57 protein-coding genes, 1 pseudogene and 1 riboswitch are annotated in these 51,331 nt (G+C 66.0%); of the genes and pseudogenes, 26 read left to right on the top strand and 32 right to left on the bottom strand.

Annotated features, from left to right (window positions below; genetic code table 11):
• Position 1: 1 nt before the first annotated feature.
• Positions 2-949 carry an undecaprenyl-diphosphate phosphatase gene (locus ABZW16_RS22435; protein ID WP_354957902.1) on the top strand — a complete coding sequence of 316 codons (948 nt, stop codon included), beginning with the start codon at positions 2-4 and terminating at the stop codon, positions 947-949.
• A 124-nt stretch (positions 950-1,073) separates the two neighbouring features.
• Here ABZW16_RS22435 and ABZW16_RS22430 read toward each other — a convergent pair whose 3' ends face one another.
• From ABZW16_RS22430 to ABZW16_RS22410, 5 genes are all read right to left on the bottom strand, one after another.
• Positions 1,074-1,724, bottom strand: coding sequence for a hypothetical protein (locus ABZW16_RS22430; RefSeq protein WP_354957901.1), 651 nt, complete (start codon positions 1,722-1,724; stop codon positions 1,074-1,076).
• Between the two features lie 677 nt (positions 1,725-2,401).
• Positions 2,402-2,530 carry a hypothetical protein gene (locus ABZW16_RS22425; RefSeq protein ID WP_354957900.1) on the bottom strand — a complete coding sequence of 43 codons (129 nt, stop codon included), beginning with the start codon at positions 2,528-2,530 and terminating at the stop codon, positions 2,402-2,404.
• Positions 2,531-2,542: 12 nt separating this feature from the next.
• On the bottom strand, positions 2,543-3,592 hold the full coding sequence (locus ABZW16_RS22420) for an alpha/beta hydrolase (RefSeq protein ID WP_354957899.1): 1,050 nt from the start codon (positions 3,590-3,592) through the stop codon (positions 2,543-2,545).
• A 406-nt stretch (positions 3,593-3,998) separates the two neighbouring features.
• Positions 3,999-4,661: an MBL fold metallo-hydrolase gene (locus tag ABZW16_RS22415; RefSeq protein WP_354957898.1), complete on the bottom strand. Its 663-nt coding sequence runs from the start codon at positions 4,659-4,661 to the stop codon at positions 3,999-4,001.
• A 66-nt stretch (positions 4,662-4,727) separates the two neighbouring features.
• Entirely contained in the window at positions 4,728-5,456 is a 729-nt protein-coding gene (locus ABZW16_RS22410) for a DUF2306 domain-containing protein (RefSeq protein WP_354957897.1), read from the bottom strand.
• A gap of 145 nt (positions 5,457-5,601) precedes the next feature.
• On the opposite strand from ABZW16_RS22410, the gene ABZW16_RS22405 reads away from it, so the two are divergent.
• The gene (locus ABZW16_RS22405; RefSeq protein WP_354957896.1) at positions 5,602-6,177 is read left to right on the top strand and encodes a TetR/AcrR family transcriptional regulator; all 576 of its coding nucleotides are present in this window, start codon (positions 5,602-5,604) and stop codon (positions 6,175-6,177) included.
• 42 nt (positions 6,178-6,219) lie between these two features.
• On the opposite strand, the gene ABZW16_RS22400 is transcribed toward ABZW16_RS22405, so the two are convergent.
• Entirely contained in the window at positions 6,220-6,819 is a 600-nt protein-coding gene (locus tag ABZW16_RS22400; protein WP_354957895.1) for a TetR/AcrR family transcriptional regulator, read from the bottom strand.
• Positions 6,820-6,911: 92 nt separating this feature from the next.
• Here ABZW16_RS22400 and ABZW16_RS22395 point away from each other — a divergent pair, with 92 nt between their 5' ends.
• The 3 genes from ABZW16_RS22395 to ABZW16_RS22385 are packed head-to-tail and all read left to right on the top strand — an operon-like array spanning position 6,912 to position 9,374.
• Positions 6,912-7,349, top strand: a complete 438-nt coding sequence (locus ABZW16_RS22395; RefSeq protein WP_354957894.1) for a nuclear transport factor 2 family protein — start codon at positions 6,912-6,914, stop codon at positions 7,347-7,349.
• The gene (locus ABZW16_RS22390) at positions 7,342-8,163 is read left to right on the top strand and encodes an NmrA family NAD(P)-binding protein (RefSeq protein WP_354957893.1); all 822 of its coding nucleotides are present in this window, start codon (positions 7,342-7,344) and stop codon (positions 8,161-8,163) included. Before ABZW16_RS22395 ends, ABZW16_RS22390 begins: the two co-directional genes overlap by 8 nt.
• Positions 8,163-9,374: an alpha/beta hydrolase gene (locus ABZW16_RS22385; protein ID WP_354957892.1), complete on the top strand. Its 1,212-nt coding sequence runs from the start codon at positions 8,163-8,165 to the stop codon at positions 9,372-9,374. Before ABZW16_RS22390 ends, ABZW16_RS22385 begins: the two co-directional genes overlap by 1 nt.
• Positions 9,375-9,474: 100 nt before the next feature.
• Here the strand turns inward: ABZW16_RS22385 and ABZW16_RS22380 are convergent, their stop codons facing one another.
• Together ABZW16_RS22380 and ABZW16_RS22375 are read right to left on the bottom strand one after the other, a co-directional pair.
• Entirely contained in the window at positions 9,475-9,600 is a 126-nt protein-coding gene (locus tag ABZW16_RS22380; protein ID WP_354957891.1) for a winged helix-turn-helix transcriptional regulator, read from the bottom strand.
• Between the two features lie 102 nt (positions 9,601-9,702).
• Positions 9,703-10,494: a GTP-binding protein gene (locus tag ABZW16_RS22375; protein WP_354957890.1), complete on the bottom strand. Its 792-nt coding sequence runs from the start codon at positions 10,492-10,494 to the stop codon at positions 9,703-9,705.
• A 155-nt stretch (positions 10,495-10,649) separates the two neighbouring features.
• Between ABZW16_RS22375 and ABZW16_RS22370 the strand changes: the two genes are divergently transcribed.
• From ABZW16_RS22370 to ABZW16_RS22345, 6 genes are all read left to right on the top strand, one after another.
• Positions 10,650-11,072: an OB-fold domain-containing protein gene (locus tag ABZW16_RS22370; protein WP_354957906.1), complete on the top strand. Its 423-nt coding sequence runs from the start codon at positions 10,650-10,652 to the stop codon at positions 11,070-11,072.
• The gene (locus ABZW16_RS22365) at positions 11,065-12,267 is read left to right on the top strand and encodes a lipid-transfer protein (protein ID WP_354957889.1); all 1,203 of its coding nucleotides are present in this window, start codon (positions 11,065-11,067) and stop codon (positions 12,265-12,267) included. Before ABZW16_RS22370 ends, ABZW16_RS22365 begins: the two co-directional genes overlap by 8 nt.
• A gap of 385 nt (positions 12,268-12,652) precedes the next feature.
• Complete coding sequence (locus ABZW16_RS22360; protein WP_354957905.1) at positions 12,653-12,958, top strand: hypothetical protein; 306 nt, start codon at positions 12,653-12,655, stop codon at positions 12,956-12,958.
• 363 nt (positions 12,959-13,321) lie between these two features.
• Positions 13,322-14,023 (top strand): response regulator transcription factor, encoded by a 702-nt coding sequence (locus tag ABZW16_RS22355; protein WP_354957888.1) that lies wholly within the window; start codon positions 13,322-13,324, stop codon positions 14,021-14,023.
• Complete coding sequence (locus tag ABZW16_RS22350) at positions 14,020-15,126, top strand: ATP-binding protein (RefSeq protein WP_354957887.1); 1,107 nt, start codon at positions 14,020-14,022, stop codon at positions 15,124-15,126. The genes ABZW16_RS22355 and ABZW16_RS22350 overlap by 4 nt, the downstream gene beginning before the upstream one ends.
• 170 nt (positions 15,127-15,296) lie before the next feature.
• Complete coding sequence (locus tag ABZW16_RS22345) at positions 15,297-15,446, top strand: hypothetical protein (protein ID WP_354957886.1); 150 nt, start codon at positions 15,297-15,299, stop codon at positions 15,444-15,446.
• A 28-nt stretch (positions 15,447-15,474) separates the two neighbouring features.
• Here the strand turns inward: ABZW16_RS22345 and ABZW16_RS22340 are convergent, their stop codons facing one another.
• Positions 15,475-16,107, bottom strand: coding sequence for a hypothetical protein (locus tag ABZW16_RS22340; protein WP_354957885.1), 633 nt, complete (start codon positions 16,105-16,107; stop codon positions 15,475-15,477).
• Between ABZW16_RS22340 and ABZW16_RS22335 the strand changes: the two genes are divergently transcribed.
• On the top strand, positions 16,097-17,986 hold the full coding sequence (locus ABZW16_RS22335; protein ID WP_354957884.1) for a DUF4173 domain-containing protein: 1,890 nt from the start codon (positions 16,097-16,099) through the stop codon (positions 17,984-17,986). The two genes, ABZW16_RS22340 and ABZW16_RS22335, sit on opposite strands and share 11 nt — an antisense overlap.
• Before the next feature lie 250 nt (positions 17,987-18,236).
• On the opposite strand, the gene ABZW16_RS22330 is transcribed toward ABZW16_RS22335, so the two are convergent.
• The 3 genes from ABZW16_RS22330 to ABZW16_RS22320 form a co-directional block, all read right to left on the bottom strand.
• A complete protein-coding gene (locus tag ABZW16_RS22330; RefSeq protein WP_354957883.1) occupies positions 18,237-18,716 on the bottom strand; it encodes an LOG family protein in 480 nt (159 codons plus the stop codon).
• A gap of 61 nt (positions 18,717-18,777) precedes the next feature.
• Entirely contained in the window at positions 18,778-20,211 is a 1,434-nt protein-coding gene (locus ABZW16_RS22325; RefSeq protein ID WP_354957882.1) for an alpha/beta fold hydrolase, read from the bottom strand.
• Between the two features lie 141 nt (positions 20,212-20,352).
• On the bottom strand, positions 20,353-21,723 hold the full coding sequence (locus ABZW16_RS22320; protein WP_354957881.1) for a cytosine permease: 1,371 nt from the start codon (positions 21,721-21,723) through the stop codon (positions 20,353-20,355).
• Positions 21,718-21,834, bottom strand: a riboswitch (TPP riboswitch). (Overlaps the previous gene by 6 nt.)
• A 179-nt stretch (positions 21,835-22,013) precedes the next feature.
• Between ABZW16_RS22320 and ABZW16_RS22315 the strand changes: the two genes are divergently transcribed.
• Positions 22,014-22,292, top strand: coding sequence for a hypothetical protein (locus ABZW16_RS22315; RefSeq protein ID WP_354957880.1), 279 nt, complete (start codon positions 22,014-22,016; stop codon positions 22,290-22,292).
• Here ABZW16_RS22315 and ABZW16_RS22310 read toward each other — a convergent pair.
• Entirely contained in the window at positions 22,270-23,067 is a 798-nt protein-coding gene (locus tag ABZW16_RS22310) for a DUF72 domain-containing protein (protein ID WP_354957879.1), read from the bottom strand. The genes ABZW16_RS22315 and ABZW16_RS22310 overlap by 23 nt on opposite strands.
• Positions 23,068-23,149: 82 nt before the next feature.
• On the opposite strand from ABZW16_RS22310, the gene ABZW16_RS22305 reads away from it, so the two are divergent.
• A complete protein-coding gene (locus ABZW16_RS22305; protein WP_354957878.1) occupies positions 23,150-23,620 on the top strand; it encodes a DUF4383 domain-containing protein in 471 nt (156 codons plus the stop codon).
• Here the strand turns inward: ABZW16_RS22305 and ABZW16_RS22300 are convergent.
• Positions 23,614-24,708 carry a glutamate--cysteine ligase gene (locus ABZW16_RS22300; protein ID WP_354957877.1) on the bottom strand — a complete coding sequence of 365 codons (1,095 nt, stop codon included), beginning with the start codon at positions 24,706-24,708 and terminating at the stop codon, positions 23,614-23,616. The two genes, ABZW16_RS22305 and ABZW16_RS22300, sit on opposite strands and share 7 nt — an antisense overlap.
• 85 nt (positions 24,709-24,793) lie before the next feature.
• Between ABZW16_RS22300 and ABZW16_RS22295 the strand changes: the two genes are divergently transcribed.
• The 3 genes from ABZW16_RS22295 to ABZW16_RS22285 all read left to right on the top strand — a co-directional run bounded on the left by ABZW16_RS22295 (position 24,794) and on the right by ABZW16_RS22285 (position 27,331).
• Entirely contained in the window at positions 24,794-25,324 is a 531-nt protein-coding gene (locus ABZW16_RS22295) for a pyridoxamine 5'-phosphate oxidase family protein (RefSeq protein ID WP_354957876.1), read from the top strand.
• A gap of 131 nt (positions 25,325-25,455) precedes the next feature.
• On the top strand, positions 25,456-26,235 hold the full coding sequence (locus tag ABZW16_RS22290; protein WP_354957875.1) for a helix-turn-helix transcriptional regulator: 780 nt from the start codon (positions 25,456-25,458) through the stop codon (positions 26,233-26,235).
• Between the two features lie 250 nt (positions 26,236-26,485).
• On the top strand, positions 26,486-27,331 hold the full coding sequence (locus tag ABZW16_RS22285) for a fructosamine kinase family protein (RefSeq protein ID WP_354957874.1): 846 nt from the start codon (positions 26,486-26,488) through the stop codon (positions 27,329-27,331).
• Positions 27,332-27,338: 7 nt separating this feature from the next.
• Here ABZW16_RS22285 and ABZW16_RS22280 read toward each other — a convergent pair whose 3' ends face one another.
• The 3 genes and pseudogenes from ABZW16_RS22280 to ABZW16_RS22270 form a co-directional block, all read right to left on the bottom strand.
• Positions 27,339-28,211: a TIGR03619 family F420-dependent LLM class oxidoreductase gene (locus ABZW16_RS22280; RefSeq protein WP_354957873.1), complete on the bottom strand. Its 873-nt coding sequence runs from the start codon at positions 28,209-28,211 to the stop codon at positions 27,339-27,341.
• A gap of 1 nt (position 28,212) precedes the next feature.
• Positions 28,213-28,734, bottom strand: a pseudogene (locus ABZW16_RS22275) (FAD-dependent oxidoreductase); the annotation flags it as partial.
• 38 nt (positions 28,735-28,772) lie between these two features.
• Positions 28,773-29,279, bottom strand: coding sequence for a VOC family protein (locus ABZW16_RS22270; protein ID WP_354957872.1), 507 nt, complete (start codon positions 29,277-29,279; stop codon positions 28,773-28,775).
• Between the two features lie 117 nt (positions 29,280-29,396).
• Between ABZW16_RS22270 and ABZW16_RS22265 the strand changes: the two genes are divergently transcribed.
• The gene (locus ABZW16_RS22265) at positions 29,397-30,032 is read left to right on the top strand and encodes a TetR family transcriptional regulator (protein WP_354957871.1); all 636 of its coding nucleotides are present in this window, start codon (positions 29,397-29,399) and stop codon (positions 30,030-30,032) included.
• A gap of 57 nt (positions 30,033-30,089) precedes the next feature.
• Here the strand turns inward: ABZW16_RS22265 and ABZW16_RS22260 are convergent, their stop codons facing one another.
• The 4 genes from ABZW16_RS22260 to ABZW16_RS22245 all read right to left on the bottom strand — a co-directional run bounded on the left by ABZW16_RS22260 (position 30,090) and on the right by ABZW16_RS22245 (position 33,439).
• Positions 30,090-30,707: a TetR/AcrR family transcriptional regulator gene (locus tag ABZW16_RS22260; protein WP_354957870.1), complete on the bottom strand. Its 618-nt coding sequence runs from the start codon at positions 30,705-30,707 to the stop codon at positions 30,090-30,092.
• Positions 30,708-30,831: 124 nt separating this feature from the next.
• Positions 30,832-31,611: an enoyl-CoA hydratase-related protein gene (locus tag ABZW16_RS22255; protein WP_354957869.1), complete on the bottom strand. Its 780-nt coding sequence runs from the start codon at positions 31,609-31,611 to the stop codon at positions 30,832-30,834.
• A 224-nt stretch (positions 31,612-31,835) separates the two neighbouring features.
• A complete protein-coding gene (locus tag ABZW16_RS22250) occupies positions 31,836-32,441 on the bottom strand; it encodes a hypothetical protein (protein ID WP_354957868.1) in 606 nt (201 codons plus the stop codon).
• Between the two features lie 302 nt (positions 32,442-32,743).
• Positions 32,744-33,439 carry a WHG domain-containing protein gene (locus ABZW16_RS22245; RefSeq protein ID WP_354957867.1) on the bottom strand — a complete coding sequence of 232 codons (696 nt, stop codon included), beginning with the start codon at positions 33,437-33,439 and terminating at the stop codon, positions 32,744-32,746.
• 150 nt (positions 33,440-33,589) lie between these two features.
• Here ABZW16_RS22245 and ABZW16_RS22240 point away from each other — a divergent pair, with 150 nt between their 5' ends.
• Both ABZW16_RS22240 and ABZW16_RS22235 read left to right on the top strand, forming a co-directional pair.
• Positions 33,590-34,525, top strand: coding sequence for an NAD-dependent epimerase/dehydratase family protein (locus ABZW16_RS22240; protein ID WP_354957866.1), 936 nt, complete (start codon positions 33,590-33,592; stop codon positions 34,523-34,525).
• A gap of 161 nt (positions 34,526-34,686) precedes the next feature.
• Positions 34,687-35,379, top strand: a complete 693-nt coding sequence (locus ABZW16_RS22235; protein WP_354957864.1) for a DUF4386 family protein — start codon at positions 34,687-34,689, stop codon at positions 35,377-35,379.
• On the opposite strand, the gene ABZW16_RS22230 is transcribed toward ABZW16_RS22235, so the two are convergent.
• A complete protein-coding gene (locus ABZW16_RS22230; RefSeq protein WP_354957863.1) occupies positions 35,301-36,098 on the bottom strand; it encodes a DUF2470 domain-containing protein in 798 nt (265 codons plus the stop codon). The genes ABZW16_RS22235 and ABZW16_RS22230 overlap by 79 nt on opposite strands.
• Before the next feature lie 195 nt (positions 36,099-36,293).
• On the opposite strand from ABZW16_RS22230, the gene ABZW16_RS22225 reads away from it, so the two are divergent.
• Complete coding sequence (locus tag ABZW16_RS22225) at positions 36,294-37,388, top strand: hypothetical protein (RefSeq protein ID WP_354957862.1); 1,095 nt, start codon at positions 36,294-36,296, stop codon at positions 37,386-37,388.
• A gap of 132 nt (positions 37,389-37,520) precedes the next feature.
• Complete coding sequence (locus tag ABZW16_RS22220) at positions 37,521-37,745, top strand: hypothetical protein (RefSeq protein WP_354957861.1); 225 nt, start codon at positions 37,521-37,523, stop codon at positions 37,743-37,745.
• 29 nt (positions 37,746-37,774) lie between these two features.
• Here the strand turns inward: ABZW16_RS22220 and ABZW16_RS22215 are convergent, their stop codons facing one another.
• Positions 37,775-39,025 (bottom strand): alpha/beta fold hydrolase, encoded by a 1,251-nt coding sequence (locus ABZW16_RS22215; RefSeq protein WP_354957860.1) that lies wholly within the window; start codon positions 39,023-39,025, stop codon positions 37,775-37,777.
• 233 nt (positions 39,026-39,258) lie between these two features.
• Complete coding sequence (locus tag ABZW16_RS22210; protein WP_354957859.1) at positions 39,259-40,263, bottom strand: SMP-30/gluconolactonase/LRE family protein; 1,005 nt, start codon at positions 40,261-40,263, stop codon at positions 39,259-39,261.
• Between the two features lie 292 nt (positions 40,264-40,555).
• Here ABZW16_RS22210 and ABZW16_RS22205 point away from each other — a divergent pair, with 292 nt between their 5' ends.
• On the top strand, positions 40,556-40,750 hold the full coding sequence (locus ABZW16_RS22205) for a hypothetical protein (protein WP_354957858.1): 195 nt from the start codon (positions 40,556-40,558) through the stop codon (positions 40,748-40,750).
• A 104-nt stretch (positions 40,751-40,854) separates the two neighbouring features.
• On the opposite strand, the gene ABZW16_RS22200 is transcribed toward ABZW16_RS22205, so the two are convergent.
• The 5 genes from ABZW16_RS22200 to ABZW16_RS22180 all read right to left on the bottom strand — a co-directional run bounded on the left by ABZW16_RS22200 (position 40,855) and on the right by ABZW16_RS22180 (position 46,155).
• Entirely contained in the window at positions 40,855-41,622 is a 768-nt protein-coding gene (locus ABZW16_RS22200) for a metalloregulator ArsR/SmtB family transcription factor (RefSeq protein ID WP_354957904.1), read from the bottom strand.
• An 8-nt stretch (positions 41,623-41,630) separates the two neighbouring features.
• Complete coding sequence (locus tag ABZW16_RS22195; RefSeq protein ID WP_354957857.1) at positions 41,631-42,071, bottom strand: SRPBCC domain-containing protein; 441 nt, start codon at positions 42,069-42,071, stop codon at positions 41,631-41,633.
• A 623-nt stretch (positions 42,072-42,694) separates the two neighbouring features.
• Entirely contained in the window at positions 42,695-43,411 is a 717-nt protein-coding gene (locus tag ABZW16_RS22190; RefSeq protein ID WP_354957856.1) for a metal-dependent hydrolase, read from the bottom strand.
• Positions 43,412-43,455: 44 nt separating this feature from the next.
• Positions 43,456-43,815, bottom strand: a complete 360-nt coding sequence (locus ABZW16_RS22185) for a DUF4913 domain-containing protein (RefSeq protein ID WP_354957855.1) — start codon at positions 43,813-43,815, stop codon at positions 43,456-43,458.
• Positions 43,816-43,896: 81 nt separating this feature from the next.
• Positions 43,897-46,155, bottom strand: coding sequence for a serine/threonine-protein kinase (locus ABZW16_RS22180; protein ID WP_354957854.1), 2,259 nt, complete (start codon positions 46,153-46,155; stop codon positions 43,897-43,899).
• Between the two features lie 160 nt (positions 46,156-46,315).
• Here ABZW16_RS22180 and ABZW16_RS22175 point away from each other — a divergent pair, with 160 nt between their 5' ends.
• Positions 46,316-46,870 carry a cysteine hydrolase family protein gene (locus ABZW16_RS22175; RefSeq protein ID WP_354957853.1) on the top strand — a complete coding sequence of 185 codons (555 nt, stop codon included), beginning with the start codon at positions 46,316-46,318 and terminating at the stop codon, positions 46,868-46,870.
• 52 nt (positions 46,871-46,922) lie between these two features.
• Here the strand turns inward: ABZW16_RS22175 and katG are convergent, their stop codons facing one another.
• The 3 genes from katG to ABZW16_RS22160 form a co-directional block, all read right to left on the bottom strand.
• Positions 46,923-49,157 carry a catalase/peroxidase HPI gene (gene katG / locus ABZW16_RS22170; protein WP_354957852.1) on the bottom strand — a complete coding sequence of 745 codons (2,235 nt, stop codon included), beginning with the start codon at positions 49,155-49,157 and terminating at the stop codon, positions 46,923-46,925.
• 39 nt (positions 49,158-49,196) lie between these two features.
• Positions 49,197-49,646 carry a Fur family transcriptional regulator gene (locus tag ABZW16_RS22165; protein ID WP_354957851.1) on the bottom strand — a complete coding sequence of 150 codons (450 nt, stop codon included), beginning with the start codon at positions 49,644-49,646 and terminating at the stop codon, positions 49,197-49,199.
• Between the two features lie 120 nt (positions 49,647-49,766).
• On the bottom strand, positions 49,767-50,078 hold the full coding sequence (locus ABZW16_RS22160) for an endonuclease VII domain-containing protein (protein WP_354957903.1): 312 nt from the start codon (positions 50,076-50,078) through the stop codon (positions 49,767-49,769).
• 748 nt (positions 50,079-50,826) lie between these two features.
• On the opposite strand from ABZW16_RS22160, the gene ABZW16_RS22155 reads away from it, so the two are divergent.
• Positions 50,827-50,988 carry a hypothetical protein gene (locus ABZW16_RS22155; RefSeq protein WP_354957850.1) on the top strand — a complete coding sequence of 54 codons (162 nt, stop codon included), beginning with the start codon at positions 50,827-50,829 and terminating at the stop codon, positions 50,986-50,988.
• A gap of 13 nt (positions 50,989-51,001) precedes the next feature.
• A partial coding sequence (locus ABZW16_RS22150) for a sulfatase-like hydrolase/transferase (RefSeq protein ID WP_354957849.1) occupies positions 51,002-51,331 on the top strand: 330 nt, incomplete at its 3' end.

Raw genomic sequence — 51,331 nt, 5'->3', positions numbered from 1 at the left:
CATGGCCATCACGTATCTGGAATCGATCGTCGTCGGGGCGCTGCAAGGGGTGAGCGAACTGTTCCCGGTGTCCAGTCTCGGGCACAGCATTCTGTTGCCGGCCTGGATCGGCGGGCAGTGGGGCACCGATCTCGACATGTCCGCCAAGGACTCCCCGTATCTGGCGCTGCTGGTGGCCATGCACGTAGCCACCGCGGTGGCGCTGGTCATCTTCTTCTGGCGGGACTGGGTGCGCATTCTCACGGGCCTGTGGGACGCGGTGCGGATGCGCGAAATCCGCACACCCGAAGCCAGATTGGGTGTGCTGCTGGTCATCGCCACCATCCCGGTCGGCCTGGCCGGACTGCTGCTCGAGAAGGCCGTCCGCAACTATCTCGGCACCCCGATACCGACCTCGGTGTTCCTGGCGGTCAACGGATTCGTGCTGCTCTCGGCCGAACTGCTGCGCACTCGCGCGAAGAGCGAGCGGGTGCTGACCCCGGCCGGTCGGCCCGCCGACCTGTCCATGCAGGACACCGTCGTGCTGCCCATTACCGATCCGGACCGTGCCTCCGATGTGCGGCTGTCCCGACTCGGCGTAAAGGATGCGCTGCTCATCGGATCCGCTCAGATCGCAGCGCTTTTCCCGGGCATCAGCCGCTCCGGCAGCACCATCGTGGCGGGTCTGTTCAAGGGCCTGCGGCACGAGGACGCCGCTCGTTTCGCCTTCCTGCTGGCCACCCCGGTCATCCTCGCCGCCGGCGTGCTCAAGACGCCCGAACTGTTCAAGCCCGAGAACCATGACATTCTCGGTCCAGCGCTGGCGGGCTCGGTGGTCGCGGGCGTGCTGTCCTATGTTTCGGTCATGTTCCTCACCTCGTACTTCGAGACCAAGAAGCTGACCCCGTTCGCCGTCTACTGCCTGGTTGCGGGCATCGGCAGCGCGGCGTTCTTCACCCTGCACGGCTGATACCCCACACGCCGCACCTTCGACACCAGAGATGCGGCGTGCGAGGTCAACGGTGTGACTCGAAGCAGTGACCAGCAGCCCGAACCGGAAACCCCGCTACACCCCGACCAATACGGCGGGTGGCCTACTTGCCGTCGGGGTGGCCGAGGACGACCAGGGCCGTGGTCCAGTCGGCGGCTATGGCGTTCTGCACGTCGGTCAAGGCGACCTTGCCGGAACACACGAGCGCGTGCAACGTGTTCTCGACGGCGTCCTTCGGATTGTTCGGCCCTGCGCCCGGCTTGTGATCGGGTGACGGTGGCTCCACCCACAGGTTGCGCGGATCGTTCGGGTCGCCGCCGAGCTCGAGCGACACCAGGTGGTCGTACTCGGCGTCATGCAGTGGGCCGGTGTAGTCGTAGGACTTCGCGTCGGCGTCCTTCTCCCGGTTGGTGATGTTGGCCGGTGGGCGGATCGAGGAAGTGTATCCGCCCTTGCAGATGGTGTCGCCGAGGTTGTCCGCGGCAACCTTCGGATTGATCGCTCCCGGGGTGCACGCGGGATCGGGCAGTGGCTGCCCATCGCCGGACTTGCGGTAGTGGCAGCTGCCCGGGGCCGGTTGCGCCTGTACCGTGTACGTGCCGGAGGGGCCGGGACCGACCGGCACCTGCAAGGTCTGTCTCGCGGCCGGGGGTTGAATCACCGCGTGCGCGACGGTTTTCGAGCCCTCATGTGCGCAGCCGGCAACCAACAACGGTGCCAGCGCTGAAACCAGCAGCGTCTTGCGAATATTCATGACCTACCTCTGGCCGAACCTTCATCCGCGTCCAATTGTGCGGCATAGCAGGCATACCGCTGGTAATCGGCACGAAAACATCGCGAGGTGTGGGGTCCGGGATTCGAACTCGGCGCACCGACCTCTGGCAGACTCTCAACCCCGGCCCCACACCGCCGCCTGTCGGCGGCGGGTCCATGTTCCGTTCGCGATCCGGAAGCCGTCAAACTAAAGCTCTCAAATATACTGTGGTGCGGGGATTTACAGCTTCTACCCTCGCTCGACTTCGGTACTGCGGCGATTTTGTAGAGGTTGGCTTCGACGTAGGTGCCTGTGGTGTGGTGCCGGGATCTGGAAGTTGAAAATCCTTGCCCACCACCGTGCTTCCGACGGCACCTATCGGTGGCCGCGGATCACCACCCTGCAGGCCACCGGTGCGCGGGTGTCGAAGAACACCGTGGGCGATCTGGGGACCGACACGGTTTGTCGAGCTCCTCGACGAGGGGAAGTGTGGCGCATCGGCGCCGCCCCGAATGTGCCGGAGCTGACTGCATTCGGTCAGCGGCGGCAGCCAGTTGCAGGTCCAGAAGATCGAGGGCAGCACCACCTCCGGTGCGATCGCTGCCGCCGCGGCGGTGACGATCTGCGTGGCGGGACAAGGACCAGGCAAGTCCGCGCACACCAGGTGTATCGGGCTTTCACGCGGTGACCGGTTTCCAGTCGGCGTCGGTGGTGGTGACCGGCTTGTGAGAGCCGTCCATCGGCATGTTCATGGTGGCGGCGTTGGACGTGGTGCTGTCGGCTTGCCGGGGTGTTGTGGCCGCCACCTGTTCGGGTTGCTACCGAGTGAACCGGGCGATGTCTTCGGCAACGCGGGCTGGCGCTTCGAAGGGGAACGCGTGGCTGAGCTCGGGATAGATCCGCAATTCCGAATCTTTGATGTAGTGAGACAGCACGGTCGAGTTATCAGCGGGCTCTTGTTCGTCGTTTTCGGCGCCCAGGATAAGTGTGGGCAGACGCAGCGTCGGGAGGCTACTGACGACATTGGCCGTCGGGTTCATCAGCCAATCGGTCATTGCGGCGCGTTGACGGTTGAGGCCGGTCAGGCTTACCTCGGTCCTGTTGGGGCGCAGGGCTGTTCGTGCGCGCCACGCAGCTAGAGCGTCGGGGTGACCGCTGAAGTACAGCGGAATGACCTGGTCGACCGGTACGAGCGGGTCGAACGCTGCGCTGCCCCGAACCAGAGTGGGCAGATCGGGCAGCACTTGTTGTGCTCCGCCGGGGCCGGTACCCATCAGGATCAGGGCGCCAACGTCATCGGGGTGGTCTACGGCCATGCGTTGCGCAACGAATCCTCCAAGGGAGTAGCCCACGACGGTGGGGCGGTTCAGGTGGAGAACCTGGATCAGACCAGCGGCCTGATCGGAGAGTTGCGAGACGGTCAAGATCGCCGAGGAACTGGCTGGAGTCCGTCCCACACCGTCGGAGTCGAAGACGACGACATGGTTGGTCGCGGCTAGGCGGTCGAGCAGTTCCGGGTCCCAATCGTCCATGCTCAATCCGAGGCACGGGGTCAAGAGCAGGGTTGGTCCATGTCCGAAGCTGCGGTAGGCGATCGGCAGCCCCGCGACGGTGACGACCTGGGTTGGAGCCGTCAACGACGGTGACCGGTCGAAGCCATCAGCCGTTGTTGATGCGAGGTCGGCGGTGGGGGCGATCTGACCGGCCGGGGTATCGGCGCTGGCGACGCCGGGAGCGATCAACAGCGTGCTGGTTGCCAGTACCGCCATGACGGCCCTGGCGGGCACCCGGCCTCGCGAGCCGGGCCAGCGACGGCAGGGCAACGGCCCGCTGTCGGGCGTCGCCGAAGTTGGATGGAGAGCGGACACCTGGGCTCCTTGTGGTTGCATCTTTCCGTCCGAATGGTCGTTCACGCGTACAAGAGACGTCGGTGGCCCGAAAGGATTCACTTGGTAGTGGAAGCCCTGCCGACCGAACCCGGCCGAGCTCTCCAAGGCGGTGGCTGCCAGCACACGTGGCTTCGCCTCGTCATTACGGCGTGCTGTTGACCGGGTCCGATGGCTGGTGGGTTTCGGTGGATCCCGCCATGAGCCCGGGGCAGCGCAAACTCCACAAGGTCGCCGTCAGCAACTCTCCTGCGTAACGGATGGTGTGAGTTCGGCGGCGAGGTCGGCGAACTCCTCGATCAGCGGGCTGTGCCGGTCGGCGTCCGATTCGACGCTCGAATCACCGCAGTCTGCCCTATGTCGGACTATTCAGTTCGGGAACTTCGGCTCACCCGGCCGTGAGGCGGGTGAGGGAGGTCGTGGTCAGGGGACCACCGTGGCCGACATAGACGGTGATCGGCGCGTGGTCGGCAATGGTGCGCATGCTGCGGGTGGCGGCGTCGGGGTCGGTCACGAACATGGGTTGGTGCGCGACGCGGGCTCGCAGGAGACCGCCGGAGAGGGCATCTCCGGCCAGAATGCTGTTGTCCGGCAACAGAACACACACCGAGCCGGGGGTATGGCCTGGCGTGACGAAGGATCGTCCGATGCCGCCGTGTCGGGTCAGGTCTTCTTCGTCGTCGAGGATGATATCGGGTTCGATGGCCGGGATCTCGGCTCCGGCGAGCATGAGTTTCATGAGTCGCGGCACCACGCTGGTGGGTTGCAGGTCGACCCGCCCGCCACGGCGGAGTTGATCGGCGTCGTCGCGGTGGATGGCAATGGGCGCGCCGGTGGCTTCGCGCAGCTCCGCTGCCGAACCGGTGTGGTCGGCGTGGTAGTGGGTGAGCACGATGAGAGTGACATCCCTCGGGCGCAGCCCCGCGTCGGCGATTTGCTGCAGCATCGCGGGTGCGCGCCCCCGGACACCGGTGTCGACGATCATGGCCGCGTTCCCGTCGGTGACGAGAAAGGCCGACGAGGCGGTGTTCTTGACGGTGTAGACGGTCATTGGTTCTCCTGAATCAACCGGTAGCGGTGATGGTTTGGTCGATCTGACGCGACGTCGCAGGGGTCCTCATGGCGTGGTCGGGGTGATGCGCAGCCCGGGTAGGCCGCGGCGGCGGATGATGAGTTCGGCGATAATGATGTTGGGCAGCCAGCACAGAAATGGCAGCGGTGCGTAGGCTTCGCGCAGGATCGTGGCGAACGGGTCGTCGCCGTGCACGAATGGAATCTGGGCGAGGATAAGCACGCCGAACCATGACCGCAGAGTCACCGCCGCGTAGGTGAGCGCGAAGCTGCGGATCATCCACGCCTGGTGGTCGGCGAAGTCGCGCTGCCGGACGGCGCGGTAGCCGCGCCACGCGGTCCAACCCCATAACAGGGCCAGTGAGCCGAAGCCGAAGAAGCCGTTCAGTCCCACCGAACTGAACATCGACATCACCAGTGCCGCAGTCGAACCGACCGCGATGCTGATCAGGTAGGCCCGCCCGATGCCTCGGTGGATTTCGGGTCGTCGAGTGCGCAGCCGTATGGCGAACTGCCATGGACCCAACGCCAGTGCGATTCCGGCAAAGATGATGTGCAGGTAGAAGGCCGCCTGGATCGGCCACGCCCGGAAGCCGTAGCTGGCTGCGAGCCCGACTTGTCGCTGTGCGAGGTAATCGAGGGTGCCCTGGGCGTATTGGCCGACGAAGTATCCGGCGATCGCCAGCGAGGACAGGGTGATCCAGGCCCAGCTCCAGCGCGCGCGCCGCTGGCGTGGGCGCTGTTGGTCGTGGGTGGGAGGTGCGGTGGAAACCATTGACGCTCCTGATGTTTCGGCGGCTCCCGAATGTAAGTAGTTCTAACATAGCAGAATGTTAGAGTTACTTACATAGAGTTTTCGGCCGCGACGTGCATCGCATTCGCCGGTGGTGTCGCGCGGCGGCAAGAGTGGACGGAGCAACGTGGTACGCACGACCTACCATCACGGCGCACTCCGGCAGGCGCTGATCGACGGCGCCAGGGAGATCCTCGCCGAGCAGGGGCATGAGCACTTCAGCCTCAACGAAGTCGCCCGCCGAGCCGGGGTGAGCACCGCCGCGCCCTATCGTCACTTCGCCGGTAAGGAAGAGCTGCTCGCCGCAGTGGCGGAGCAAGGCTATGAAACGCTGCGGCGAGACCTCGAGCAGGTGGTCGCCGCTGTACCCGAGGTCGGCGCGCGACTGCTGAGCCTGGGTGGGGCCTACGTACGTTTCGCGCGCGAACATCCCGACCTGTTCGCGACAATGTTCCGCAGCCGTCCGGGCTCGGACCCGGTGGGCCTGGAATCCTTCGAGATACTCCTGAATGCCGTTGCCGAGGCCCAGCAATCCGGCGTCATCTCCAATCGGCCCTCGCCCGAACTCATGGCCCGATCGATCTGGTCGACCCTGCATGGCCTCTCCGTCCTGAGCCACCGGCGACCATATGAACGGTTCGGCTTCGATGTGCCAGCGGAAGACCTTGCGGCCGAAACCCTTTCGGCATTGCTCGGGCTCTAGCGTCATCGGCCGAACAACAACAGGAGGTCGGCTGCTGCGGCGTCAGGTGTCCGATGCCGCGCCGAGTGCGCGCAAGAGCAGGCCAGTGAGGGAATCGAGGTAGCCGGGTTCGAGGTGGCCGCGGCGGACGGACAGGCGCCAATAGATGGGGGCGGCGATGACATCGAGTGCGAGTTCGAGGTCCAGGTCGGCGGGCAGTTCGCCGCGCGCGATGGCGCGTTGGAGGATTTCTGCGCCGCGGGTGCGCCGCGGGATGCCGATCATGGTCTCGACGACCGCACCGAGTTCGGGGTTGCGCGCCATCTCGGCGGCCAAGTCGGGCAATATGCGGGAAAAGCGCGGGTGGTTGAGCCATTCCAGCAGCGCGTCGAGGGTTTCCCGGAGGTCGCCGCGCAGTGATCCGGTGTCCGGATCGATGGCTCGCGGCACGCTGAACTCGGAGACGACGGCGATAACCATGTCCTGCTTGGACGGCCAGCGGCGGTACAGCGCGCTCTTGCCGACACCGGCCCGCTTGGCGACGGCCTCCATGGACAGTCGGCCGTAACCCTGTTCGGCAAGCTCGTCGAGGACGGCCTCGGTGATCGACTTGGTGGTCTCGGGCTGCAGCACGGCTGCGCCGGTGGGCGTGCGACGTGTCATACGGGTGAGTGTAGCGGGTGGACGGGACGGTATCGTCCCGCGTAGTCTCACGACAGGACGGAACCGTCTCGTCCTAACGTTAGGAGCCTTCAATGACCCCCAGTGAACTCGTCGACCGCGCACTCGCACTGCTCCTCGCCAAGGACATGGCCGGCTTCGCCGGACTCTGGGCCGAGTCGGGTGTGCTGGAATTCCCGTTCGCGCCACCCGGCTATCCGACGCGACTGGACGGGCGCGCGGCGATCGAGGAATACATGCGCGGCTACCCCGACATCGTGGACATGCGCGAGATCACCGAGAAGTCCCTCCACCGCAGCGTCGATCCGGAGGTCGTCATCGTCGAGTTCGTGGCGGCGGGCCGCGTCGTCGCCACCGATGCGCCCTACCAGATGCGCTACATCGCCGTGATCACCGTGCGCGACAACGCAATACAGCACTATCGCGACTATTGGAGCCCGCATGCCGCAGCCGAGACGCTCGGTGGCGCAGACCATCTGGTGACCGCGTTCGCCGGCGGCACCGATGAATGAGATCCTGGTTATCGGTGCGACCGGGACAACCGGCACCCGGATCAGCACCTTCCTGCGCAAGCGCGGCATCGGGGTGCGCGAAGCCACGCGTACCCCAGGACCGGATGCCGCGCAGGTGCGCTTCGACTGGGCCGATTCCGAAACGCACGCACCAGCGCTCGAGGGAGTTTCGGCCGTCTACCTGATCGCCCCGATCGGCGTTGCCGACCCGGCGCCCCTGGTACGACCGTTCCTCGACGAGGCTGTCCGGCACGGTGTGCGACGCGCTGTCGTACTCGGCTCCTCCGCCATCCAGGAAGCCGACCACGGTATGGGAGCGCTGTATCGACTCGTGCGGACAACCATGCCCGAATGGGCGGTGCTGCGGCCGTCGTGGTTCATGCAGAACTTCACGGGCGAGCTACCGCTGGCCCGGGATGTTCGCGCTGGGGAGATCGTCACGGCGACCGGACCGGGCCGGGTCGCGTTCATTGATGCCGATGACATCGCCGCCGTCGGCGGGCATGCGTTGATCGACCCCGTCGCACACAACACCGAACACATCCTCACCGGACCGCAGGCGCTCAGCTACGCCGAGGCCGCCGCGATTATCGCCGCTCGGACCGGGAAATCCGTTGCGCACCGGACCATTACGCCGGATGAACTGGCCGCACGCTTGGTCGCCTATGGCATCCCCGAGGATTTCGCCGCCATGCTCGCCGCTCTCGACGACGACATCCGCGCGGGCACGCAGGACCACGTTACCGACACCGTGCTACGGGTCGCCGGCCGCGCGCCGCGCAGTTTCGGTGAGTTTATCGACAAGGAGCTGTAATGCGGCAGTTGATGTTTCATGATGACGTCCAATTCTGGTTCGAGACAATGCGACTGTTCGGCCACGCGAGCTACGGCGGCTCGGATTTCGGCGAGGTGGTAGCCACAGCATCTCGGATCACGGCGGGCGACTACGACAGCTGGCATGACAACTGGCTGCACACCGCCGAGCGGATCGCCACCGAAGCAGCTGCGGCACCGCCGATCAGCGCACGCGACGGGTTCCTGCGCGCCTCAACCTACTACCGTGCGGCCGAATTCTTCCTGCACGGCAACCCCGACGACCCGCGTATCGGCTACGCCGACGCGCGTAGCGTCGAGTGCTTCCGCGCCGCCATCATGCGAATGCGGGATATCGAGCCGATCGAAATCCCTTACGAGGGAACAGTTCTGCACGGCTATCTATATCGAGCGCCGGGGCCGGGCCCGAAGCCGACCGTGGTGATGCACAACGGGTTCGACGGCAGCTGCGAGGAATTGCAGTTCCTCGGTGCGCCGGCCGGGCAGGAACGCGGCTATCACATACTCACCTTCGACGGCCCGGGACAGCCGAGCGCGATCCATCGTGAGAAGCTGATATTCCGGCCGGATTGGGAGCATGTGGTCGGCCCGGTGCTCGATTATCTGAGCAAGGTCCCCGGTGTCGATCCGGCACGGATCGCGTTGCTCGGCGTCAGCCTCGGTGGCATGCTCGCGCCGCGCGCGGCCGCATTCGAGCCACGCTTGGCCGCGGTCGTCGCCGTCGACGGCGTCTACGACGCGAGCACGGCCCTGGCCCAATTCCTGCCGATCGCAGCCGATGAACTCCCGGACCGGGTGCGCGCCGAGCATGACCCGGAGCTCGACGCGTTGATCGCCGCGGCGCGGGCGGCCAACCCGACCATGCGTTGGGCCTGCGACCACGGCAGGTACGTTATGGGCGCTCGCACCGATCGCGAATTCCTGGCCGCGTACCTCGACTACAACCTGAAAGATGGTGTAGCCGAGCAGATCACATGTCCGGTGCTGGTATGTGAAGCGGCCGACGACATGTATTTCGCGGGCACCGGCGTGCGCGAAGCCGAACCGCGCAGGCTGCACAGTCGGCTGACCGCACCGAAGGCGCTGCTGACCTTTACCGAGGAGGAGGGCGCGGACGCGCACTGCCACAGCGGCGCGCAAAGACTTGCCGTGGCAAGGATTTTCGACTGGCTCGACGAAACAATCTCGTAGGAACCACGCACCGACCTGCTGCTTCGAGCGGCGTCGACACGGAGCCTGATCCGGCGGAGCTTGCGATGGTGCGGTCGATAGCGGCCATATGTTCTTCGGCTCACGATCGCAGTGCGGCGAGCGGCACTTCCAGCGAAAGACCGAGATCGGTGAGCCGCGAGTGCACGCGCGACGGCACCGTCGCCTCCACCCGGCGCGCGACCACGCCGTCGCGAGCGAGGCCCATGGGAGCAGATGATATCTGCGACATTGTCCGATGTGATCAGCGCTGCCGGACATCGTCGACATACACGATGCCCACTCTGCCGGCCGGCGCGAGCAGCGTGCCTCAATAGTCGAGGGCGTGTTCCGGTTGGCAGACATCCATGGGGGAGGGTAGATAGCGGGCGATGGCGTCCAGGAGCGTGGCGATGGCATCGCTCGTGGGCGCTGCACCGCATAGGACGGGTACGACCTCACCGATGCGGGTCAGGTAGCGGATGCGGTGATGCACCTGGTCGAGCGGGATGTCGTGCAGGGCGGGGGAGCAGTTCGGATCCGAGGGGGCTAGTTCCGTGAGCGTTTTCACGAGGGTGCCGTACCACCGCTCGGCGACTTCCCAATGGCTGCCGTACAGTTCGGCGGCCAGCGGTTCGAGTGCCCACAGTGGGAGCAGGTCGATGACGCCTTCGAACGTGGGGTCGGCGCCGATGGGGATTTGCAGTGTCAGTGGGACGGCGCCGCGGGTGTCGGCGATCGTGCGGACGCAGCGGTCGAAATCGGCGGCGGGGTGGTCGAGTCCGTAGATCAGGCACAGGCGGGCGACCTGGTAGTCGTCGGCGACCCGGAACATCGTCTGGAGGCGCGGGGTGGGGTTGACGGCGGCGTTCACGACCGCGATCACACCGTCGGCCACGCGGATGGACCGCTCCAGGTCCGCAATGGGCGCGTGGCTCGTCAGCTCGGCGATACGAATCGTGTGCTCGACGCGGCCCGTGGTCCAATCGACGGTGGCCCGGGTGCCGGAGCCGCGCTGGCCGGAGCGGCGGCGGAGCAGGCCGGCCAGTCGGGTCGTCTCGTCGGGGTCGCCGATGATGGTGACGTTGCGGATTGTCTGTGGATCAATGGCTTTGGCGCCCATCGCGTTGTGGTACTCCAGATCGACTCGAGGGTGTCGGGACCTCCTCGATCCGGACTCACCGTACCTCCGCCCGCGGATTGCTGGAGCGGAATTCGGCCCCAAAGTAGAACGTGTTCCTATACCGTCGGGCTGTGCAGAAAGAACAACGGCCCGCCGTGGCAGACTGGTTCACTGCGGACGACGGCGTGGTGCGTCTGAAGGGAAGTCGCTGCAAGGATTGCGCCACACCGTATTTCCCGCGGAATACGCTGGCCTGTCGGAATCCGCAGTGTTCCGGTCCGAAGGATGGCTCCGAGCTCGTCGAGCATCTGTTTTCCACACGTGGGCGGATCTGGTCGTATGCGGATGCCCGGTACAAACCTCCGGCGCCCTATGTCTCGCCCGATCCATTCGAGCCGTATGTCGTTGCGGCAGTGGAGCTCGAGGTCGAGCAGATGGTGATTCTCGGGCAGGTCGTGCGCGGCCTCACGGTGGACGACCTGGCCGTCGGCATGCCGGTCGAATTGACTCTCGGAACGTTGTACGCCGACGAGGAAGCGGAGCACACGGTGTGGATGTGGAGGCCGGTCAATGACTGACACGAATGATCGCGACATCGCCGTCCTCGGTGCGGGTATGCACCAGTGGGGCAAGTGGGGGCGCAATTTCGTCGAATACGGGCTGGTCGCCGCCCGTGCGGCGCTGGCCGATGCGGGGGTGAACCACCTCGACGTCGGTTATATCGCCGGCGCGGACACCATCCGCAATGGGTACCCCGGTTTCGTCTCGGGCGCGACTTTCGCTCAGGCGCTGGGTTGGTCGGGTGCGCAGATCTCGAGCAGCTATGCCGCCTGCGCCTCCGGTGCGCAGGCCATCGCCAACGCACGCGCCCAGATCCTGGCGGGGTTGTGTGACGTGGCGCTGGTGGTGGGCGCGGATGCCGCCCCGAAGGGCTTCTTCCAGCCGGTCGGCGGTGAGCGCCGCGATGATCCGGACTGGTTGCGTTTCCACCTGCTCGGCGCTACCAATCCCATCTATTTCGCGCTGTATGCTCGCCGCCGGATGGCGCTGCACGGTGCCACGCTCGACGATTTCGCCGCGGTCAAGGTGAAGAACGCCAGGCACGGCCTGAACAACCCGTATGCCCGTTATCGCAAGGAGGTTTCGGTCGAGGAGGTCGCCGCCTCGGCGATCGTCTCGGACCCGCTGCGGCTGCTCGACATCTGCGCGACCAGCGACGGCGGGGCCGCACTGGTGTTGACGTCGATGGAGTACGCGCGTCGGCACGGCGTCGCCGACCCGGTCCGCATCCGAGCGCTGTCGACGGTCACGCCGACGTTCCCGAAAACCGTTCTCGACCTGCCGGATTTTGCGACCGACTCCGCTGTGGCCGTCGAGGCCCCGCCCCGCGCGTTCCGTTCCGCCATCGCGCACGCCGCGTACGAGGAGGCCGGGCTCGGTCCCGCCGACCTGTCCTTCGCGGAGGTTTACGACCTGTCCACCGCGCTGGAGTTGGACTGGTACGAGGACATCGGGCTCTGCGAGACGGGCGGCGCGGAGGATCTGCTGCGCAGCGGCGCAACAACATTGGGCGGACGCGTGCCGGTGAACCCCAGCGGCGGCCTGGCCTGTTTCGGTGAGGCGATCCCCGCGCAGGCCATCGCCCAGATCTGCGAGCTCACGTGGCAGTTGCGCGGCCGGGCCGACGGCCGCCAAGTGGACAACGCCCGCGCGGGTATCGCGGTGAACCAGGGCCTCTTCGGCCACGGCTCGGCCGTCATCGCCACCCGCTGACATCGCGGGTCTTTGGGCGCTCTCCGAAAACCCGGGCCAGGCCCGGGTTTTCGTGGTCCAGGTCGGCGCATGATTGCTGTTCCTACAACGCGACCGTGGCGTCGACGGCCGAGCCTCCGTAGGTCGGACTACCGGGCGCGGTGCCACCAGCGGTGGTATGGCGGGGGCAGCCAGTACTCGTCCGGTAACCGAGTCGAGGACCGCTCGGCTCGGCGGTCGGTGGCAGAAGCAACGGATCATCAGCCATGACAGCCACCGATCCGAGTGGCGTGCTGAAACTCCAGCGCGGTAGAACTTCGTACAGTCACCCGAACAGTGGGGAGTTTGCAACGTGAGCGTGTCAGAAGTCGTCTACAACGTTGTGGTCGTCGCGCACCTACTCGGTATGGCGGCGGTCGTTGGCGGATATGTCGCCGGTCAGCCCGCCGTTTCCGAATTGATGGTGTGGGGCGCGCGGGCGCAGATCGTCACCGGTTTGATCCTGGTGGGGATGGCCGATTCGATCGATTCGCTCGGCAAGGATCCGAATATGGCAAAGATCGGCACCAAACTGGTCATTTCCGTGCTGGTCGCCGCGTTCGCCGAGATCGGTCGGGCGGATGCGAAGCGCGGGAAGGCGGTGCCGTGGATGACCCATGCCTCCGGTGGCTTGGCGATTCTCAACGTGTTCATCGCAGTGCTCTGGACGTGAGCGCCCGGTGACCGGCTCAGCTTCCGGTGCGGTCTGGTCCACCACGAGGACCCGAGCGGCATGGTCGACGCGATATGACTTGCCGCATCGACGCCAGGCACAACGAGTACCGCTGGGCCCGAAGCCGATGCGACCGGAGCATCGGCGCGGGCACGTTCGCTCATCTCGTCGTGGGGTGGCGCGCTCGCTCCCGCGAGATTGATGGCACCGTGGACGTGATAGATCGTGCCGATCCCGCGGCTGGCCCCCAGGTGACGAAGACGTCGGCGGTTGTCAGGTGATCGACGGTGGTCCGGGCGTGCACACGGAATCTCCACAATTGGTGCGGCTTCTCTCCACAGCGGGTGGCTAGGGTTTCGGTTCATGGAACAGAACGTGGCGGTCAGCGGGTCGGGGGCGCGACGGATTCTGGTGGTCGACGACGAGGTGACCATTGCGGAATCGGTGGCGGCGCGGTTGCGCGCGGAGGGGTTCACCGTCGATGTGGCCCATGACGGTCCTGGCGCCGTTGCCACGGCGGAGGCGATGGCACCCGATCTGGTCGTACTCGATGTCATGCTGCCCGGCTTCGACGGCCTCGAGGTGTGCCGCCGCATCCAGGCCGCGCGTCCGATACCGGTCCTCATGCTCACCGCGCGCACCGACGAAACCGACCAGCTCATCGGCCTCGGGGTCGGCGCCGATGACTACCTCACCAAGCCGTTCTCCCTGCGCGTGCTGGCCGCCCGCGTCCAAGCCCTGCTGCGCCGGATGGACCGGGCCGTCGAACGCGACGGCGCCAGCATCATCGTCGGCGACCTGCGCATCGACGTCGATCAGCGCCGGGTCTGGCGCGCCGATATCGAAGCCCAGCTCACCCCGCTCGAATTCGACCTGCTGACCCGCCTCGCGCGCCGCCCCCGCGTGGTGCTGGCTCGCGAACGCCTGCTCGAAGAGGTTTGGGACTGGGCCGACGCGGCGGGAACCAGGGCGGTCGATAGTCACGTCAAGGCATTGCGCCGCAAGCTCGGCGCAGACCTGATCCGCACGGTGCACGGTGTCGGCTATGCGTTGGAGGCGCGATGAGTGCGGGATCGCGAAACGATTCGATGCGAGGCGGTGGGCGCGACGAGGCTCCGGTCTCCGGCAGCGCGGCGGTTCCGCGGTGGCTGCGGGGCATATCGGACGCGGTGGCGGAGGTGCTGCCGCGCCCGCTGGATCCGGTGAAATCGATCAAGCTGAAATTCGCGATTCTGATGCTGGGGTCGGCCGGGGTGGCGTTCGGGTTCTTCCGGCTGCGGATCGGCTGGCTGCCGCCGAAGACGACGATCGCGGCGACGGTGATCGCGCTGGTCACCTCGCAGATCCTCGCGCACGGCACCACCAGGCCGCTGCGGGAGATGACGGCCGCGGCAAAACGGATGGCGCACGGCGACTACACCCGCCGGGTGCGCGCCAGTTCCCGCGACGAGGTCGGACAGTTGGCGGTGGCCTTCAATCAGATGGCTGCCGATCTGGCCGCCGCGGACCAACAGCGCCGCGACCTGATCGCCAATGTTTCACATGAACTGCGCACCCCGATCGCCGCGCTGAATGCGTTGCTGGAGAACATGGTCGACGGTGTCTCCACTCCCGATGACAAAACCCTGCGTACCGCACTCGCACAAACCGAACGGCTCGGCCTGCTCGTCTCCGAACTGCTCGACCTGTCCACCATCGAATCCGGTGCCCGAGCACTGGATCGCGAACAACTCAGCGTCACACCGCTTTTGGCCGAGGTCGTCGCCGAGGCCGAGGTGATGGCGGCGGCGCTCGGGCGCGGTGTGCGCTTCCGCACCGACGTGCAACCGAGCACCGCAAGCGTTTTCGCAGACCGTGCACGTTTGCATCAGGTGCTGCTCAACCTGCTCGATAACGCCGCCCGCCACGGCCCCGCCGGTGGCGAGGTCCGCATCGACGCCCGATCCGACCGCGGCAATCTCGTCATCGACGTCCAGGACCAAGGCCCCGGCATACCTATCGCCGAGCGCGCCACCATATTCGACCGCTTCACCCGCGGCGGCCGCACCGACGGCGGCGGCACCGGCCTGGGCCTGGCCATCTCCCGCTGGATAGTCGACCTGCACGGCGGCACCATCGCCGTCGCCGACCCCGGCTCCCGTATCCGCGTGGTCCTCCCGGCTCGCTGACCCGACCACCAACTCACCCACCCACCCACCCACACTCGCCGCGACCCGGACCACCATCCGGGCTGATCCCACATACCTTTAGGAGGGGACATCCGTGTCAGATCAACCCACCCCGAGTGATTCACCGCAACCGGATTCGATCACGGCATCGCCGAATGAGCCGAGCGCTCATGCCGAGTCGGCAACTGTCGCGTCCGATGCTGCCGGACCCGATCGTATTGGACCTGACGCTCCCGCACCTGGTGCGGTCGCATCCGATGGTGTCGGACCCGATGCTGCTGCACCTGATGCTGTCGCACCTGGCACTGTCGATGCGTTGACCAATACGGCTGAACCGGCGCCATCGGCTCAGGTATCGCCGAACGAGCCCGTTGCCGAAGCGCATTCGGCCGCAGCAGATCCCGCACCACCGTCGAAGCCCACAGCGGACGCGGCGACAAGCGAAACCGAGTCGATCAGGGGTGCGGAGCCGGGGCAACCTCGTCGGGTGACGCGCCGATACAGAAGGCGCAGTGCCGAAGCAGATCCGTCGACCCCGGCCGACCAGAGCACGCCGTCTTCGAAGTCGACGGCATCACCGATCGGGCACGATCTGCGGACCTCGGCTGAGCCCGAGGGCGATTCGGTGCCGGCCGCGCACGCATCCGTCGAGGGGTCGGCTGCGTCGTCTACCGAGCGGATACCGGATACATCCGGTGCAAAGCCGGAGGCGGTGGCACGAACGGAATCGGATGCGCCCGAGGTCGTGCCGCAAACTCCGGACTCGTCGTCGAGCGCGCCCGCGGGCACTTCGCCGAACGCGGTGGGTGCTTCTTCGAGCGCATCGGTTTCGACCGTGGCTGAATCGGCCTGGTCGGTGAGTGCGTCGCCAAGTGTGCCGAATCCGTGGGAGGCCGTGTCGGCCTGGTCGGTGGGTGCGCCACCCAGTGCGTTGCATCCGTCGCCGAGTGCGTCGCGACCGCTGGCGCCGATGCCACCCATGCGGCCGTTTCCACCCGGATCCCGATCTGATATGCCAACCCCTTGGGTGGCGCCGGTGTCGCGATTGCGGCGCATCGCCTGCCCGCCGGGTGTACTACCCGCCGCGGGAATCGCCGGACTCGCGGGCGCAGCGCTGATTCCACTGGATCGCCCTGGAATCGGTTGGCTACTGGCCGGTTCGGTCGCCGCAACCGCGGTATTCACGGTGGATCGCCGCGCACGCCGGGCTGCCGCAGCGCGCGATACTGCCGGGGCAACCGCGCCGATACCGGATCCGTTGGCACCGGCGGAGCCATCATCTACCGCTTTCTCGGCGACTGTCAGCGGTCGGGTTCGGCCGGAAGGTGTCGATGCGGCGGCGGATTGGGCCGATCCGAGTGCTCGATGGTCGAGCGCTGCTGGTGATGGCGGTGAACTGCGGTCCGAAGGTATTGGTGCGGAGTCGGATCAGGGTGATGCAAGTCCTGCGCAGGTGGCTGGGGCCGGCGGTGGCACCCCGCGGACAGCGGATTTGTCCGACTCGGGCGAATTGTCGTTGCTTGCTGCTGACGGGGCGGAGGGAGATACCGGGCGGTCGGCCTCGGCGGTGACCGGGAGTCGTCGATCTGACGGTGTCGATGGGGGAGTGGATCGGGCTGAAGCAAAGGCTGGAGTGGGATTTGGTGTGCTCCAGGGGAATTGGGGGCGGGTTTGGTGGGTGGCGTTGGCGTTGGTATTGCTAGGGGTGGGGGCTGTTCGGGGTGCAGGGTGGTTGTTCGCGTTGTGCGTGGTGGGGGCGGGGGTGGCCGGGTCGTTGGCGGTTGTCGGGCGGCGGTCGGTGCATGGGGCCTGGTATGACGTGATCGCGGTGCCGATCGAGTCGATTTCGGGCATTCCCTGGGTGTATTCGGCGTTCGGCCGGATCGGTGACGGTACGGCACGGCGGTCGTGGCGGGCCGGGATGTCGGTGGCGGTGACGCTGGCGTTGTTGGCAGTTTTCGTGCCTCTGCTGGGTGGTGCCGATGCGACTTTTGCGAAGCTGCTCTCGGCGGTGACACCCCAGGTCGACGCGGAATCGGTGATGCGGTGGATTTTCACGTTCGTCGCAGTCGGGTTCGGCAGCATCGGGGCGATGTATTTGCTGGCGGGTCCGCGTGCCGCGGCGACAGGGGAATCGAGGGGCGGCAGCCTGCGGCGGTTGGAGTGGGCGTTGCCGGTCGGCGCGCTGACGGTGCTGTTCGCGGTCTTCGTCATCGTCCAATTCGTCGCGTTGTTCGGTGGCGACGCCTATGTGCAGCGCACCACGAACTTGACCTACGCCGAATACGCACGCAGCGGATTCTGGCAGCTCTCGATCGTCACCGTGCTCACGCTGGCCGTCATCGCCCTGGTCTTGCGTTGGGCCGCACGGGACTGCGCTGCGGATCGGGCCTGGCTGCGGATCCTGCTCTGCGCGATCAGCGTGCTGTCACTGATCATCGTCGCCTCCGCGCTCGGCCGCATGTGGACCTACCAGCAGGCCTACGGTTTCACCGTCATGCGATTGCTGGTCGAGGTCTGCGAACTTTGGCTGGGCCTGGTCTACCTGCTGATGATCGCGGCCGCGCTCCGACTGAACGGCACCTGGGTGCCGCGCGCCGCCATCGGCACGGCCATGGCGACCCTGTTCGTCCTGTCCATCCTCAATCCGGAAGGCATTGTCGCGGAGCGGAATATCGATCGCTGGCAGCACGGAAAGAACCTCGACACGGCCTATCTGAGGGGGCTCTCACCCGATATCGTCCCGGCCGTCGAGCGACTTCCCGAACCGCAGCGCAGTGAAGTGCTCGGCGCGATCCGCCGTCGCCTCGAAGAAGATACGTGGCAGGGATGGAACCTGTCCCGCGCGAACGCCCGTTAGGTCGTGCTCATTGCGCGTCCCAGTCGTGCGCGAGACCGGAATGTCGCGTTGCGGCGGACGAATCACCCGGATTCGGCGCCCATCCTGCCCTGATCCTGCACGCTCGGTTCGGCTTCACCCCGGCCGAAGTGGTCGCCCCGGGCCCGGAAGGCGGTCCACGCCGAGCCTTTCGGCGAATGGTTCCACTTGGGCGATAGCGGATCTATGGTCACCGAGTATGGCGAGCCAAGACGTCGAGGGTCGCCCGTGCCTAATTGAGCGCGCGATGGACGGCGTCGGTCGGATCGGCGGCGAGTTGTGCTGCCGCTATGGGGTTTCCGGCGGCATCGTGGAGTTGCCAGCCACCGAGAGAGACGACGGGGATGCCATCGCGGTGGCGCGCGAAGGCGAGTTCGGAGAGGGTGCCCCAGGAGCCGCCGATCACGATGACGGCGTCGGCGGAGTGGATGAGGATGGCATTGCGGGCCTCGCCCATATTTGTGTAGAGGATGGCGGATAGGCCGGGGCAGGCGGCGGAGCGGTCGGTGTCGGGGCGGATACCGATGACGAGACCGCCCGCGCGGGCGGCACCCGCGGCCACCGCGGCCATGACGCCGGTGCCGCCGCCGCAGAGCACGGTGGCACCGGCGGTCGCGAGCAGTCGCCCGACCTCCTTGGCCCATCCGGCCTCGGTGTCGGTGCAGTCACGTGGTCCGCATACCGCGACCTGTAGGGGTGTGTGACCAGCCATGGCGTCGACGATAGTTGCGAGTGATCTGGTTCGGCGGGCACGCGCGCCGCGCATGAAGAAGTCAGTGCGCGCGCTCGGTGAGCAGCGTATCGAGTCGGGTCGCGAAGTCTTCGGCGGCGGAGTTGTATCCGACGTGGTCGCCCGCGAATTCCAGGATGTCGAGTCCGAGGCTTTCGCTGAGCACGGCGTTGGGCAGGGCGGGGAAGGTGTCCTTGGAGTCGTGACCGACGGCGAGGACCAGCTTGTCCGCCGCGGCGCGCAGCGCGTCGAGATCCGGTGTGTAGCGGATGTACTGACGCATTTCGTGCTCCATCCAGAACATCATGTTCTGCTGGATGCGCTCGGCCATCGCCGCGACCTCGGGGCTGGGTTCCTCGGTCGGGTCGTTTTGCGGCCGGTGCAGCCCGACACCCACTGCGAAGTGGGTCAATGCGGCGAGGTACCCCTCCGACTTGCTGATGCGATAGACCTCTTCGAAGAAGGCGAGCCACTTGTCGGCATCGGGGAGCACGGTGGCCAGCGGCGGTTCGTGTGCGATGAGGGTATGCACGAGTTCGGGATGGGCGGTGAGCAGTTCGAGTGCGACGATGGCGCCGGAACTGCTGCCGAGTACCGCGGCGGGCTGGTCGCCGAGGTGGGTGAGCAGGGCCGCGGCATCGGCGCCGTCGAGTTCGACGCGATGGTCGATCGCACCGTCCTCGGGACTGCGGGAGAAGCCGCGCCGATCGTAGGAGACCACGGTGTAGCGGTCGGCGAGTTGTTCGGCGATCTGGCCGAAGGTTCCGGCGTCGCCGTTGCCGCCGGGGATGAGCAGCAGCAGGGGACCGGTGCCGCGGATCTCGTAGTGGAGTGTGGCGCCGGGGACGGTGAGGGTGTGATCGGTAGGGACGTCCATGGGAAAGGCTCCTGGTAGGAAGGACAGTTGCCGCAGCGCTTCCCGGATGACGGGCAGTGCCGCGGTGGGCGGGTCGGTATCGACCCAACGGTCGATACCGACCTGCAGTGCCGTCGCCATGGCGCCGGCCATGATCCGCGGGAACATATCGGAATGCGGGTCGCGGCCGGTGCGTTCGGCAATGGCCGTCGCGATGGCCTCTTGGATGACGGCTTGCGCCTTGAGATATTCGCCCTGCAGTGCGGGCTCGGTGGTGATCAGCCGAATGCCGCGGATCCAGGCCGGATCGGGCAGTTCGTCATCGCGGAATTCGGCGAGTACCGCGTGAATGACGGCGGGCCACAGCGATTCGGCCGCCGGACGATCGTGCAGTCCGTCCGCGATCCGCCGTGCCCGATCCACCGCCACCGAACAGACGGCCTCGTATTTACTGGCGAAGTAGTTGTTGAATGTGCGTGGCGAGACGCCCGCCGCCGCCGCGATGTCCTCGACCAGCACATTGTCGAGCCCGTGCGCGACCGCCAGCCGCAGCGCCGCGAACCCCAGCGCCTCTCGAGTCGCCAGCTTCTTGCGTTCGCGCAACCCGAGTACGAATGCCACACCATTCACGATACGCAAACTTGCGGGGCACGCAAGATTGCGTGATCGGAAAGTTTTGCGTCGCAACGAGATCAACGACGCGTCAACCGCCATCGCATGAGATCAGCAGAGCCGCAATGGGCCCCAGCGAATTCGGCGTTGCTAGGCGGATTTACGCAATACCGCAAGCCGTCCGAGCAACCAGGCGACCACCACCGCGGCCAGGAACGACAACAGCGACGCACTCATCCACGCCTGCTTGGTGAAGTGCACCTTCTCCTGCACGTCCACCCAGAAGTGCGTCCACACGCCTGCGTCACCCGGGTTGATCAGCTGGTACACCGAAAGTCCCACCAGCCATGCGAAAACCATGCCCCAGCGCGAGGGGGCGTTCGCCTCGGTATTCCACTGTCCCTTCGCGCGCAGGAAGAAGTCCGCGACCAGGACCCCGAGCAGTGGCACGAACACCGATCCGATCAGACCCAGGAAACCGAAGTAGTTCGCCATATTCAGCCGCAGCGCCAACAGTGTGATCAGGACGCCGAGACCGATCGACAGCACGCGCCGATCGACCCGTGGCGCGAGGTTCTGGATCGAGACGGCCGTGGAGTACACATTCGCGAACGACTGGTCGGCCTCACGAAAGACGAAGATGAAGAAGAACACCGCGCCGAGGCTCACATTCAGGAACGGCGAGTACACCCCGCCGTCGCTGGAGGCGAGTGCCAGCGCGAACAGTCCCAATACATACGCGACGATCTGGGTGACCGCATACGCCCCACTGGCCGCGCCGAATGCTGCACCGGTGCTGCGGGAATGCCGGGTGTAGTCGGCGGCGACCGGGACCCAGGAGATGGACACGGCCAGCGCCGCGTCGGTGGCGATCCAGAACAGGTTCCAGTCGACGCCGAACGGCCCGTCGCCGGTGGGACCCGGGTTGGTGGTGAGGTCGGGCAGGCCGGCCCGCACGAACTGGATGTAGAACCAGATCAGCGCGATCACCACACCGGCGGTCACGAATCGGCGCAGCATCCGCACCGAGCCAAGGGGCCAGATCGTCAATACGGTCGTCAGCACTCCCGCGGCGACCACGTAAACCCAGTGCGGCCCACCGTGGAACAACTCCTCGGCCGCATCGCCGATGACGATCAGCTCGAAGGTGCCCCATCCGATCAGCTGGGCGATATTGAGCACCGTCGGCAGATAGCTGAGCTTGGCGCCGAACAGTCCGCGCAGCAACATCATTGCGGGTTTGCCGGTTTTCGCGCCCGGCACCGCGGCCAGGCCGAGCATGAGTCCGCCGACGACAGTTCCGATGATCATCGCGAGAATGCCTGCGGCGATGGAGATCTGGGCCGCGCCATCGGTATTCGGCGCGAGCACGGTGTAGGCGCCGGAGAAGGCGATCAGGCTGACGCCGAGGTTCGCCCAGAATGCGCTCTGATCCCAGAACGAGAGCACCTTCGGTGCGGGCTGGTCCAGGGTCAGCGGAGCTTCGCGCCGCTCGGATCGATCAAGGGTGGATGCAGACATCCCGGTACCGCTCTCCCTACGCCGGAATTACCCGGACAGGTTCATGCGGTCGGCGAAGCGTGGGGTCCGCCCTCTCAGCCCGGCCGTGCCCGAGCTCCCGCGCTGGGGTTTGTTCGGGCGAAATGTTACACCTGCCCGCGGCTGCGCCCGGCTCGGCCTTCGGACATTCCAGACAGGTTCCGCGGTCCGCCCACGAAAGCTGCGGAGAGCGTCCATACTGTCGCTACCGATCTGGTTATCGCCCGGTTATCTGCTGCTCATCGCCCGCCGACCCTGGAGTGAGACGCGCCATGATCCTGATCGCTGTGCATGAGACCGTACTGGCCCAAATCGACAATCCGACGCCGGAGGCCCCGCCCAACTCGGACAAGATTCTCCAGATGGTCCGCTACCTGACCTGGCTGGTGATGCTATCGGGCGTCTGCGGCATCACCTACGCGGGCGGGCGGTTCGCGTGGGAGAAGTGGAGCAATAACACCCTGGAGTCGCCGAAGATGCTCGCCGGAGCGATGCTCGGCGGCGTCATCGCATCCAGTGCGGGCACCATTATGAATACCCTGGTCGGCTGAAACCCGCTGCCGCGCTTGCTGGTTGCGCGAGGTCCGGGGTACGGGTGACGGTTGCTTTCGCGATGTGCGCGAAGGCGACCGCATCGTGGACCGCGGCGCCGCCCGGGTCATTGTTGAAGTAGACGAAGACGTCTTCGCGGTCCGACCAGGTGTCGGCCAGGCGGCGCGCCCAACTCGTGAGTGCTGTGCGGCCGTAGCGCGGTGGCGGTGTCGCGCGTCCGGAGTGCAGTCGCAGATAGCCCCAGTCCGTTGTGCGCCACAGCGGAGTGACCGGGCGGGAATCGGCGTCGGCCCAGCACAGCGCGGCACCGCATTCGGCAAGTACGGCACGGACTTCCGGAATCCACCAGGACTCGTGTCGGGGTTCGACGGTGACCCGCGTGTCGGTTGGAAAACAGCGCAGACAGGTGTCGAGCAGTGCCGGATCGGCGCGCAGCGTCGGTGGGAGTTGCAGCAGCACCGGGCCCAGCTTCGCGCCCAGTCCGGATGCGTGCTCCAACAGCCGCGCGACGGGTTCCTCGGGTTCGCGCAGCCGCTTGATATGGGTGAGAAAGCGACTGGCCTTGACCGCGAAACAGAATCCGGGCGGTGTCCGGTCCTGCCATGACGCGAAGGTTTCGGTGCTCGGCAGTCGATAGAAGACGCTGTTGCTCTCGACGGTCGCGAATCCCGCGGCGTAGAACTCCAGCCACAGCCGCTGCGGCAGTTCCGCCGGATACAGGACGCCGCGCCAGTCGTGGTACTGCCAACCCGAGGTGCCGACGAGCAGGGGCATATCTCCATCGAAGCACGCGCATCCCTTTCCCGGGACGGCTATATCAACTACGCTATGTAGTAGAAGATATCGGGAGGGTGCGATGCGGGCACAGTCGGTAGTCGAGCGTCGAATTGCGTTGGTGCAGTGGAGTTTTCTGCAGTGGGCTGTCTTCGTGCTCGGTGCGGTGCATATCGCGTGGGCGATCGCGGGGTGGATCGCCGAACCCAGTTTCGAACTCGGTGAACACGCTCCGGCGACACCGGTGCTCGGCATGGACTACAACGGCTGGCACGCGGTGGCCGGGCTATTGCTGTTCGGGCCCGCGCTGATAGCCGCGACCCGCAAATCGTGGTCGGCCTGGTACTGCGTGATCGCCGGGTCGGGTGGCGGAATTGCGGTCGGAGTGTGGGCGCTGTTCTCGCACCGTGTGCTGGTCTTCAGCTTCCCGAGCCATGTGACGGACGCGATCGAGCACCTGGTGACCGGCGCGACGCTATTGGCGCTGGTCGCCGTTCAGGCCATCCGCGACGGTGGACTGCGCCCGGTCTTCGGCATGTCTCAGTCTCAGTAACAGCCTTCGAGGGTTGCGGCGGCGAGGGTGTCGATGACATCGATGACATCGTTGTGCGCGTGCAGCGCGGCGCGTTGGCGGCGGGCACCGTTGCCGCGCGCCACGACCGCCTCGACGGTATCGGCGACGAAGTCCAGGTCGCCGGACTGCTCGAGTGCCGGGCTGACATAGTCGATCAACCGAGCGAGCAGTGTGCGGTTCGGAAAGGGACGCCCGGTCAGGGTGTCGAGGCCAGCGCCGTCCAGGCCGGACCGGGCGGCCTTCCAATACGCGGCGCGCAAGAGTTCTGCGGATACCCGCGGCGGGGGCCGCCGGTCCTGCTGTGCCATCACGACCCCGGCGCGAATCAGCGTGGCCAATAGCGCCGTCTCCTCGACGGTCGCCGGCACATCGCTGACGCGCACCTCGACGGTAGGAAATGTCGCCGAGGGCCGAACGTCCCAGTACACCATCGCGGTATCGAGAATGCTGCCGCTGGCCAGCATCATCTCGACCATATCGTCGTAGTCCGCGATGGAGTCGAAAAAGGGTGGGGGACCGGCGCTGGGCCAGCGTCGCCACATAATGCTGCGCCAACTGGCGTATCCGGTATCGGTGGCGCGGTAGATCGGGGAATTGGCCGTCAGTGCCAGCAATACCGGCAGCCAGGGTCGCAGATAATTCCCGACCTGCACGGCGGTTTCTCGATTCGGCACCCCGACATGTACATGGCAGCCGCATAATCCCTGCTCATGTGCGAGCATGCCGAAATTGCGCTCGATGCGCTGGTAGCGGGGGGTGTCGGTGACCGGAAAAGCGTCCGGCACGGCGGGCGGCACCGCGACGGCGAGCAGGCGCGCACCATGCTTTTCCGCGCAACCCGCGACAGCTGTGCGCAGTCGACGCAATTCATCGAGCAATTCCGAGGTCTGGGTGTGCACCGCGGTATTGGTTTCGACCTGACAGCGCGTCAGCTCCAACTGCAGATCGATCCCGATCTCGGCCGCGGCCGTCGCAACTTCGACATTGCGCGGGCTGGGGGCGCCACTGATCGGCTCCGCCAGCAGGAACTCCTCCTCCACGCCAACAGTCGGCGAGGCCGCGTCCATTCCTGGAGTTTACTGCGCGCGGTGTGCGCGTCGATCGCGATGGCCAGCGTCGATGAATTTCCGATATCCGGATCGTCCTACCGATATGGACGCAACCAATCTCGCAGACCTGTACGAGTTGCCGCCGCTCGACTGGGCCGATATTCGAAAACGGCTCGACGTCGGAATCGAACAAGGCCCTGGCAGCAATGGCCCGGACCGGCACACCTGCTGGCTGACCACGATCAACCCCGACGGCAGCCCGCATGTGACCGCTGTCGGCGCGCTGTGGGTCGAGGGCACCTTCTGGTTCGTGACCGGCGCACGCACGCGCAAGGGCCGCAATTTGGCCCGCGATCCGCGCTGTTCGGTGAGCGTATCGACCCGTGAGTTCGACCTGGTGCTCGATGGCACCGCAACCCAGGTCACCGACACCACGCTGGTCGCCGATATGGCGCAGCGCTATGTCGGTGCGGGTTGGCCCGCCCGCGTGGACGACACCGGCCGAGCGCTCACCGCCGCCTACAGTGCCCCTTCTGCGGGCCCGCCGCCGTGGCACGTCTACCGCGTGACCGCGCGCACCGCGACCGCCCTGTCGACGGTGGAGCCGGGCGGTGCGACCCGCTGGCGGTTCTGAGTCTCGTCCCTGCCGTCGCGGTCCTCGGGGTATAGCTCCCGCCGAGATCGCTCGCGAGGTCGTGATCGCGGCGTCGACTATTACCCGCGGGGTAATCGTTTCTGAGCCGTGCGGTTCGTAGGATCGGCAGGGTGAGTACGCAGACAGCCGGTGACCTGTTGCGCCACTGGCGGCTCGAGCGCAGGCTCAGCCAACTGGAATTAGCGGGGCGCGCCGAAACCTCCGCGCGCCATCTGAGTTTCATCGAAACGGGTCGCGCGAATCCGAGCCGCACCATGGTCGTGCACCTGTGCGAGCAGTTGGAAATCCCGTTGCGCGAACGCAACCGGCTGCTGCTCGCGGCCGGTTACGCTCCGGCCTACGCCGAACCCGACCTGGATACCCCTGCGATGGATGCGGTGCGCGGCGCGATGCGCCAGATCCTCGCCGGACATGAACCCTATCCGGCGCTGGCCATCGACCAGGGCTGGAACATGATCGACGCCAATGCCGGTGTCGCACTGCTGTTGGCGGGTATCGATTCGAAGCTGCTCACCGCACCGGTGAACGCGCTGCGCCTGAGCCTGCATCCCGACGGTATGGCCAGCCGCATCATCAACCTCGCCGAATGGCGCGGCCACATTTTCGAGCGCCTGGCCCGCCAAATCGAGGTCACCGGCGCGCCGGAACTGATCGAGCTCCGTGACGAACTGCGCCGATATCCGGGCGGCGAAGTAGATCTCGCGCTGCCCGAACCCGACCAAGCGGTGGTGCCGCTGCGCCTGCGTCACGAGGATCACGAACTGTCGTTCATCAGCGTCACCACCGTTTTCGGCACCCCGATGAACGTCACCGTCGCTGAACTGGCGGTCGAATCGTTCTTCCCCGCCGACGAGGAAACCAAGAAGCGCCTCACCGCGGCATCCCGATGATCCGGCGCGCCGATCGAATCGTGGGAACGCATGGGATGCAGTCACATACGATCCCAGGTGCTGGTGAAGTCGAAGACCATTCCGACGTATCCGAAAACTACGGCGCGGGACTGGGAGTCGCTCGGGCGGTACGGGCGCAGGCGCCTTGGCGCGAACGAGGTCCGGTGGAACTGATTCCCGGTGCGTAACACGACGCATCGGAACCGGGAGTTCGGGCGGGGAACGAGTTGAGAGCAGGCCAGGTGTGCAGGTGAAGCAGTCGGCGCGGCTCGCGGAGTTGCTCGGCGTCCCGGTGCGCGCGGTGACCGATGTGGGGTCGAGTCATTCGTGGACGCTGCATCGGGCCGCACTCGCCGATGGCCGGGAAGTCTTCGTCAAGGCCGCGCTCGATCGGGCGCAGGTGTTCCGGGCGGAGGCGGCGGGGCTGCGGTGGCTCGCAGTCGGGGTGCCCGAACTGGTGCCCGAAGTGCTCGCGGTCGACGACCGGATGCTGGTGCTGCCGTGGCTGTCCCGAGCCGCCCCGACGACGGCCGTCGCGGAACGTTTCGGCCGCGATCTCGCTGCGCTGCACGCGAATTCGCCGGGATCGTTCGGCGCGCCCTGGACAGGTTGGATCGCCGACCTGCCGCTGGACAACACCCGATTCGACGGCGCATGGGCACGCTGGTACGCCGACCGTCGCCTCGCCCCGTACCTTCCGCGCGTCGCCGCCGACCTCGGCCGCGATGGCATCCGCCTGCTGGAGCGCGTCATCGACGAGATCGAAACCCTGGCGGGCCCGAGCGAACCGCCCAGCCGCATCCACGGTGACCTGTGGTCCGGCAACCTGCTGTGGACCACCGACCGCGCACTGCTCATCGACCCCGCCGCCCACGGCGGTCACCGCGAAACCGATCTCGCGATGCTCGCCCTGTTCGGTGCACCGCATCTGGACCGAATCCGCGGCGCCTACCACGAAACCCACCCGCTGGCCGACGGCTGGCGCGCCCGCATCCCCCTGCATCAACTGCACCCGCTGCTGGTGCACGTCGTGCTCTTCGGCGGCGGCTACCGAAGCCAGACGCTCGCCGCAGCCGCCGCAGCGCTTGCGGCATAGCGCCGTATCAGCTCGTTTTCGCGATGACCTTCTCCGCGAACCGCGACAGGTGCGCGATCTTGGTGTCCAGCGATTCGGTATCGGGTTCGGTCGTATACGGATAGCGGAAGCCCACGATCACATCGGTGACACCCTTGTCCTCCAACCGTTTCACGCCGTCCACGGTGAATCCGTCCAGCGAGATGACGTGCACCTCGAAGTCCTTGCGGGTGCCGTATTCGGCGCGCAGGGTTTCGAGTTTTGCGAGCAGCCGGTCCAATTCGGCCGGGTCACCGCCCGCGTGCATCCAGCCATCGCCGCGCTGGGCCGCGCGCCGCAAGGCCGGGCCGCTGTGTCCGCCGATGAGGATCGGGATCGGCTCGGTGGGCACCGGGCTGATCTTGATGGGCGGCAGATCGTAGTACTTCCCATGGAATTCGAAGTAGCCGCCCGCGGTGAGACCGCGCACGATATCGATGCATTCGTCCATGCGTGCGCCGCGATGTTCGAACGGCACACCCATGATCTCGAAATCATCCGGCCACGGGCTGATACCGACGCCGAAACCGAACCGGTTGCCGCTCAACGCCGCGATCGAGGCGGCCTGTTTGGCCACCAGCACCGGCGGACGGATGGGCAGCTTCACCACGAACGGGGTCAGGCGCAGTGTCGTGGTGGCCGCCGCAATGGCCGCCGACAGCACGAATGCCTCGATGAACGGCTTGTCCTCCAAGAACTCCCGACTGCCGTCGGGGGTATACGGGTAGGTCGCGTCGGATTCCTTCGGATAGGCCACGCTGTCGGCAATCGTCATCGACGTATATCCGGCCGCCTCCGCGGCCTGTGCCAGCGGCACATAGTAGGTCGGATCCGTCATTGTCTCGGCATAGGTGAATCGCATGTCAATTGCCTTCCATCCCGGTACTTTCGGCGCGGTGCGCCCTGTTCGGTGCCGCCCCCGATATGCCAGCCGCATGCGCACCGGCGCGGCGCCCGAAGTAGGACCCCTCGCCGAGACACGTCCCGCTGGCATAGCCGGAACTGTCCTGTGCCAGATTCGAGGCGCAGGCGCCCGCCGCGTACAGCCCGGAGACCACCGACCCGTCGGCGCGCAGCACCGCACCGTCGACGGAGGTACACACTCCGCCGAGAGTGAATCCGACGTAGGTGGCCCGGCCCGGCGTGAGATCGAAGGCACCCCACGGGCCTTCGGTCAACGGGGTCAGCCAGTCGGGATGCTTGCCGAATTCGGGATCACGTCCTTCGGCCGCCGCGGTGTTGTACGCGGTCGTCGCCGACGCCCCGCCCGCTGTGCCGCTGCGCTCCAGCAGCAGTACCCGCGCGCCCGCTTCGGCCGCGCTGATCGCCGCGCACGCTCCCGCGATCCCGAAGCCGACCACGATCACATCCGCGATGGCGTCCCATTCGACCGGGCCGGTAATGAGCTGGGGGAGTTCGATTCCTAGGCCCATGGATTCGAATAACCCTCCGGGATCAGGTAATCGAACATCGCCTTCATATCCGCCGACAACCGCATGAGCTCAACGGTCGAACCGAGCGCACCGCCATCGAGATAGGTGAATTCCATTCCGACACCCTCGAACGCACCCCGCGCGAGGATTTCCGCCCCGTTCGTCCTCGCCTCGGCCAGCGCCGCGTCATAGTCCTCGGGCACCCACGCGATGTGATGCAGTCCCGGCCCCACCGTATCCAGATGCTCGGAGTACAGGCTGATCCCGGATTTCGGCTCGATCAGCTCCAATTGCTGCCCGCCCGCATATCCCAGCGCCACGGTGATCGTGTAATCGGCTGGCGCGCCGCGCAATTCACATGCCTGCGGCCCGAAGTGCACATCCGGGATGGTGAACCACTCGGCGACGCCATAGCGCTCGGTGTACTCCCGTCGGGCCGCATCGATATCGCGCACCACCCAGCACAGCTGGAAGATCGGACCCCGCGCGATGGTCATCGGATCACCTCAACTCCGCCCAGTGGCTCGTCGGATTCGCAAAAACAGCCGGTACGCACGACCAATTAATCACTGATGCTTAACATCGTCAATACCCGGATTTAGTACAGTTCTGACATGGCCACCGAGGATCCGCGTGCCGCGCTGCTCGACGCGGGCGAACGACTCATCGCCGAACGCGGCGTGGACGTCCCGCTGCGCGATATCGCGGCGGCCGCGGGTCAGCGCAACAACTCAGCGGTGCACTACTACTTCGACTCCCGCGGCGGGCTGATCGAGGCCATTGTCGAACGCCGCATGAACTGGCTCGAGGACCGCCGCATGGGTCTGCTCGCCCAGCACGAGGCCGACGGCACCGCACACGAGATCCGCACACTGGTCGCCATGCTCACCGCACCCATCCTCGAACTCATCGGCACACCGCGGATCACCCATTACGGTCGCTTCCTCGAAGTGGTGCGCGCCCACCCCGTGGTCGCCGACGCCCGCCGCCTCGCCGGTGCCGACCGCGCCGCCGTGCGCATCATCGCCACCCGCCTCGACGCGGCCCTCGCGCAACTCCCACCCCGCCGACGCCGCCAACGCCTGGAAACCATGGCAACGGTGATGTTCGCCTTGATCGCCGACTATGAACGCGCGCTGGAAGCGGGCGTGCGCACCGCGGACCCGGACAGCGATACTGTCGAAATCATCGACATGATCGTCGCCATGCTCACCGTGCCGGTCCACCAGGCGACACCCGGTGGCGCATAGCGACTGATCGGGATCGAACCCGGAGATCAGCGAGCGCGGCTGTGCCGTCTCAGGATGTCAGCGGTATCCATCGTCGTGCCGGTTCGCGCGGTCTCTGAGTCCGTCGAGGACAACCCGCAGGTTGCGGCTCCACTGGCCGCTGTCGGCCGACAGGCCGATGGTGTGCGAGTCGGTCGAGACTCCTGCGAGCAGGAAAGCCACGTCCTGCCAGGTGATATCGCCTCGCATCTCGCCCGAAGCCTGCGCGGCTTCGACCAGATGCCTGATCCGCGCACGTATTTCAGCCAGCAATCGATCCAGGCCCGGGATACCGGCACCGCCCAGCGCCTCGTTGGCACCGCAGCTCTCCGCGCGCAATCGCACATACACGGAGGCGAAATCGGTGAATCCGCGCCATGGATCGGGGTCGGCGATCGCGTTATCGGCACTGGCGATCATCTCGCCCAGCACCTCCTCCAGTACAACCTGCAGCAGCGTCTCGCGCGAGGGAATCCGCCGATAGAAGGTGCCCTTGCCGCCGGCGCGCTGGGCGATCTCCTGCGCAGTGACCTCGACCCCGACCTCGGCCAGCGCCGACCGCGCCGCCGTGACCAGGCGCTCGAGGTTGCGGCGGGCATCGGCGCGGGGCGTTCGACCGGCCTCGTCGGCGAGCAGTCGATCAACAGCACTGATCACACCGTCAGCATAGCAAGTGGACTCTGCGAGTCCGTTTAGGTAAAACGGACTCAGAAGGTCCGTTTATCTGATCGGAGTGATCATGGCCCCCATTCAGGCGCGGCAGGACTGTTGCCTGGCGGCGCTAATCGCGCCAGACGGGTGGACGCTTGGCCAGGAAGGCCGCCATCCCTTCGCGGGCGCCGGGGAGTTGGGCGGCGGCGGCCATGACTTCCAGGGCGAGGGCGTAGGCATCTGCTTCGGGGCGGTCGAGTTGGCGGTAGAGAGTGCGTTTGCCGAGTGCCTTGCTGGCCCGGCTGCCCCTGGTAGCGCGGGCGAGCAACTCGGCCACGGCAGTGTCGAGCTCGGCATCTGGCACCGCTCGGTTGATCAGGCCCCACTGTTCGGCGGTGCGGGCATCGATCGGGTCACCGGTGAGAGCGAGTTCCATGAGGCGTTTGCGGCCGACGGCGCGCGCCACCGGCACGGCGGGAGTGTGGCAGAACCAGCCGCCCTTGCCGCCGGGAAGCGCGAAACCGGCCGATTCGGCGGCGACGGCCAGGTCGCAGGAGGCCACCAACTGGCATCCGGCGGCGGTGGCCAGACCGTGCACGCGAGCGATCACCACCTGCGGCACCGACTCGATGGTGGACATGAGCTCCGTGCACAGTGTCAGCAGTTCCCGCACGCCGAGCAGGTCGCGCGCGGCGACGTCGGCGAAATCATGTCCCGCGGAGAACACCGGACCGCGCGCCCCGAGCACTATCCCGGTGGCGTCGGTCTCGCCGGCGGCCCGGAACGAGGCGAGCAGTTCGGCCAGATGCTCGCTCGACAGCGCATTACGCCGCTCCGGCCAGTTCATGGTGATGCGCACCGTGTCGCCGTCCCGCGCGACCAGCACATGCCGATACTCCAAGGCGGTCATACCTCCACCGTAGATCTCCACAGGCAAGGAGACGACACCTCACGAGTGATCGAGACCCCCGCATCGTTGTCGGCCGACCCCATCGCCATGCCCACCGACCTACCTGTTACGGCCACTCGTCGCAATTCGTTGCCGAAGCACACCGAATTCAGGTCTCCGAATGGCCGAAACCAGGCCGGACCGATCTGGTACGACCCCCGCTTCGCCGCCGGGGGCCGCTGTGATCATTTGCTCAGAGCTTTGCCGCCATTAGGAGCCACCGCGAACCACGTTCCACCGACACCCTGGCCCAGCAGATCGCCTGGTTTGGTGTCTTTCGAGAAGTAGTACACCGGCCAACCTCCGATAGTGATTTGGCATGTGCCGTCGGCACGTTCGATGAACCCGACGAGTTGGGGGTCGACGCCCGAGGCGTAGAGCGCTTGATCGCGGGCAACGGTCAGCGGCGGCCAGGTCACGGCGCACTGCCCGGAGCAATTGGATACCGATGGCGTCGCGGTGTCCTTGTCGAACCGGTACAGCGACCGTCCGGATCCGTCCGAAACAAACTTTCCGACGCTCGGGTTGCTGGTCACCTGGAGTTGCACTGCGTTCGCGGTCCCGGCCGGGGCCGCACCGCCGTAGATCTTCAGCCAGCCCTGCGTTTTCGCTACTGCGGCAGCCTGTCCCGCTGCGGGCGCTGCTGTGGCTGCGGCTGTCGCGGTCGAGGACGTCGTCGCCGTCGCCTCGGCACCTTTGTCGCCACCGCAGGCGCTGAGCAGACCGGCGAGAGCGACCGTAGCAGCGGCGAGCGGCACTGCGACACGCTGGATTCGTTTGGCTGAATTCATATTTCGGATCCTCCGTCGCTGATCGATGAGGTGCACACCGCATCTCGTCCCCCGTACTACGAACTACCGCAACCATTTGGTTCACCCGGGACGCCACAGTCGTGGTGTTTGCTATCTCACAGTTGGAAGTACAAAGAATCGGGCACTTCTGTCGACTTTGGTGATCTAATCGAGTTTGATGATTTTGTCAGAGCGATTGTCCGCCGGCCCGCTGCCGCCCTAGCCGGAGCTGGGACTGGGGCTGTGATCAGTGGGCGAAACGTGGTCCTGTGCGGGCTGCCGACAATCCGATTGCCTGAAGGTCAGGCGGGTAGGCCGATCAAGTCGGCGATGAGATTCATCTGGTGTTCGAAGTAGTCGCCGACGGCAGTGATGGTGCCGTCGAGGCGGCCGAAGATCTCGAAGGTGACGAGCCCGAAAAGCTGTGTCCAGCCGAGGAATACGCGGTCGAGCACCTCTTCGGGCAGCCCGGACTGCTGCTCGTCGATGAGGATGCGGAGATCGCCGCGCACAGAGTTGGGCAGCGGCGTGGCCAGCGGCGCGGGCCGTAGCAGGCCAGCGCTTTCGGCATCGGCGGCGATGTCGGCGAGCAGCAGGACGACGGTGGCGGCGGGCGCGATGGTGTCCCGGGGCGCTGTGTAGCCCGGGATGGGGCTGCCGTAGAGCAGGCCGTATTCGCTGGGATTGGCGGTGGCCCAGTCCCGCACGGCCGTGCAGACGGCGAGCCAGCGGCCGCGTTGGTCGCCGGTCGGCCGGGCTTCGGCCGCGCGGGCGGCGGCATTGCCGAGCGATTCGTAGCTTTCCAGGATGAGAACGGTGAGCAGGTCGTCGCGGCTGGGGAAGTAGCGGTAGAGCGCGGAGGCGACGATGCCCATGTCGCGGGCGACTCCGCGCAGTGAGAGTCCGGCGCCGTCGGCGGCCAGCCGCTTCCGGGCGGTGGCCTTGATTTCCTCGATCATTTCGGTGCGGACGCGGGCGCGCAGGGATGCGGCGGACATATCCGCAGTGTAGAGAACGGGAAACCATAGGAGAACAGTAGACAACCAAGAGAACACTGTTCTTGACTGGGAACGCTGTGCTCGCTTACCGTCGAATCATCCCGAGAACACTGTTCTGAATGAAGAACGCCAGACCGGATCGAGGACCTCATGTCCCTGCACGTCGTCATCGGAGCGGGCCCCGTAGGTACCGCCACCGCACTCCTGCTCGCGGCCCGCGGCGAGCACGTCCGCCTGATCACCCGCCGCGGCTCCGGCCCCGAGCATCCAGCCGTCGAACGCGTCACGGCCGACGCCACCGACGCTGCTGCCCTGGTCGCCCACTGCCTGGACGCGACCGCCGTCTACCAGTGCGCCCAACCGGCCTATCACCGCTGGCCGCAGGACTTCCCGCCGCTGCACCGCGCAGTGCTGACCGCCGCGGAACACTCCGGCGCAATGCTGGTCACCGTCGGAAACCTCTACGGCTACGGCGAATTCGACGTTCCGGTCACCGAAGACCGGCCGCTGCGCCCTAATTCGGTAAAGGGCCGTGTACGCGCCGAAATGTGGGCGGAGCAACTGGCCGCACACGAGGCCGGTCGCATCCGCACCGCGGAGGTGCGCGGCTCGGACTACCTCGGCCCCCACGCCACCTCCGCAGCAACCACCCTGCTGCTCCCGGCGGTGCTGTCCGGCCGACGCGCCCTGGTCCCCGCCGATCTCGACGCACCGCACACCTGGACCGCCACTGCCGATGTGGCCCGCCTGCTGGTCGCGGTCGCCGCAGACGAATCCGCCTGGGGCAAGCCTTGGCACGTGCCCTCGGCTGCGCCGCTATCGGTGCGCGCCTTGGCCGAGCTGCTCGCGACGGTTGCGAAAGCCCCGCCCGCCCGCGTCACGCGCATGCCTGCGGCGATGCTCTGGTCGGCGGGCCTGTTCGTTCCGTCCGCCCGCGAGATCCGTGAACTGCGCTATCAGTTCGATCGCCCGTTCGTCATGGATTCCTCCGCCGCGACGGCACATTTTGCCCTCGACCCGACCCCGCTCGACGACTCTCTCCGGGGGACCGTCGACGCCTTCCGGAGCCTCGCCGCCCGGCAGTGACAGGAGCACCGACGATGTCCACCTCGAAGGCGCTGCGGACCAGGTATCGGCGCGCGTGGCGTTGCCGATCGTGGCAGCCATGGTATGCATGAACGCTGGTTTCATCGGTCTGGGCGCGGTATTCGACTACCCGCGTGTGCTGTCGCGCCCGAGCGCGGAGGGTGCTGTCGCTGTTCCGGGCGCACGAGGCCGCGGTGGTGTCGTGGTTCTCGGTGCTGGTGTTCGGCGCGGTGCTGTTCGTCCCGATCGCGGTGCTGGCCGGGCGTCTCGATGATTCCCCGCGCATGCGGTGGGCGGTGCGGGCCGGTGCGGCGGCGGGCGTGGTGCAGGCGATCGGTCTGCTGCGCTGGCCGCTGCTCGTGCCGTCACTGGCCGAACGCGCTGCCCATGCGGGCGAGAGTAGTTCTGCGACAGCTGAATTCGAGCTCTGGAATCGAATACTCGGCTCGCCGCTGGGGGAGACCTGCGGCTACGCGCTGACGGCCGCCTGGACGGTGCTGGTGGCAACCGCCCTGCCGCGCAACGGTTTCCCGCGCTCGTTCACCGCGCTGGGGGTGGCCGCGGCCGTCCTGATCCTGACCGGCGTTGCAGCGCCGTGGCGGGTCTTGGCCGGACAGCAGCTCAACTTCCTGGGCTATGTGCTCTGGAGCGGGTGGATGCTGGCGCTGGCCGGTTTCGCGATCCGCCGTTCGCTGCTCATCCTCGCCGCCGTCACGCCCAGCCGTCCGACCTGCGCCGATGCCGAAGGTATCTGGCAGGTGGCTTGCCCGCGCTATCAGCCCTCGCGGGCAAGCCGCGTCAATTCGACTGTCGCCGAACGCAACTCGCCCGCGGAATCGATCGGCATCACATAGCCCACCCGGGTCCGCGCCACACCCCGCGGTGTCACGACCCGCAGGTCCAGCCCATACCGATCGGCTCGCTCGCAGCTCGCCTCGGTCGCGTCCGGATACCCACCCAACACCTGCGCCATCGACAACAGCGCATCGGCGTGATCATCATTGAGATGCGTGATCGCCCGCCCCGCCAACGGAATGACCGGATCCGGCGCAGCCGCGAGATACTGCTCGGCACTCGCCGAATCCATCCGCCCATACCCGCCGACCCAGCGAATCCGCCGCACCCGCAACACCCACAGCGAGAAATCGCTGTAATCCACGTAGTACTTCGCCGCGGGCACCGCCGCCAGATGGGCCTCGCGCGCCGCATCCGCCTCCGCACCGACCGGACGCTCCACCACACCGGCCAGCGTGATCCGCGTTCCGGCCAACGGATCGGCGGGCATCTCCGGCGCCACCACCGACAGGCTGGCCCGCGGGTCGGCCGCGAGATTGCGCCCGTGCTCGGCCATCCGCGAGACGCACAGCACCGGCTGCCCCGCCAGCAGCCCATAGGTGACGAACGACGCCCATGGCCCACCGTCCTCGCTCAAACTCGCCAAGGTGGCGATATTCGTGACCGCCGCAACGGTTCTGGCCTCCTCGGCCGCGGAGGGCCGGGCGGGATTCACCACCGGCACGGTCGGTTGTGGAATCGAAGGCGCGTCGCCCGGATCACCATGATCGAGAGTCATACCGTCCATCCTCTCAGGTATCCACGGCCTGTCCACGGAGGTATCCCGGCCCCGGCAACGAGCCTGATGGCGGAGCGCAGCCGCACCACGTAGCGACGCGGGAGCGCAGACATCGGACACCCGAAACACCGACGACCGGATATCGAAGCGAGCGATCGCGCGCGCAATGGCGGCCGATCGGGAAAACTGGCGTGCGTGACCCGATACGCATTCGACGCCGACCGCAACGCCCTGGTCGCCATCTGGGCGACCGGACGCGGCGATCTCGCGACAACAGTGGCCCAACTGCCACCGATAAACCCCGACCAGGCAACGAGTTTGGCGTCGAATCTGACCACCCTGTCCCGCTTCCAGTGGCGCACCTACACCCATCCGGCAAGCGCCGCAGGCGATCCCGATGTCCCCAATAGCGAAGCCTGGCGGCGCGCGGAGGAGCGCCGCAACTTCAAGGAGGTCGAGGCCGGGATCCGCACCCCGAACCTGCCCACCGACCGCGGTCTGATCGTCTCCTACAGCGGTGTGGTCGAATCCGCGCATCGCGTAGGCCGCACCCTGCACGCTATCGACGATGCCACACTGCGCGACACCATCGCCGCCGAAGTCCGCACCGAACAGGCCGCCATCGAATCCGCTGAACTCGGCGACCTGTCCGGCCGCGCCCGCCAAGCGGTCGAACTGTCGCGCCCGGACGTCTCACCCGCCCAGGTGCAGGCCGCCGACGAACTGCTGCGCGCCGATCCGCTCGGCACCATCGAACTGTTCACCGAACTCGATCCCGCCTCCGCCTCCGTCGCGGCCGCGCATTGGCTCTACGCCGCCGCCGAAGTAGCAGGCGAACTCGCGGGTGTGGCGACCGCCGACGTGGTCGTCGAGGCCGACGATATCGAGGCACTGCAAGTCGAGACCCCGACCCTGGTACTGGAACGCCTCACCGCCGGTGAGACCCCGACCGAGATCGTCGTCGACCTCATCGCCGAGGCCATGGCCGTCTCCGAGGGGCATGTGCCAGCACCGTGGGCCGTGGTGGCCCGCGTCGCCGAAATCGAAGAGCAGGCCCGCAAATTCGACCTCGACGGTGCCACCCGCGCCGCCCTTCTCGACGAATTCCGCATCAGCCGCCTCGATCCCACCCGCCCGGCGCTCGACCTCCTCGAAGACCTCCTCGACGGCATCCGTGGCTGCCTGCTGCTGTATGCGACCCACACCGCGGGTGCGGACGCGCAGGTCGAAGCCCAATTCGCCGAAGATGTGCGGGGTGAAGCCGATACTCACTCCGATCAACTGTTCTGATCGGGTCCACTGGCGATCGCGGCTGTGCCGCAGCGGTTCCTGTTCGGGCCGGTAGGTCGTAGCGCCCACTCTCGTCCGCGGAATACCCGGGAGTGGGCGTTGTGGTCTATTCGCTGCGCTGCTGTTCAGCCCGTGCCGCGTATCGTTCCGTGGCTCGGTATGAAGTTCCCGCCGCCCGGTACCCCGGTGCTGGTGTGCCACGGCGACGATACCGACCGCAGCCGAGTGCGCCGGACTGCTGGCGACCTGCCGGCGGCGCGACAACTCAGCGGTGCACTACTACTTCGACTCCCGATCTCCGGATTCGTCCTGCACGTTCGGCGCAGGTCTGTGCTGCTGAGTGCATCGGCGCGGTGACGAAGTGCATGACGCGAGGCAGGTGCGGTTCAACCGCAGCGCATCGACTCGTGGTGCACATCATCGGCGAGCCAACGAACCAGCGCCGCATATACCGTGTCGTGGTTGAGCAAAGTGAAGTGGTTGGCTCCAGCGATGTGCAGACCATTGGAATCGTCGAAACCGATGCGGCGGGCTCGGTTTCGGCCGGAGCCACTGGCGGCGAGGACCAGGCCGTCGCCGAAGAAGCGGCCGAGCGGGTGACGGGGGCTGTGGGTAACCGTGGCGGTGACGAAATAGTGGTCGGCACAGTCCAGCAGCGGCACCTCGCGAATCACTCTGCGGCGCAAGGTGTCCGTGTCCAGACCTTGCCAGTCCTCATCGACGAGCGAACCCTGGCGCAGATCGCGGATGCCGGCACTGCGACGGCGCAGCAGCCGCCCCAAGGGCCGGGTCTCCGGCACCCGCACCAAAGCGGCGGAGGCGTAGTGGACGAGCTGCTCCAGTGGTGCGCCCAAATGCGGTGAGCCGAGACAGACGATATGTCGAACCCGGCGCACCCATGGCAGATCGGCTCGGTCGGCGTCATAGCAGGCGCCCCGCGCGATCAACCCGCCCATGGAATGGCCGACGAGCGCGATCTGCTCGACCGGCACCGGCCAGTTGTCGACCAGGTGCTGCAGCATCCCGTTCAACAGGCGGGCGTTCTCGGAGATATGCAGCCCACTGTTGTACCGGACCAGCAGCGTCGTGCAGTCGAGATCGCCTTCGAGCCGCTCGGCATAGCTGGCCCGCCCGCCGAGTCGCCAGGCATGCTCGGTCTCCACCAGACCGTGCAGAAACACCACAAGCCGCGGGCGCGGATTCGACACCACATCGCCCACCCAACCCGGTGCGACCGGCTCGCCATTGATCCGAAACGTCATCGGCCCGGCCAGAATCGGCCGCTCGTCCGCGAGACTGTCACCGATCAAACCCTGCAAGGCCGCAAGGAATCCGGACCCGTACACCGTGCGCGACGGCACCGGCGCGCCGGGCACATCCACGACCCGCTCGGCGAGCGCTCCCGCCGCGACCGCGGTGCCACCGAGGAGCCGATACACCCCGTCGGTGATCGCATCGTGCACCACCTTGACCGGCTGCGCCGCGGGCCCGACACCCAACCGCGCCGCCGCGAACACCCGATCGGATATGGCACGATGCACCGCCGCGATCCCATCGACCGCCCCACCGATCTCATCGCCCGCCAACCGCGCAAGCGCCTGAATCTCGGCCTGCCGCTGTCGCCCGCCCTCAGTCATATCTTCAGTGTACAACTGTTCACTGAGCTTCGTTTGTCGGCGAAATCAGAGCTGCTGTCGTACAGACGGCGCGCACTTCGTCCAGCGACGCCGCATACCGGTCCTCGTCATCCTTCCGCGTTGGCATCGCCGCTCCGTGTCGAGTCGGATCCCGCGCGACGTACGGTCGTCGAGTTTTCGAGCCGACCGCGTCGACCGGTTCGAACGCGCATGACGAACGGCATTCTTCGTCGCTATGACGGCACGCGGCTCACCGCGACGGCGGATTCGGTGAGACTGCCGAGGTACAGGGTGCCGCTGTGTTCGACGACGCCGGTGACCAGGGCATAGTCGGTGCCCTCGGTCTGCAGGTCGTGCACGATCTTTCCGTCGAAGTCGACCGCGAGCACCCACACGGTCCGCGGCGGCTCGGGCTGCAGCCGTTCCGGTAGCACCCAGATGATGCGGCGCAGAATGCCAGGGAGGGGGAGTAGGCGGTCCAGCAATGGGTTTCGCGGCGAGGGAAGTGTGATCCACACCAAGCCGTCACTGCCCAGTGCCATATTGTCCGGGAAGCCGGGCAGGTTCTCGATCAGCAGGTCGTGGGTGCCCGCCTTGGGGCCGCTGAGCCAGTAGCGGGTCACGCGGTAGGCCGCGGTTTCGGCGACGAGGACGCAAGAACCGTCGGGGGAGACGACCACCCCGTTGGCGAATTGCAGTCCGTCGATGAGGGTTTCGAGTTTGCCGGACGGATCGAGGCGGAACAGGCGGCCGGTGCCGGAATGCTCCAGTAGATCGCCCCGCCACTGGTGTAGGGGAAAACGCCGCGAGGACGACGAGAAGTAGATCGTGCCATCTTCGGCGCGAACCACATTGCTGGCGAAGGGGAGTGGTTCACCGTCGACCTCGTCCACCAGCACATCGAGTGTGCCCGCGCTGTCCAGGCGCAGTAGTCCACGCTCGAAGTCGCAGATCAGAATCGACCCATCGGCATCGGCATGCATGCCGAGCGGCCGACCGCCGGTATTCACCAGGAGGGTTGCCGCACCGTCCGCGGGGTCGATGCTATAGATCGAACCATCATCGACCCCTGCGATAACCCGGCCCTCCGCAGTGCGCACCACATCCTCGGGCCCGGCGCCCGGGAGTTCCAGCCGGGTGATCGGGGGAAGTGGTGTGGCGCTGCGCGTTTCGCGAGCGCGGGGTGGGGCGGTGGGTGGTGTCCAGCGCTGCGGCTGCATTGTCGATCCAGCGACCATGGCTCAGCCTATCCCGGCATCGGCAACCAACCGCATCGAACCGACCGCTCGAAGGCATGATCATACGTAGATATGCGCATCTATGCATGATAGCCACTCGATAAAGCGGCAAACAACTACGTCCGGCTACGCCGGACGCCGCATAGACGAGAGGGGGCACAACCTCCTTGGCAAGGCACGTGGGGTCCAGATCTGAGAAATCTGGCGCTTAGCAAATCATGTTCTGGCTGAAGGTGATTCGTGCTGCGCCCGAACGCCGTTGACCCTTTCTGGCGTATTCCGGAACCGCCGCATGTCGCATCCGGATCTGGCGGCACTGCACGCGCTGATGATCGACCGGCATATCGTCTGGGCGCGGCGTCGTGACCGCATCCGGCGGGATTGGACGATCGCACCGGGGCGGCCGGTGCCGTGGGCCCGGATCGGGGAAGCGTTCGGACTCACCGGCCAGGTGGCCGTGTCGAGCAGGCCGCGGGCCTGGCCGTAGGGCAGGGGGTGCCGTCAACGACCGTGTCACCCGGTGCATGAAGCCCTGTTTGGCCAGGTAGCCGCCGTGATGCCTATTCTTGTTCGCTCGATGGCGTACGCGCGTCACCGCACCAGGTCGGCTAGCTCGCCCGTTTCCAGTAGGGTCTTGAGGTCGGCGAGGACGCGCGGCCAGCCGCGGCTGATGCTCTGCAGTACCTTGCTGCCCGGCATGAAGCCGTCATGGACGACGGTGAGTTTCACCAGGCCTCCGGTGTCTTCCAGGTGGAAGGCCACCTTGGAGCGCGGCTCTGGTGTCCCCCCATCGCACGTCGTCTTGTTGTGCCACGTGTACGCGAGGCAGCGAAACGGATCGGATTCCAGGACAACCTGTTCGGGGTCATCGGCGATGCGGCCTTCGCCGGTCGTCACGACGATGGTCGAGCCGGGCCGCCAGTCCGACTCGAAGGTGTATCCGGCCCAGTACCGCCGGGTGAAGGCGGGCTCCGTCAGCGCCCGCCACAACCGTTCCGGTGTGGTGCGAATATAGGTGGTGTAAACGAATTCGGTGCCGCTCGTGTCCAACGGGGTCTCTTCCAAGGCTTGTTTCAGATCCGCCAGGGCCTCGACGCGGGCCCGGTCGTATCGGTTGATCCATCGCTGTGCGATCTCGTTGATCGGCGCGGCGTTGAGATAGTGGAACTTCTCCCGGCCCCGCCACACCGCGGTGACCAGGGTGGCGTGCTCCAGGACCGCCAGGTGCTTGCTCACGGACTGCCGGGCCATGTCCAGGCCGGCGCACAGTTCCCGTAGCGTCTGGCCGTTGCGGGCGTTGAGACTGTCCAGGAGCCGGCGCCGGGTCGGATCGGCCAGGGCTCGGAAGATCTCGTCCACCGGCGCGATCAGTTCCAGCTGCTGGCGCGGGGCATCGCGGCGACGGGCTGCCAGGCACCGTTCTCCAGCCCGTTCTTCAGACTGAACAGGAATTGCCCCCACCGGGTGGAGCAATGGTGCATGAACTCCACCGGCTCACTCCAGTTCGCGTGGGTGAACTTCACGACCGTCTCCTCCGCCACGGGTCCGGGGTAGATATCGAACGTGATAGTAGTGCCGACCCACTCGGCCGGGCCGTCCACGCATTCCCACACCACCCGCTCACCCGGGACGAGCTCGGCCACCCGCACGATGAGGACGGGCTTTTCCCCGCCGCCGAACTCGAGTTCCTTCTCGACGTCGCCGCTCGTGGGCATCCACCACTTCGACACCCCCTCGGGCGTGCTCACGGTGTCGTAGACCTTCTGCTGTGGGGCGTAGACACCCACACGGTGCCGGATATCAGCCATGATGATTCTCCTTTGCGATAGGCAGCCTTTCTGCTGCCTATCGCAATTATGCAGCCGATCGGCTGCATGTCAAGCGCGGCCGACGGATCCTGATTTCCGTGCTCGAGCCCGGGGGCTTATGGAGGGGGGATGGAGGAGGTGGGGCGTTTTGTTGCGCTGTGAGGGGAGGTGCTGATGGGGGTCTCGTGAAACCTCGAGGTGATCGCGCAACGACCGGCCGAACCTGGCGGCTGTGCCGTCGCGGGTGGAAGTCATTCATTGCGAGGGCCTGGCGCGACGTGTGGGGGAGGGGGTTTGGGGAGGTTGCGAAATCGAAGTGGGGCGCGGGGAATGTTTGGGGCGCTGAACGTTTCGCTGACGGGCGGACCAAGCAGCAAGCGGGTGCGCTGGACCTGCAGTAGCTGCAGACGGTGATCTATGCGTCGGAAGAGGTCATCTAACTTGCGACAGTAATCATTGGACTATCTAGATATGCGAATTGATCTATGAAAGACTCCACTGCGGCATAGATCGAGCAGATCAGAAGACCAAAAGCGGCAAAGACGTCCGGGAGGGTTGCCGTGAGTAGAGGCTACGGCGGGCTCGTTGGAGACCGAGGTGATCGGTCTCCAACGAGTGAGCCGCTAGGGGTTAACAGTGAAGACGTGCCACAGTATGGCGAGGGTTGCCAGGGTGAAGAAGGGGGACAGGATCCAGGTTTCGACCTTGTTGCCGGTTCGCTCGATGACCGGCAGGCTGGTGCGCAGGGAGAAGGGCCAGAAGAGTCGGCAGCCCTTGTCGGTGAGGCAATCACCCAGGAGGTGGGCGAGTGCGCCGAGGCCGACGGAGAACGGTAGCCATGCCGGTTTGTCGGTGATCCAGTGGTCCATTGCGAAGGTTCCTGCCGCGGCCAGGATGATGATCGTGCCCCATGCTTCGATGCCGTCGCCGGAGGGGCAGAGGTGCAGTGCCCGTACCGCAAGGGCGAGCAGGAAGAAGACCAGTCCGAGGGTGAAATAGCGTCCGATCCAATGTTCGCCCGCCCAGGTTCCGCAGGCGACGGCGATGACGAAGGCGAAGGAATGGGTGGCGTGCCGATGCCCGCCGGAGATCCAGGAGATCAGGCGGCACAGGTGATAGGAGATCGGACCGAGCACATGCGCGATGGTGCCGTTCGGATGGTCGGCATCGGGTAACAGCGCGGCCCCGGCCGTCAGGAAGGTGCCGAGTAATACCTCGACTGCGCCGAGATGCGCATCCCCACTGGGCAATACCGGATATACCAACGCCGAGATGGGCAGCGTCGCCGCTGCCACCGACCAGGCGAACGCGCCACTGGTCGCATGTGAATGTCCTAGCACCGCATGAACGTTAGTTGACCTTAAGCCGTTTCAAACAAACGCGACTAACCCGTGGGTGAAAAGGTATCGGGGGGAGGTGATTTCACCGACAGCGGGCAGACACGTTCGGTGTGCCCGTTGCGCATGGAGCATCCGGCGAACGGTCCGTTGGGATGGAGCAGCACGTTCATATGGCTATCGGCATGGTCGAGAAACCACAGCGATAAACCCAATGCATCATTGAGCCGATAGCGTTCCCAGGATTGCCAGAGCGCTTCCAGGCGCGCGACGGCCTCGGAGTGCCGCCACCATTCGGGGCACCAGGCCATGCCGTTATCGGCCACCTTGCGGCGGTAGACCAGGGATAGGTAGTTCTCGACGAACTCGACTACCGATCCATAGACCTGTGTCCGCTGTTCTTTCATGGCGCCCCCGCAGCCCGTGGCATTCCGAACAGATTCGAGAGTAGTCACGAAATCTACTGAGGTCCTTGGTGAAACCTTGCATTATTCGGGTTGCCGGGATCGCGGATCGACGATCCGATCCAGGGCATGCAGATCCGATTCGAGTGCGTAGAAGATGCGTAACGCAGCGACAAAGGCAAAAAGACAGACGGTACAGAGGATGACGGTCGGACCGATCACCGTTTGCTGCTGCGCCGGATTGAGGCAGATCAGACCGGTCGCGACACCGATCAGTGGTACCGATGCGGCGATGCCGAGATATATCCGGCTGCGTCGGGCCAGTCGTCGCAACCGGACGGCGTCGTCGGGGAAGGTCTGCCCGGTGCCGAGCAAACCAGGGTAGTACCAGCGCAGCACAAAGAACGTGACGGGGAAGTAGGAGTACACGACCGCGACCGCGGCCGCGACGATCAGGGATGCGATGAGGTTGACCATGAATCTCGTGGTGAGGTCGGCGCTGGCCTGCAATTGGGGCAAGAAGATCGCCAGCGACAATGCCCAACCGGTGAACGAGACCAGCGTGATGCGGTCGCCACAGGCCAGGGTGTCGGCGCGGGCGTGTGCGAGGGTCTGCTCGTCGAAGCGTTTACCGCGCCGCAGTCCGTAGGGCACGAGGAACACCCGTCGACACCAATACAGCAGCACGACAATGCCGATGGGGTAGCCGATCACGCCGATCAGGACCGCGAGGCGGAAGAGGCGGGCGCTGTCGTCGGGGGAGAGTTCGTTGTTGAGGAGCCGGGCGTTGTGCGCCCAAAGGTACAGCACGCCGAGGAACTGCCCGAGCACGCTGGACAGCGTTACCACCGGCATCGGCCGCATCTGTAGTTTCGCGCGGAGGCTGTGTGATGGCGGATCGACGAGGTCGCGCGCCGCGCGGTCGAGGGTGAGGTCGAGCTGGTTGGCGAGTGCGGCGCCGGTGGCGAATCGGTCGGCCGGATCGGGTGCGAGGCAGGTGAGCAGGGCATGCTGAAGAACCGCTGGACAGTCCGGTGGGATATCGGCGGCCAACCGATCGACGATCGGCCGGCGGCGTAGTGCGATCATCCGCTCGAGCGAGGCATCCGATTCGCCCGCGCTGCGTCCGTCGTCGAAGGGGACTCGGCCGGTGAGCAGCTCCCAGAGCACGACGGCGAGGGCGTAGAGATCGCTGCGTGTGTCGAGGTCCGCGGCGTTGGTGGTCATGTTCGGATGGCAGGCCTCGAGTTGTTCGGGGGACATGTAGGCCAGTGAGCCACCGAAGTAGGCCGCCGGGCTCGCGCCGGGGATGTGTGTGCTGAAGCTGATATTGAAGTCGGCGAGTTTGGGTTGTCCGTCGACGGTGAGCAGAACATTGGCGGGTTTGATGTCGCGATGCAGCACGCCTGCGTGGTTGGCGTAGTCCAATGCCGCTGCGAGCCGACTGCCCAGCCACGCAACGGTTTCCGGCCAGCTGAGCCGCGCGAGCTGGGCACGGGTCTCCGATGGTTGCGGTTCGAGCACCCCGGCGCTGGCCGCGGCCTCGTCGACGGCGTCGAGCAGTAGTCTGCCGGTCTTGCCTCGAGCTCCGGTGCGGCGTAGCCGCCGTAGTACGCCGAGCAGGGTGCCGCCCGGCACGTACTGCATGTACATCAACTTGAGGCGCTGTTCAGCGATGTGCCGTTGGTCGAAGACGCGCACGATGTGTTCGTGATCGAGTTGGGCCAGCGTTTGTCCCTCGCTGCCGCGGTCGTGGGAGATCTTGACCGCCACCAGCCGGTGCATCGAGCGCTGTCGCGCCAGGAAGACCCGCCCGAACGCGCCCTGGCCGAGCAGGATCAACATGTCGAAATCGTCAACGGTCGCGCCGGGATTGATGGTGTCGAGGGTGGCCTGCGCGGCCGGATCGGCGAGCAGTGTGCTTCGGAAGTGATCGGCATCGAGCCGGTCGGCGATCTGCGTCATCTGCTGGGTATATCGCTGCTCGTACTCGGTGAGATCGAGATCTTGGTCGAGTTGGCGGCGCGCGGTGATCTCCTCGTAGATCAGATCCGGCGGCAGTGGGGCAATGTCGAGTTCGGGGAATTCGGCTCGGTACTCGTCGAGGCGTTTACCCGCCTGCCTGCGTATCGAGCGGTGGTGCAGATCCACCTTGATCAACTCGATCAACGCCGACCGCCGCAACGAACTCTCGGCCGGTAGGTGAGCAGACAGTTCAGGCGGTTCGGCCGCGGACTCCCACGCGCCCGCGAACTCGGTCACCGCATGTGCTAGCACGGTCTGTGCCACCTTCGCGCGGTCGCCGCCGCTTTGCGGTGGTACCGCGCCGGGCTGCGTATCCATCGTCGGCTCACTCGATCTGCTGGGCGTCCCCGGACAGAACCGAAATATGCGGTTCCCGACGCCCGTCATTGATCCTAGTCGCCGGGCTGGCCCAACCGGTCGATTCGTAGTTGAGTAATCGCGGCGGAAGGCGCCGCTCGACCAGCAGGAGGAGATCTACATGAGCACGCTGTCGGATCGACCGAACACCGCATTGATAGTGATCGACGTGCAGAACGGTGTCGTGGGGGAGGCGTATCAGCGGGATGCGGTCGTCGCCAATATCGGCACACTCGTCGAGCGGGCGCGCGAACAGGGTGTTCCGGTCGTCTGGATCCAGCACGCCAGTGCGGAGCTGGTGCCGGGCAGTGCGCTGTGGGAGTACGTCCCGGAACTGGTGCGTGCGGAATCGGAGCCGTTGGTGCACAAGAGGTTCGGCGACTCGTTCGAGGATACCGAGCTGGCGCAGGTGCTGGCCGAGGCCGGTGTCGGGCGTCTGGTGGTGACCGGCGCGGAGACCGATGCCTGCATCCGGTCCACCATCCACGGCGCCTTAGCGCGGGGTTATGACGTGACGCTTGTCAGCGATGGACATACGACCTTCGACAAGAGCCAATGGGGTGCGCCTGCGCCGGAGCAGGTCATCGCGCACACGAACCTGTACTGGCGCCACCAGGCCGCGCCCGGGCGCACGGCTGCGGTCGCGGAGACCAAGGAAGTCAGCTTCCTGGACTGAAACGCACCGCGCCCCGCGAACTGTGGCAGTCGCGGGGCGCGGCACATTCGGATCAGACCAGGTCGAACCGGTCCAGGTTCGACACCTTGACCCATGCGGCGATGAAGTCCTTGACGAACTTCTCCTTCGCATCGTCGGTCGCGTAGACCTCCGCGAGTGCGCGCAGCTGCGAATTCGACCCGAAGACCAGGTCGACGCGGCTGCCGGTCCACTTGACTGCGCCGGTGGCGCGATCCTTACCCTCGTAGGTCTCCTCGTCGGACGAGGCCGGCTCCCACTTCGTGTTCATGTCCAGCAGGTTCACGAAGAAGTCGTTGGTCAACGCCCCGGGAGTCGAGGTGAACACGCCCAGCGGCGACTGGTTGTGGTTCGCGCCGAGCACGCGCAGACCACCGATGAGGACCGTCAGCTCCGGAGCGCTGAGGGTCAGCAGGTTCGCCCGGTCGATGAGCAGGTATTCGGCCGGGACGCGGCTGCCCTTGCCCAGGTAGTTGCGGAAGCCATCGGCCGTGGGCTCGAGTGCGGAGAAGGACTCCACATCGGTCTGCTCCTGGGTGGCATCGGTACGTCCCGGTGTGAACGGCACCTCGACGTCGTATCCGGCGTTCTTGGCGGCCTGCTCGATGGCCGCGGCGCCGCCGAGCACCACGAGATCGGCGAACGACACCCGGGTGTTGCCGGTTTGCGCGGAGTTGAAGGACTCTTGGATGCCCTCCAGGGTGCGCACCACCTGTGCGAGTTCGTCGGGGCTGTTGGCCTCCCACCCGCTCTGCGGCTGCAGACGGATGCGTCCGCCGTTGGCGCCGCCGCGCTTATCGCTGCCGCGGAACGACGCGGCCGCCGCCCATGTGGTCGAAACGAGTTGGGCGACAGTCAGACCCGAGGCCAGGATCTGGCTCTTCAGCGCGGCGATATCGGCCGCTCCGATGAGGTCGTAGTCAGCGGCGGGGACGGGGTCCTGCCACAGCAGGGTCTGCTCCGGAACCTCCGGTCCGAGGTAACGGGCCTTGGGGCCCATGTCGCGGTGGGTCAGCTTGTACCACGCCTTGGAGAATTCCTCGGTGAGCTCTTCGGGGTGGTCGAGCCAGCGACGGGTGATCTGCTCGTAGACGGGATCGACTCGCAGCGAGAGGTCCGTCGTCAGCATCACCGGGGGATGCGACTTCGACGGGTCGTGGGCGTCGGCCACGGTGCCCGCTCCTGCGCCATCCTTGGGGATGTACTGCCAGGCACCGGCGGGGGACTTGGTCTTCTCCCACTCGTAGCCGTACAGGGTCTCGAGGAAGCTGTTGTCCCACTTGGTCGGGGTGGGCGTCCAGGTGCCCTCGAGGCCACTGGTGATCGCGTCCTTGCCGACACCGGTGCCGAAGGCGCTCTTCCAGCCGAGGCCCTGCTCTTCGAGTGGCGCGGCCTCGGGCTCGGGGCCGACGAGGTCGGCGTCGCCGGCGCCGTGGGTCTTGCCGAAGGTGTGGCCGCCGACGATGAGCGCCGCGGTCTCGACATCGTTCATGGCCATGCGGCGGAACGTCTCACGGATGTCGATGGCCGCCAGCTGGGGATCCGGATTGCCGTTGGGGCCTTCCGGATTCACATAGATCAGACCCATCTGGACCGCGGCCAGTGGATTCTCGAGATCCCTTGTGCCGGTGTAGCGTTCGTCGCCGAGCCAGGTCTGTTCGGGACCCCAGTAGACGTCCTCCTCGGGCTCCCACTGGTCGACACGGCCACCGCCGAAGCCGAAGGTTTCGAAGCCCATGTCCTCCAGGGCCACATTGCCCGCGTAGACGATCAGGTCGGCCCAGGACAGCTTCTTGCCGTACTTCTGCTTGACCGGCCACAGCAGGCGACGTGCCTTGTCCAGGCTGGCGTTATCGGGCCAACTGTTCAGCGGCGCGAACCGCTGCATGCCGGCACCGGCACCGCCGCGGCCGTCGTTGATGCGGTAGGTGCCCGCGGCATGCCAGGCCATCCGGATGAACAACGGTCCGTAGTGGCTGTAGTCGGCGGGCCACCAGTCCTGCGAGGTGGTCATCACCTCCACGATGTCGGCCTTCACGGCAGCCAGATCGAGGGTTTTGAATTCCGCGGCGTAGTCGAAGTCCGCGCCCATGGGGTTGGCTACGGCCGGATTCTTCTGCAGGATTTTGAGATTGAGCTGGTTAGGCCACCATTCACGGTTGCTGCTTCCGCCCTCGGCCGGGGACTTGAGCCGACCGGACATAACGGGGCAACCACCGGCGGTGGGTTCCGTATTAGCTTCTCCGATGGGCGGATGTTCCTCAGGCACGGCAATTCCTTTCGGGGGAGTGAGTGAAACGGGCTGTGATCACGGCTGTGATCCGGACAGGGGTGGTGTCTTGGTCTTGCAGTCGGGGCACAGACCCCAGTAGATGACCTCGGCCTCATCGAGAACGAAACCGTTGTCGTGCGAGGCGGTCAGGCACGGCGCCTCGCCGACGGCGCAATCGACATCGGCGATGACGCCGCATGATCGGCAGACGACGTGGTGGTGGTTATCGCCGACCCGAGTCTCGTAACGCGCGACCGACCCCATTGGCTGGATGCGCCGGATCAGCCCCGCGGCGGTGAGTGCGCGCAGCACGTCGTATACGGCCTGATGAGATACCGCGCCGAGGGTGTCGCGCACGCGGCCGAGGATCGAGTCCGTATCGGAGTGCGGATGCTCGTGCACAGCGGTCAGCACGGCCACCCGCGGCGCCGTCACGCGTAGCGCGGCTCCACGCAACATCCGCTCGAATTCCGAAGTCGTGGACACATTCAGAAGTATGACTCATTCAAGTCTCCGCCGGGAGGCTTTCGCAAAACCTCGAGACGATCCCACAACCACCCGCCCCCGCCACCCACCCCGACTCTGTCGAACCAACAAATCCACCGATCAGCCACCGTGAGGTCTGGCGATTGCCGTGAGGTAAGCGATTGCAGAACGAAGCCGATCCGGATCATCGCCGAACGCACCGAGACCGGCATTGCATGGTGGGCACAGGAGTCCGCGTACCGCGCCGGTGGTGTGATCGTGGTCGACGGCAAGGGGGACCTTGAACAGTGTTCGACCATCCTTGCGGGGACGGCCGCCAACCTTCGATAGGTCGATGTCGGCTTCCTTGGCACCGCATATGCCGCAGCGGAACTGCTGTTCAGCCCGGAAGCGGTCATATTGTTCCGGTGTGATCCGGTATTTGGCCCACAGATTGGCGCGTCGAATCTCCGCTGGACCTTGGCGCTCTCGTCGAGCTCGTTGCTAGCAGGTATTGCACAGCGGGGATTTCGGACCTGGCTGGGCCATCTGCTTGCGGGATTTGAGCTGACCGCACCCAATCAGGGGAGAGCAGCGGATCAACTCCGAATCGGGAGTTGGAGTCACAACGCGGAGTCTGCCAGCAGCCACCGACATGGACTTTACTTGACATAGTGTTGATTATCGGCGTTGCAGCGGAGGTGCTGGGAGTGGGGGGCTCTGCTTGTATGTCGTTGGTATGTATCAGGTTTCGGGCTTCAGCTCGCTGAGCGCCGGGCTGCCCGCCCGACTGCTGTGTGCGGAAATGTGCGTTTCATTCGCGCAGTCGGCGCCGGGTTCACGATCTGTCCAATGTAAATATTCCGGCGAAACTCGAATTTTGACGGATAAATGTCGAATCAGCTCAATCTTTGATGTATAGGCGCTCTGGCCTCTGCTCCCCTGCATCTCGCGCGACACCCTCAAAACGTCACAGTGACGATTTAAGGGGTGTTGAGGGTTGGCTGGATTGCATCGGAATCGGTTGATTTCTGGTTATCGGGCGGATCTTCGGTACCCGGCGACGCCTCGGTCGATCGGCGCGCCTGTGATGCCGGGAGCCTGCCATTCGACTCCTTCTGGGAATCCCTTCCGGTCGGTACTCTTTATAGGTACAAAAGGTGCTGATCAGCGGTTTTCTGAACATTGGTCCAGTAATGGTGTGGCCATCGCGCGTCGGCTCGAACACCTGAACTTCGCCGCGGTATCCCCGCAGGTGGGAGTGTCCATTCCGGCCGGACGGCCGCAGTTGTCGGCGTGCGCACGGCATAAGGTCCGCAACCCGGACGACAGGATGACAACGGTGAACGAACAGCTCTGGTAGCTGGAGGTGGATGATGGCCAAGAAATTCGACGGACATATCGCGCTCGATATTCGTGATTCGGTGCCCGACTGGGGGCCTTATGCGGAGCCGACCGCGCCGCAGGGTGCGCCGAATGTGCTGTATCTGGTGTGGGACGACATCGGGATCGGTACCTGGGACTGCTACGGCGGTCTGGTCGATATGCCGAATATGAAGCGCATCGCCGATCTTGGTGTCCGGTTCACCCAGTTCCACACCACCGCGCTGTGTTCACCGAGTCGTGCCTCCCTGCTGACCGGTCGGAATGCGACCTCGGTCGGTATGGCGACCATCGAGGAATTCACCGATGGCTTCCCGGGCATG

It is taken from the genome of Nocardia sp. NPDC004604 (genome assembly GCF_040609795.1).
Taxonomy (GTDB): Bacteria; Actinomycetota; Actinomycetes; order Mycobacteriales; family Mycobacteriaceae; genus Nocardia.
This window is presented reverse-complemented; position numbering and strand designations above follow the sequence as displayed.

Excerpts from the sequence above, each read along its gene's own strand:
- ABZW16_RS22435 (WP_354957902.1), top strand. The coding sequence starts at position 2 with ATGGCCATCACGTATCTGGAATCGATCGTCGTCGGGGCGCTGCAAGGG.
- ABZW16_RS22430 (WP_354957901.1), bottom strand. The coding sequence starts at position 1,724 with ATGAATATTCGCAAGACGCTGCTGGTTTCAGCGCTGGCACCGTTGTTG.
- ABZW16_RS22415 (WP_354957898.1), bottom strand. The coding sequence starts at position 4,661 with ATGACCGTCTACACCGTCAAGAACACCGCCTCGTCGGCCTTTCTCGTC.
- ABZW16_RS22410 (WP_354957897.1), bottom strand. The coding sequence starts at position 5,456 with ATGGTTTCCACCGCACCTCCCACCCACGACCAACAGCGCCCACGCCAG.
- ABZW16_RS22400 (WP_354957895.1), bottom strand. The coding sequence starts at position 6,819 with ATGACACGTCGCACGCCCACCGGCGCAGCCGTGCTGCAGCCCGAGACC.
- ABZW16_RS22395 (WP_354957894.1), top strand. The coding sequence starts at position 6,912 with ATGACCCCCAGTGAACTCGTCGACCGCGCACTCGCACTGCTCCTCGCC.
- ABZW16_RS22390 (WP_354957893.1), top strand. The coding sequence starts at position 7,342 with ATGAATGAGATCCTGGTTATCGGTGCGACCGGGACAACCGGCACCCGG.
- ABZW16_RS22385 (WP_354957892.1), top strand. The coding sequence starts at position 8,163 with ATGCGGCAGTTGATGTTTCATGATGACGTCCAATTCTGGTTCGAGACA.
- ABZW16_RS22380 (WP_354957891.1), bottom strand. The coding sequence starts at position 9,600 with ATGGGCCTCGCTCGCGACGGCGTGGTCGCGCGCCGGGTGGAGGCGACG.
- ABZW16_RS22375 (WP_354957890.1), bottom strand. The coding sequence starts at position 10,494 with ATGGGCGCCAAAGCCATTGATCCACAGACAATCCGCAACGTCACCATC.
- ABZW16_RS22365 (WP_354957889.1), top strand. The coding sequence starts at position 11,065 with ATGACTGACACGAATGATCGCGACATCGCCGTCCTCGGTGCGGGTATG.
- ABZW16_RS22360 (WP_354957905.1), top strand. The coding sequence starts at position 12,653 with ATGGCGGCGGTCGTTGGCGGATATGTCGCCGGTCAGCCCGCCGTTTCC.
- ABZW16_RS22355 (WP_354957888.1), top strand. The coding sequence starts at position 13,322 with ATGGAACAGAACGTGGCGGTCAGCGGGTCGGGGGCGCGACGGATTCTG.
- ABZW16_RS22350 (WP_354957887.1), top strand. The coding sequence starts at position 14,020 with ATGAGTGCGGGATCGCGAAACGATTCGATGCGAGGCGGTGGGCGCGAC.
- ABZW16_RS22345 (WP_354957886.1), top strand. The coding sequence starts at position 15,297 with ATGCCGAGTCGGCAACTGTCGCGTCCGATGCTGCCGGACCCGATCGTA.
- ABZW16_RS22335 (WP_354957884.1), top strand. The coding sequence starts at position 16,097 with ATGCCACCCATGCGGCCGTTTCCACCCGGATCCCGATCTGATATGCCA.
- ABZW16_RS22340 (WP_354957885.1), bottom strand. The coding sequence starts at position 16,107 with ATGGGTGGCATCGGCGCCAGCGGTCGCGACGCACTCGGCGACGGATGC.
- ABZW16_RS22330 (WP_354957883.1), bottom strand. The coding sequence starts at position 18,716 with ATGGCTGGTCACACACCCCTACAGGTCGCGGTATGCGGACCACGTGAC.
- ABZW16_RS22320 (WP_354957881.1), bottom strand. The coding sequence starts at position 21,723 with ATGTCTGCATCCACCCTTGATCGATCCGAGCGGCGCGAAGCTCCGCTG.
- ABZW16_RS22315 (WP_354957880.1), top strand. The coding sequence starts at position 22,014 with ATGATCCTGATCGCTGTGCATGAGACCGTACTGGCCCAAATCGACAAT.
- ABZW16_RS22310 (WP_354957879.1), bottom strand. The coding sequence starts at position 23,067 with ATGCCCCTGCTCGTCGGCACCTCGGGTTGGCAGTACCACGACTGGCGC.
- ABZW16_RS22305 (WP_354957878.1), top strand. The coding sequence starts at position 23,150 with ATGCGGGCACAGTCGGTAGTCGAGCGTCGAATTGCGTTGGTGCAGTGG.
- ABZW16_RS22300 (WP_354957877.1), bottom strand. The coding sequence starts at position 24,708 with ATGGACGCGGCCTCGCCGACTGTTGGCGTGGAGGAGGAGTTCCTGCTG.
- ABZW16_RS22295 (WP_354957876.1), top strand. The coding sequence starts at position 24,794 with ATGGACGCAACCAATCTCGCAGACCTGTACGAGTTGCCGCCGCTCGAC.
- ABZW16_RS22280 (WP_354957873.1), bottom strand. The coding sequence starts at position 28,211 with ATGCGATTCACCTATGCCGAGACAATGACGGATCCGACCTACTATGTG.
- ABZW16_RS22270 (WP_354957872.1), bottom strand. The coding sequence starts at position 29,279 with ATGACCATCGCGCGGGGTCCGATCTTCCAGCTGTGCTGGGTGGTGCGC.
- ABZW16_RS22265 (WP_354957871.1), top strand. The coding sequence starts at position 29,397 with ATGGCCACCGAGGATCCGCGTGCCGCGCTGCTCGACGCGGGCGAACGA.
- ABZW16_RS22255 (WP_354957869.1), bottom strand. The coding sequence starts at position 31,611 with ATGACCGCCTTGGAGTATCGGCATGTGCTGGTCGCGCGGGACGGCGAC.
- ABZW16_RS22250 (WP_354957868.1), bottom strand. The coding sequence starts at position 32,441 with ATGAATTCAGCCAAACGAATCCAGCGTGTCGCAGTGCCGCTCGCCGCT.
- ABZW16_RS22245 (WP_354957867.1), bottom strand. The coding sequence starts at position 33,439 with ATGTCCGCCGCATCCCTGCGCGCCCGCGTCCGCACCGAAATGATCGAG.
- ABZW16_RS22240 (WP_354957866.1), top strand. The coding sequence starts at position 33,590 with ATGTCCCTGCACGTCGTCATCGGAGCGGGCCCCGTAGGTACCGCCACC.
- ABZW16_RS22230 (WP_354957863.1), bottom strand. The coding sequence starts at position 36,098 with ATGACTCTCGATCATGGTGATCCGGGCGACGCGCCTTCGATTCCACAA.
- ABZW16_RS22215 (WP_354957860.1), bottom strand. The coding sequence starts at position 39,025 with ATGACTGAGGGCGGGCGACAGCGGCAGGCCGAGATTCAGGCGCTTGCG.
- ABZW16_RS22210 (WP_354957859.1), bottom strand. The coding sequence starts at position 40,263 with ATGGTCGCTGGATCGACAATGCAGCCGCAGCGCTGGACACCACCCACC.
- ABZW16_RS22205 (WP_354957858.1), top strand. The coding sequence starts at position 40,556 with ATGTCGCATCCGGATCTGGCGGCACTGCACGCGCTGATGATCGACCGG.
- ABZW16_RS22195 (WP_354957857.1), bottom strand. The coding sequence starts at position 42,071 with ATGGCTGATATCCGGCACCGTGTGGGTGTCTACGCCCCACAGCAGAAG.
- ABZW16_RS22185 (WP_354957855.1), bottom strand. The coding sequence starts at position 43,815 with ATGAAAGAACAGCGGACACAGGTCTATGGATCGGTAGTCGAGTTCGTC.
- ABZW16_RS22180 (WP_354957854.1), bottom strand. The coding sequence starts at position 46,155 with ATGGATACGCAGCCCGGCGCGGTACCACCGCAAAGCGGCGGCGACCGC.
- ABZW16_RS22175 (WP_354957853.1), top strand. The coding sequence starts at position 46,316 with ATGAGCACGCTGTCGGATCGACCGAACACCGCATTGATAGTGATCGAC.